Genomic DNA, 56,334 nt, shown 5'->3' with positions numbered 1-56,334 from the left:
GCGCGTCCGGGTCGGCCCGCGCCGAACGGTCGGTCAGCGAGCGGAGCCAGGCCCGTGTCACCCGCGCGATGTCCTTGCGGAAGTAGATCAGCACCGCCACTTCGGTGCCGATCTGGCAGACGGCGGTGAACGCGGCACCCGGGTCCTCGAAACCGCCCGCCACGGCGGCCAGTCGCAGGTGCGCGCTGGAGGAGACGGGCAGAAACTCCGTCAGCCCCTGGACCAGCCCGAGAATGATTGATTCGAACCACGACATGAACGGTGCGCGTATCCCAGGAAGAGGCCGACGCGGGAGGTCGACGAGGCGACGGGGGGAAAGGGGTGGCCGACGAGCGGCGTGAGGCTTGGTCGACGGTGGGTGGTCAACGATGCGAGCGAGGTCACTCTAGGCGAGCGTCGCAACAATCGGTGAACACCGCGTGTCCCACGTCTGGCGTACCAGAGAAGCGTTCCCACCCTCGGTCCGGCACCCGACACCCTACGGTCGGTGTTCCCCCGCGCGGGCCCGCCGCGCCGTGGCGCGCGCCGGCGCGAGACCGCCCCCGGCGTGCGCCGCCCGGGCGTGCCGGGGGCAGAATGCCGGGGTGGAAACGCCCCCGCCGCCCCCCGAGGCGCTCCCCGTGGTGCGGCCCGTCGACCTCGGCACCGCACGGCTGCTGCCGGACGTGGACCGGCCGGCGGCCTGGCTGCTGACCGTGGACGACGCCCCGCAGTCCTATGTGGACCTGCGGGACCCCGGCCATCTGGAGTTCGAGTACCTCCGCCGGCTCGGGCACGTCGTCGACGCCGCCGCCCCCGCCGGCGCGCCGCTGCGCGTGCTGCACCTGGGCGGCGGGGCGCTGACCCTGCCTCGCTACGTGGCCGCCACGCGCCCCGGCTCGGCGCAGCGCGCCGTCGAGGGCGACGCGCGGCTGGCCGCGCTGGTCGCCGAACGCCTGCCGCCGCCGCCCGACTCCGGCATCGCCCTCACCGTGGCCGACGCCCGCGCCGCCGTCGAGGCCGCGCCGCCGGGCGACGTCGACCTGCTGGTCGCCGACGTCTTCGGCGGCTCCCGGGTGCCCGCGCAGGTCACCACGCTCGGTTACGCCGCCGCGGCGGCCCGCGCCCTGCGCCCCGGCGGCCTCTACGCCGCCAACCTGGCCGACGCCGCGCCCTTTGCGTTTCTCCGTTCCCAACTGGCCACGCTGGGCGCGCACTTCGACGAGCTGTGTGTGCTGGCCGAGCCCGCCGTGCTGCGCGGGCGCCGGTTCGGCAACGTGGTCGTCGTCGCCTCCGACGCCCCGCTTCCCCTCGACGCCCTGGCCCGCCGGGCCGCCGCCGACCCGTTCCCCGCCCGGCTGGTCGCCGAAGGCGAGCTGACCCGACTGGTCGGCGACGCGCGCCCGGTGGACGAGGCGTCCGCGGCGCCCTCCCCGACACCGCCGGCCGGCGCCTTCCGCGTCGGCTGACGCCGCACGGCGCCGCCGCGCTCACCCCCCGGCGCGGAGGCCGCCGAGCCGCCCGCGCCGAGGGGCAACGTCGTCGACTACCGCCGAGCCGGAACGGAACGGGACGGGCGGGTCGTCCGTGCGACGACTCCGCCCGTCCCGTGGGGAAGGCCCTGCGCGATCAGCTCTGTTCGGCGGGCACCGGGTAGGGACGCAGGCTGCTGATGATCTGCTCGATCGTCTCGTCGGGCAGCTCGTCCTCGACGTTGGAGTCCGCGAGCAGCGTCCAGGTCGCCATGTCGTTGTTGAGGTCGAGGTAGGAGATGGTGGTCACCTTGCCGTCGGAGTGGCCGCAGACGTCCTCCTCGTCCTCCGGCACGTCGGTGATGGTGGCGCGCACGATGTGGCCGGAGATCCCGTGGTCGTTCTCGAACTCCTCGGGCTCGGTCGACTCGAAGGTGCCCTGCTGCTCCTGGTCGTAGCCGCCCAGCGCCCAGTTCCGCGCCTCGATCTCGGCGGCCTCGGCCGTGCTGGTCGCGCCCTGGGCGCCCTTGGTGCCGGCCATGGCCCGGCTCCTGTTGCCGTCGGCCTCGGGGCAGTAGTCGCTCCTGTAGAGCGCCACACCGAACATCGCGGCGATCACGTCGCCCTCCTCGGCCTCCTCGCGGTTGTCCTGGAACGCGATGGACGTGCTCTCGGGGCTGACCTCCCAGTCGTCCGGTGGAACGTCGAACGCGAGGTGCCGGTTCTCCAGCGTCTGCACCTGCCAGTCGGGTTCGACGACCGGATCGGGCCGTTGGAGCACGCCGCGCCGCGGGTCGTCCGGGTCGGCCGGCCGCTCCTCGGTCTCCTCCTCGTCTCCGCCGCCGTCCTCCGACTCGCCGTCGGCGTCCCGGTTCTCGCCCGCCTCGGTCGAGTCGTCGTCCCCGCCCATCAGCACCACGCCGGTCACGGCCGCGCCGGCGACCACGGCGACGGCGACGATGACACCGATCGCGATCCGCAACTTCCGCTTGTCCCCGTCGTCTCCCGACGGCGGGGCCGGGGGCGGCGGCAACGTGGGCGGCCCCTGCTGCTGCCAACCCCCTGGCGCGCCGCCCTGCGGCGGGGGCGGCGGCGCGCCCTGCGGGGCGCCCGGATATCCGTATCCTCCCGGCTGCGCCCCGGGCTGGGGCCCCGGTCCCTGCTGCTGCCAGCCCCCACCGGCTGTCGGCTGCTGATACGGGTTGGGCTGCTGGTACCCCGGCTGCTGGTAGGGGTTGGACCACTCCCTGCCCGGCTCGGCCCCCGGCTGCTGTTCTCCTGGCCTCATGAGGCGCAACCCTAATGGGCGAGCGTGCCAGGACCGTGACTTCGTCACCGTATTGCGACGGACCTGCGACGAAAGGCCCCCGGGGCGGGGCGTGTCGGGGCGTCGGCTCCGCGTCGGGGAGGGAGGACAGGGTCGTTACCCGCTGGTAACGTAAGGGTATGACTGACCCGATGAACGTCGGCGAGCAGCTCGCCGCGACCGTGCCCATGGTCCGCACCCTCCAGTTGGAGTTCGTGCGGACCGATCCGGAGTGCGCCGTGCTGCGCCTGCCGGACCAGCCGGCCTTCCACAACCACGTGGGCGGGCCGCACGCCGGCGCGATGTTCACCCTGGGGGAGTCCGCGAGCGGCGCGATCGCGCTGGCCGCGTTCGGGGACCAGCTGACCCGCGCGCTGCCGCTGCCGGTGCGGGCGGAGACGGCCTACCGCAAGGTCGCCACCGGCGAGATCACGGCGACCGCGACGTTGGGGCGCCCGGTCGCCGACGTGGTGGCCGAGCTGGACGCGGGGCAGCGGCCGGAGTTCCCCGTCGAGGTGGAGATCACCCGCCCCGACGGCGAGGTCGCCGGCACGATGACGGTCGTCTGGACGCTGAAGCCGCACCGCGCCTGACCCCGCCCCGGTCCCGCCGCGGCCGGCGACGGCCCCGCCGGTCCGCGCGGGGCGGGCGGCCCCGCCCCCGGCGAGGGCTCAGCTGACCGCCAGCAGCAGCGTTCCCGCCAGGGCCAGTCCCGCCCCGGCCGCCTGCGCCGCGAGCAGCCGTTCGCGCAGCACCCCGCGCGCGGCCAGCGCCGTCACCACCGGGTAGAGCGAGGCCAGCACGACCGCGACCGTCACCGGTCCGATCCGCGCCGCCAGCGCGTACGTGCCGTTGGCCGCCACGTCCGCCAGGCCGACGAAGGCCAGCGAGGGCAGCGCCGCCACCAGCAGCTCCCGGCCGCCCTCGGGCAGCACGGGCGCCCCGCGCCTGGCCGCCGCCCAGAGCGCGGCGCCGCCGGTCAGCACGTTGCACAGCCGCTGCACGAAGAGTGCCAGGAACAGACCGGTGACCGTCGTGGACGCCTCGGCGATCAACGCCAGCACCGCGCCGAGCCCGAGCGCCGCGCCGGCCGTGTAGAGCAGCGTCCGCCTCGGCACGCCGCCCCCGCCGCCGAGCGTCAGGCCACCGGCCAGCAGCACCCCGACCAGTGCGACGGCCATCCCGGTGTACTGCGCGGGACCGGGGCGCTCGCCGAGGACCAGCGCCAGGCCCACCGGCACCGCCAGCGCGGTGGCGGTCAGCGGCGAGACCACGCCCATCGGGCCGAGCGCCAGCGCCCGGTAGAAGAGAAGCATCGCCAACGGGCCGATCACCCCGGCCGCCACCGCGCACCACAGCCGTTCGCCGGCCTCGCTCCACGCCCCGGTGGCCACCACGACCGCGCCCAGCACCACGGTGGCGAGCGTCTGCGAGGCCACCACCACGGTCAACGCGGGCAGCCTGCGGGTGAGCAGCCCGCCGCCGAAGTCGGCGAGTCCCCAGAGCAGGCTGGTGACCAGGGCAAGGGCGACCATCGTTACCTCGCAAGTACAGTGTCCGGGCGCCACGGCGCCGCCGTCCCCGAACCGCCCCCGGGCGGGGCGGAACGGTCGGGAGGCGGGCGGCCGTGGCAGGGGTGAGAGGCGGCGCGGTGGGCCGAAAAGTCCGGGATACTCGACGCGCGCGTCTAAAATAGTACACCTGTGGCGTGCGCGGGGCGTCATCCCGTCGCGCCCCCGCGCCCTTGCCTCCTCGATTCCTCCGACCCGCGGGAGCGTTCCTTCGGTGACCGACCTCGACCAGCTGACCCAGTCCCTCGCGGAGAACCTGCGCCGGCTGCGCGCCGAGCGCGGGCTGACCCTGGAGGCGCTGGCCGCCAGGGCCGGGATCAGCCGCAGCATGTTGATCCAGATCGAGCAGGCCAGGACCAACCCCAGCGTCGGCACCGTGGTCAAGGTCGGCGACGCGCTCGGCGTCAGCGTCACGACCCTGCTGGACGCGCGGGCGCGGCCCAGCGTGCGCCTCTTCCCGCCGGACCGGGCGGTGCGGCTGTGGCACACCGAGGCCGGCAGCCACTCCACGCTGCTGGCCGGCACCGAGGCGCCCGGCCCGCTGGAGCTGTGGCACTACCGGCTGGAGCCGGGGGAAGGGCATGTGGCCGACGCGCACCCGGCGGGCACCACCGAGCTGATCCATGTGACGGCGGGGGAGTTGACCCTCGACCTCGACGGCGAGGAGTGCCCGGTGCCGGCGGGTACGTCGGCCGTCTTCGCCTCGCACGTGCCGCACGGCTACCACAACCGGGGCGCGGCGCCCGTGGAGTTGATGATGGCGGTGACGGTGCCCGCGCCCAGGTGAGGGGCTGCGGGGCGCGGGGCGCGGCCCTGCTACGGTGCCCGCCATGCGCGCTCCCATCGGTGACTTCGACGAGGCGATCCCGCTGACCGGCGCCCTCGACCTCCTTCCCGCCCCCGTCGCCGAGGCGGCGCGCGGATGGCGCGGAACGGTGCCGGTCGAGCGGCTGCTCTATGTGGACAGCGACCCGGAGAAGGCGGACACCGCCGTCTTCGTCGCGACCTACGGCGAGGACCTCGCCGAGGCGTCGGCGAACTGCGTGGTCGTCGCCGGCCGGCGCGGCGGGGAGACCACCCTGGCCGCCGCCCTCGTCCCCGCCGCCACCCGGCTCGACGTCAACGGCGCGGTCCGCCGCCATCTGGGCGTGCGCAAGGCGTCGTTCGCCCCGCACGAGACCGCGGTGCGCGAGACCGGCATGGAGTACGGCGGCATCACCCCGTTCGGGCTGCCCGCCGGCTGGCCGGTGCTGGTGGACGCGGCCGTGGTCGCCATGGACCACGTGCTGGTCGGCAGCGGCGCCCGGCGGGGCAAGCTGATCGTGCCCGGCGCCGCGCTCGCTGAGCTGCCGGGCGTCGAGGTGCTGGAGGGGCTCGGGCGTCGACCGGAGTGAACGGGCGCGCGGGGCGTCGCCGACCGCCCGTCGGGGTACCCGGGACCCCGGGACCGGGGCGAGGTTAGGTTAACCTAACCTTCAGTGCGGTGATCCTTCCGCGACCACCGCGCGCCCTCCGCACCGATCAGCCAGGAGTTCGCCCGTGAGCGACCGACCCGCCCGCCAGGGAAGCCAGACCCACCGCGCCCAGGTGGTGCACAAGGAACGCCTCACCCCGCACATGATCCGGGTGGTCTTCGGCGGGGACGGGCTCGCCGGGTTCGCCACGAGCGGGTGCACCGACCACTACGTCAAGCTGGTCTTCCCGCTGCCCGGGGTGAGCTACCCCGAGCCGTTCGACATCGCGGAGATCCGGGCCTCGCTGCCGCGCGCCGACTGGCCGAAGACCCGCACCTACACCGTCGCCGGTTGGGACCCCGAGGCGCTGCGGCTGACGGTCGACTTCGTCCACCACGGCGACCAGGGCCTGGCCGGCCCCTGGGCCGACGCGGCCAGCCCCGGCGACGAGCTGTATCTGCTGGGCCCCGGCGGCGGCTACGCGCCCGAGGCCGAGTCGGACTGGCACCTGCTGGCCGGCGACGAGGCGGCGCTGCCCGCCATCGCCGCCGCGCTCGCCGCGCTGCCCGCCGGGGCCAGGGCGCTGGCCTTCGTCGAGGTCGAGGGGCCGGCGGAGGAGCAGAAGCTCGACTACCCCGAGGGTCCGATCGACCTGCTGTGGCTGCACCGCGAGGGGCGCCCGGTCGGCGAGGCGCTGGTGGAGGCGGTGACCTCGGTGGCGTTCCCGCCGGGCGTTCCGCAGCTCTTCCTGCACGGCGAGGCGCACGCCGTCAAGGCGCTCCGCCACCATCTGCGGCACGAGCGGGGGCTGGGCCGCGAGCGGATGAAGTCCGTCTCCGGCTACTGGCGCCGGGGCGCGGACGAGGACGGCTGGCAGTCGGGCAAGGCCGAGTGGAACAAGCGGGTCGAGGCGGAACAGGAGTCCGACGCCGCCTGACGTCCGTGCGCGCCTCCCTCGGCCCGCCCGTCAGGCGTCGCCGCCCGGCGCCGGGCGGCGGCCCCACTCCATGGTGGACCAGGGCGGCCTCAGGTCCGCCAACTCCGTGATCTGGTGCGGTTTGAGCGTCCTGGCCTCCGGTGCCTCGCGGTGGCGGGCGAAGGCGCGCTCCGCGTAGCGGTGGCCGGTGTCCGCGCCGATCACCAGGTGGGTGCGCTCCGGCCGGCGCGCCGACTCCCACAGCGCCGCGAGATGCGCGGCGCCCGTGGAGAGCCCGGCGAAGACGGCGTGCGCGCGCACCAGCCCCACCGCCCCGGCCACCGCGTGCCGGAAGTCGACCCAGTGCAGCGCGTCGTAGAGCTGGTGGCGCACGTTGCCGAACGGGATCGCGCTGCCGATGCCGGCGATGATCGCCTCCGGGTCCTGGAAGCGTTCGCTGCCGAACGTGACGCTGCCGAACGGCTGCACGCCCACCAGCCGCACGTCCAGGCCGCGTTGCCGCAGCGGAACCACCAGCCCGCCGGTGGACGAGCCGGTGCCGACGGAGCCGACGACCGTCAGCTCCCGCTCCGGCAGCGCGGCGGCCACCAGCTCGGCGAACTCCCGGTAGCCCGCGTAGTGCACCGCGTCGTGGTACTGGCGCATCCAGTGGGTGTCGGGCCGCGCGGCGACCAGCTCGCGGACCCGCTCCACCCGGCGGTTCTGGTCCAGCCGCAGGTCGTCGGAGGGCGGCATCTGGTCGATGGTGGCGCCCAGGATCTCCAACTGCACCCGCGTGGTGAGGTCGACGGTGGTGGAGGCGACGATGTGGCAGCGCAGCCCGTGGCGGTGGCAGGCCATCGCCAGCGCCAGCGCGTAGATCCCGCTGGAGCTGTCGACCAGCGTCTGGCCGGGCCGGATCACCCCGCGCTCCAGCAGGGTCCGCACCGCGCCCAGGGCGGCGTAGACCTTCAGGGTCTCGAAGCGCGCCAGCACGACCCCGGGGCCGAGTCGCACCAGGTCGGGCGCCTTGATCGCGTCGGTGATGTGCGCGTGGACCAACGGGCGGGCCGCGCCCGGCCGTTCGGTCGCCGGCGGCGTCCCGACCGCGGGCGTGACGGGCGGGGTGCTCGCTTCGGGGGACGTGGGCATGGCATCGCCACCTCGGCTCGTGGGGAGTCTCGCGGTCTCGCGGGGTGTCGTGCGGCAACGGGCGGGGGCGGCGCCCGGCACGGGTGCGCGGGCGCCGCCCCCGCGCGGTCACTCGGGCGCCCGGCCGTCCTCGGCGAGCGTCAGTTGGGTCAGCAGCGTCTGGCGGGCCCGCGCCACCCGGGAGCGCACGGTGCCCACCGGGCAGCCGCTGGCCTCGGCGACCTCGGCGTAGGGCATCCCGGCGATCTGGGTGAGCCGGAACGCCCGCGCCCGGTCGGAGGGGAGCCGGGCCAGCAGCTCGTCGAGCACCACCCGTTCCTCGAACCCGGGCACGTGGCCGCGCTGTTCACGTTCCACGGTGGTCAGCCAGTCCGCCGTCGCCGCCAGCGGCGGGCGGGAACGCTCGTAGCGCACCCGGTCCACGGCGGTTCTGCGGGCGATCGACAGCAGCCAGGTGCGGGCCGAGGAGCGGCCCTCGAACGAGGGCAGGGCGCGCAGCGCGCGCAGCAGCGTCTCCTGCACCAGGTCCTCGGCGCCCTGCGGGTCGCCGCTGACCCGGGTCAGATAGCGCAGCAGATCGTCGCGGACGGCGGCGAAGAAGAGCTCGACCGCCCGCCGGTCCCCGCCGCGCGCGGCCAGCGCCCAGCGGGTCACGGTCGTCTCGTCCGCCCGCGCCGGATCGCGGCGCTCGGCCGGCGCCGCGCCGTCGGCGCGGGGTGCGGGCCGCCGGGGGGCGGCGGGGCGCCCCGGGAGGCGCGGCTGCCTCGAAGGGGCTGAGGGCGCGGGGGACTTGGGGGAACGGGGGGCGTGCGGGCCCTCGCGGCGGGACGCCGGGCGTCCGGCCGTCGGGGGCTCGGCGGTGAGAGACACGCCAGGGAATGACGTCACGGTCCTGTCGCCTTTCACGGGATCCGCGTCGCCGGCGCGCGGCGAACGCGGTGAGGAAGGCCGGGACCCACCGAAGGGCAGGACGGGGCTGTGCTCAGACGGGGCGTGCCCGGCCGTGGCGCGCTGCGTTCGACCGGCGGAGCGCCGCCGGGAACGCGGGGCGCGCGGGAGGGCCGCGCGAGCCGAGGGGGCGCGGGCAGGCCAGCGGCGCCAGCGGCCCCTCCCGTGTCGGGCCGAGCCCGGCGGGTGCGGCGGGGCCCGGCGGGCGGGCGGGACGCGGCGGCGGGCCGAGCACCCGGTGGGCGGCCCAGCGCAGCAGGGCGAAGAGGGCACGTTCCCCGCGCCACAGCCACACCGCGCTGACCAGCGCCATCACGACGTGCCCCACCGTCATCGCCCAGGAGCCGTCGAGCAGTCCGTGGCCGGAGTCGACGGCGGGGGCGAGGTGGCCGCCGGGCGCCGCGTGGCCGGCGTGCGGGGCGGGGGACAGCCGCGCCGCGTTGACGGCGTGGCCCAGCGAGAACGCGCCGTGCAGCAGAAGTTGGGTGCCCAGCGTGGCGGCGATGACCGCGACCGGGCCGCGTTCCCGCTCGGTGAACGACCAGACGCCGATCCAGATCCCGGCCCAGACCACGGGCAGCAGCCGCCAGGAGACGCTGTCGCCCGAGGTGGCCGTGTGGCTGGAGATGGCGAGGACCACGCAGAGCGCCGAGAAAACGGCTGCCCTCGTGGCGCGCAACATCCGGCCGGCTTCCATGACATGGCCATGGTGGCATCGAGTGGGGCGGGTGACGATATGCGCGACGAGGATTTCGTTTCCGGAAACACGGAAGCGGAACGCCGGGAACTTCCCGCCCGTTTCTCCCGACCTCTCAGGTGAAACACCGCCGCGCCCACCGGAGCCCGGCCACCCGCACCCGCCCTCACCAGCGGTTCGGCTCGCGTCGGCCACGTGCCTCCGGCTCCGCCCGCGCTCCGCGCGAGGGAAAAGTCCGGGCCGTCATCTGGGCTCAACCGTAAAGGATTTCTGTGCGATTATCCCTGCGGTGGTGGGCGTGCATTCCGTTGACCGTGGGTACGATCCGGCTCGCCACGCCCCGGCCGCCGCCGTCCCGCACCACCGTCCCGCCGCACGCGGGCGCGACGTGCCCGCCCGCCCCCTGGGAAGCGAGGTTCCCCGCCATGCACTGGTACGAGGACGACGACTTCTGGGTGGACTTCGCCGACGTCATGTTCTCCGACCGACGCCGCGCGGAGATCGCCCGACTCGTCGCCGAGTCACCCCTGTTCGACCATCCGCCCGGCACCCGGGTGCTCGACCTGGCCTGCGGGCCCGCCCTCTACGCGGTCCCGCTGGCCCGCGCCGGCTGCCGCGTCACCGGCGTCGACCTCAGCGCCCCCATGCTGGAACGCGCCCGCACCGCCTGCGAGGCCGCCGGCGTCGACGTCCGACTGGTGCGCGGCGACATGCTCACCCATGTCGAGCCGGAGAGCTACGACGAGGCGATCAACGTCTTCACCTCCTTCGGGTACTTCGACGACCGCGAGGACAACCTGACGGTGCTGCGCAACGCCCGTGCCTCGCTGCGCCCCGGCGGGCGGATGCTGGTCGACGTGATGGGCAGGGAGGTCGTCGCCGGCTGGATCGGCCGCCCCCAGGTGGTGGAGCTGCCGGACGCCTACGTGATCCAACGCGACACCGTGCTCGACGAGTGGACCCGCCTGCGCACCGACTGGACCATGGTGCGCGGCGAGCACGCCAGGGAGGTCTCGATCACCTCCTATCTCTACGGCGCGAGCGAGCTGCGCGCACTCTTCGACGAGGCGGGCTTCGTTGATGTCGAGGTCTACGGGGACTTCGACCGTTCCCCCTACGACCAGCGGGCCCGACGCCTGATCGTGCGGGGCACCCGGCCCCCGGGCCCGCCCGCGCGGGCCGTGACGGAAGGAGGGGGCGGCGCATGACCATCGCGGCCCTGGAGGCACTCAGCTTCGGACTGGCCAGGACCGTGCGGGCGGCCCGGGCCGCCGGGCACCGGCTGGCCCTCCTCACCGGCGACCGGGCGATCTACCGCCACGAGCTGGACCAACTCCCGCCCGACGCGCTGGACGTCGTCGACGTCGACACCCACGACCTCGACGCCTCCCGCGCCGCGCTGCGCGCGCTGCCCGACCTGGCGGGGCTGATCAACTCCACCGACGGCTGGAGCGTGCCCGCCGCCGACCTCGCCGCCGAACTCGGCCTGCCTGGGCCGGAACCGTCCGCCGTCCGCCGCCTCCGCGACAAGCTGGCCGTGCGGCGGCTGCTCCACGAACGGGGCCTGGGCCCGGCCGCGATGCCCGTCGACGCGGGGACGACGGCCGAGGAGGTGCGCGCCTCGGTCGGCCTGCCCGCCGTGCTCAAGGACTCCGCCGGCACCTCCTCCCGCAACGTCTGGCTCGCCCGCGACCCCGCCGAGCTGGCCTCGGCCCTGGGGGCGGCAGGGGAGGCGGCGCTGCGCGGCCGGCTCCTCGCCGAGCCGTATCTGACCGGCCCGCTCTACAGCGCCGAGACCGTCAGCTTCGAGGGCCACACCCGGCTGCTGGGCGTCTTCAGCCGCCAGCTGTCACCGCAGCCACTGGTGCGGGAGGAGAGCGCGTCCTTCCCCGTGGCGCTGCCCGCGCCCGAGGCGGCGGCGCTGGAACGCTGGGTCGCCGCGCTGCTGCCCGCCGCCGGCCATCTGTCGGGCTTCGCCCACGTGGAGTTCGTCCTCACCGCCAAGGGGCCGGAGCTGGTCGAGATCAACCGCCGCGTCGGGGGCGCCCTGGTGGGCGAGGCACTCTGCCGGGCGCTCGGCGTGAACATCTACGACGCGCTGATCGACACCACCCTCGGCCGCCGCCCCGCCCTCCTCGAAGGCCCCGAACCCACCGGCCCCGCCAGCGCGTTCGTCCTCGTCTACCCCGACCGCACCGGCGTGCTCACCGGCTGGGCCGGACTCGAAGGGCTCGCCGCCCACCCCGGCTCGCCCGAGTGGTACCCGACGATGGCGCCGGGCGACCGCGTCGCGCACCTCACGGACCAGCGCGGATGCAGCGGCATCCTGCTGGCCGAGGGCCCCACCGCCGAACTCGCCCTGCACCGGGCGCTGAGCGCGGCGGGCGCGATCACCCCTCTACTCGAAGGATGACCGGCCGCCGGCGGCCATCCGCGGCCTGGGCTATGACGCGCCGCAGCGTGGCCGGCGCGTAGCGGTTCCCCTCCGCCGGGGGCGCGTCGCCCGGGCACTGGTGCACGCGGTGCGGGTACGGGGCCAGCAGGTCGAGCACCGCGCTCAGCACCTCGCCGACCTCCCGCTGGTCCTTGCGGAACAGCACGACGTCGACCAGCGGTTGGCCCCGCGCCACGCGCCGGCGCACCTCGTAGACGCCCAGGCGCAGCAGCCGGTGGAGCGCCATCAGCACGACCGCCGGCAGCGGCCCGCCAGCGATGACGACGGCGCGCACCTCGTGCGCACGGGCCCGGCCCTCGCGGTGTGCTTCCGTTTCGCGCGCCCCCATGCCGGCCTCCCGTGGTCCCCTGACGCTCTTCCGGTGACCCACCGTAGCGGCGACCACTGACAACGGCCCCCGCCCCGCGCCCCGTTCCGGCGTCGTGACGGTCAGCGCCGCTCGTGCTCCCCGGAACCGGCGTCCCGTGGCCGGCGGCGCCAGGCGCGGGCGGCGAAGGCGGCCAGCGCCGCGACCAGCAGGACGAGTCCGACGGTGCCGGCGTTGAGGCCGACCCCGTACACGAAGACCGAGGCGAGCGTCCCGGCGGCGAGGCAGTAGTACACCATCGGCAGGACCGTCTTGCGGATCAGCAGTCCCTCCCTGCCGATCAGTCCGACGGTCGCGCAGGCGGCGACGACGTTGTGGACCGTCACCATGTTGCCCGCCGCCCCGCCGACGGCCTGCGCGGCGACGACCGTCTTGGCGCTGATGCCGATCTGCTCGGCGGTGGAGAACTGGAAGAGGGAGAACATCAGGTTGCTGATGGTGTTGCTGCCCGCGACGAAGGCGCCCAGCGCGCCGACCCAGGGCGCGAACATCGGCCACGCGCCGCCCGCGAGGTCGGCCGCCCCGGTCGCCAGGGTCAGCGGCATGCTCTCCAGGCCCGTGGAGTTGAAGTCGGGGCCGGAGTTGATGAACACCCGGACCAGCGGGACGGCGAAGAGCAGCGCGATCCCCGCGCTGACGATCTGCCGTCCGGCCACCCGCCAGGACGCGACGATCTGCCGGCGCCTCATCCGGAAGAGCGGATAGCTCACCCCCACGGTCAGCAGGAAGAGGAACCCGGGCAGGAAGACGGGCTCCACGGCCTGCGCCACCGGGGTGCCCAGAATGCCGTTCCACTCCCAGGTGATCCCCGACAGCCACTCCTTGAGCGGGAGTTGTGGCAACCGGGTGACGACGAGCAGCCCGGCGACCACCAGATAGGGGAGCCAGGCCCTGGCGACGGGCATGTCGCCGGCGGTCGCCTCGCTCATGTCGGGCCTGACGGAGCCGCTCCACTCGGGCAGCCAGCGTTCGCGCGGCTCGAAGTCCCAGGCGCGCGTGGGCTGGAGGAAGCCCCGCCGGGTGGCGACCATCACGACGACCAGCCCGATCAGACCGCCGAGCAGGGAGGGGAACTCGGGGCCGAAGAGGACCGCGACCGCGAGATAGGGCACCGTCATGGCGAACGCGGCGAACAGCGCGAACGGCGCCACCTCCAGCCCCTCGCCGAGGCTGCGCCGCGCGCCGAAGTAGCGGGTCAGCAGGCAGACCACGAACAGCGGTACCAGGGTGCCGACGAGCGTGTGCAGCAGCGCCACCTGCACCGCGACCTCGGGCACGTAGTCGCCGAGCGCGGTGCCCCGCTCGGCCAGCCGGGTCTCGGCCGCGGAGCCGCTGAGACCGTCGTTGACCCCCACCAGCATCGGCGTGCCCACCGCGCCGAAGCTCACGGGGGTGCTCTGGATGATCAGGCCCACCATGACGGCGGCCAGCGCGGGGAAGCCGAGGGCGAGCATCAGCGGCGCGACCACGGCGGCGGGCGTGCCGAAGCCGGAGGCGCCCTCGATGAAGCTGCCGAAGAGCCACCCCACGATGATCGCCTGCACCCGGCGGTCCGGGCTGATCTGGGTGAACGCGGAGCGGATGGTGCGCAGGGCGCCGCTGGCGTCGAGGGTGGCGAGCAGCAGCAGCGCGCCGAAGATGATGTAGAGGAGGGTGAGGGCGATGATCAGCCCCTGGAGCGAGGAGGCGGCCACCTCGGCGGCGCCCACCTCCCAGAAGAGCATCGCGATCACGACGACGAGCAGATAGCCGGCCGGCATCGCCCGGGTGGCGGGCCAACGCAGCCCCACCAGCAGGAGTCCGACGAGCAGGATCGGCGCCAGGGCCAGAAGGCTCAGGACGGCGAGGTTGTCGGTCAGCATGAGGAACGCCTTCCGCCGACCGCGGGGGACGTCGCACCGCGCTGCACGGCTACCTCCCACGCGGAGGCGCCGGCCGTCCGACCGGGGGTGCGGGCCGACCGGCGCGGGAGCCCGACCGGGTCCGGCCGGGCTGCTCGTTGCGGTGGGAACGTAGAAGCGGCCCTGTGAGCTGTCAAGAAGCGCGGCAGAAGGGGGAGTTGGGACTCAGGGGGGCGTCACCGGGACCCCGCCGTTCGCGGCGGGGTCCGCGTCACCGGAGCCGGGGCAGCTCGATCGCCGGGCAGCGGTCCATCACCATGGCAAGGCCGGCCTCCGTGGTGCGGCGGAACGCGTCCTCGTCGACCACCCCGAGCTGGAACCACACGGCCTTCGCGCCGATCGCCACCGCCTGGTCGGCGACCTCGCCGGCCTGCGCGCTGTTGACGAAGACATCCACCACGTCGACCGGGAACGGCACCTCGGCCAACGAGGCGAACCCCCGCTCCCCGGCCACCTCCTCGGCCTTCGGGTGCACGGGCACCACCCGCTTGCCCGCCGCCCGCAGCACCTCGGCCACCCCGTGGGCGGCCCGCGCCCGGTTGTTCGACAGCCCGACGACGGCCCAGACGGGCCCGGTCTCCTCAAGGATCCGGCGAACGGTCTCCTGGTCTCCGTACATGCGCCCCACAACCCGCGGGCGCCCTCCGGCATTCCCGCCGGGCGCCGTTGCCTACGCTGGGGCCGTGCCCGACACCTATCTGACCGTCGCCGCCGAGGGCGCGCACGAGACCGAGGTCAACCGTTCGCGCTTCCTGTGCGTGCTGGCGCCGGCAGCGACGGAGGAGGCGGCGCTCGCCCGGGTCGCGCGGGCCAGGGAGCGGCACCCGGCGGCGAGCCACCACTGCTTCGCCTATGTGATCGGCTCGGACGCCGACGTGCGGCGCGCCTCGGACGACGGTGAGCCCTCGGGCACGGCGGGGCAGCCCATGCTGAACATGCTGCTGCGCCGCGAGGCGCGCTTCGCCGTGGCCGTGGTGACCCGCTGGTTCGGCGGCACCAAGCTGGGCGCCGGCGGCCTGATCCGCGCCTACGGCGGCGCGGTCGGCGCCGCGCTGGACGCCCACCCGCTGGTCCCCAGGCGGCGGCTGCGCCTGGCCACGGTCACCGTCGACCACGCCAGGGCCGGCCGGCTGGAGAACGAGGTGCGCGCCCTGGGTCACCCGGTGCGGGACGTCGCCTACGGCTCCGAGGTCACGCTCACGCTGGCGCTCCCCGCCGCCGAGCTGGACGGCTTCGCCGCCTGGCTCGCCTCCGCCACGGCCGGCGCCGCCCGCCTCACCCCGGGCGGGGAGACCCACGACGCCGCCTGACGGCCCCGCCCGACCGGTGTTCCCGGCGGGCCTGGGGAGACCCCGCGAAACGGGTACCCGGTGGGGTGGAATAGACCGGCGGGGGATACCGTTGCCGCGAGCAAGTTGAACAATCAACTAACGGAGGTGGGTGCGATGCAGTTCGGGATCTTCACCGTCGGTGATGTCACCCCCGACCCGACGACCGGGAGGGCGCCGACCGAGCACGAGCGGATCAAGGCGATGCTGACCATCGCGCGGAAGGCCGAGGAGGTCGGGCTCGACGTCTTCGCGACGGGCGAGCACCACAACCCGCCGTTCGTGCCCTCCTCGCCCACCACCCTGCTGGGCTGGATCGCCGCCCGCACCGAGCGGCTGATCCTCTCCACCTCGACGACGCTGATCACCACCAACGACCCGGTGAAGATCGCCGAGGACTACGCCACGCTCCAGCACCTGGCCGACGGCCGCGTGGACCTGATGATGGGCCGGGGCAACACCGGCCCGGTCTACCCGTGGTTCGGCCAGGACATCCGCCAGGGCATCCCGCTGGCCATCGAGAACTACGCGCTGCTGCGCGAGCTGTGGAACGAGGACGTGGTCGACTGGAAGGGGCGCTTCCGCACCCCGCTCCAGGGCTTCACCTCGACGCCCAGGCCGCTGGACGGCGTGCCGCCGTTCGTCTGGCACGGCTCGATCCGCAGCCCGGAGATCGCCGAGCAGGCGGCGTTCTACGGCGACGGCTTCTTCGCGAACCATATCTTCTGGCCCAAGGAGCACTTCCAGCAGCTGATCGGCCTCTACCGGGAGCGTTACGCCCACTACGGGCACGGCACCCCCGAGCAGGCCGTGGTCGGCCTCGGCGGGCAGCTGTTCGTGCGGCGCAGCTCGCAGGACGCCGTGCGGGAGTTCAGGCCGTACTTCGACAACGCGCCGGTCTACGGGCACGGCCCCTCGCTGGAGGAGTTCACGGAGCAGACCCCGCTGACCGTCGGCAGCCCGCAGGAGGCGATCGAGAAGACGCTCACCTTCCGCGAGACCTTCGGCGACTACCAGCGCCAGCTGTTCCTGATCGACCACGCGGGGCTGCCGCTGAAGACCGTGCTGGAGCAGCTGGACATCCTCGGCGAGGAGATCGTCCCCGTGCTGCGCCGGGAGTTCGCCGCCGGCCGCCCGGCCGACGTTCCCGAGGGCCCGACCCACGTCGCGCGCGTCGCCGCCGAACGGCAGCGCACGGCCGCCTCCTCCGCCTGAACGCCCCCGCACCGACAAGGAGTCGACCCATGACGTCGCCCACCCCGCGCACCCTGGTGGTGGTCACCGCCGGGCTGAGCCAGCCGTCGTCGACCCGGCTGCTGGCCGACCGGCTCGCCGAGGCGACCCGCCGCCCGCTCGCCGACGCCGGAGCGCCCGTGGAGACCCGCGTCGTCGAACTCCGCGACCTGGCGACCGACATCGCGGGAAACCTCGTCACCGGCTTCCCCGCGCCCGCGCTGCGGGAGGCCGTCGAGACCGTGGAACGGGCGGACGCCGTCATCGCGGTGACGCCCGTCTTCGCCGCCTCCTACAGCGGGCTGTTCAAGTCGTTCTTCGACCTGTTCGAGCCGACGGCGCTGACCGGCACCCCCGTGCTGCTCGCCGCCACCGGCGGCACCGCGCGCCACTCCCTGGTGCTGGAGCACGCGATGCGCCCGCTCTTCTCCTATCTGCGGGCCGCCGTGGTCCCGACGGCCGTCTTCGCCGCCGCCGAGGACTGGGGCGGCGACGGCGACCCGCTCACCGACACCCTGCCCACCCGGATCAGCCGCGCGGCGGGCGAGTTGGCCGCGCTGCTGTCCGCGCGGGCGGGGGAGACGGGGCCACGCGCACCGTCCGAGGCGGCCGAGCCGTCGGCCGAAGGGACCGCGGAGCGGGGGAGTTCGGGACTGAGGGTCACCCCGTTCGCCGAACAACTGGCGGCGCTGCGGCCCCGCTGAGACGCCCGCACGGAGTGCGGCGGCAACCTCGGCCGCCCCGGCGGCCACTCACGGGGAGAACACCGACCCCGAGGGGACCCGATGCCGAACCCGACACCCCGTTACCACCGACGCCGCACCGCACTGCTGGCGTCGTGCGCGGCCCTGGCCGTCGCGGGCACCGCGCTCGCCGGCACCGCGCTGGCCGGCGCGCCCGACGGCGCGCCGGCCGAGCGCGACCCGGTCGCCCTGCCTGCCGCGTGGCCGGCTGAGGCCGACGGCTTCGCCTCGCTCGACGCGCTCGGCCAGGACGGCACCTACGGCGGCAGGGACGGCGAGACCGTCACCGTGACCACCGAGGAGGAGCTGCGTCAGTACGCCACCGCCGAGGAGCCCTACACCATCCAGGTCGACGGCGCGATCGAGTACGCCAACACCGGCGACGAGATCCCCGTGGCCTCCGACAAGACCATCGTCGGCGTCGGCACCTCGGGAGAGATCGTCGTCGGCGGCTTCTTCCTCGGCGAGGGCACGCACAACGTCATCCTCCGCAACCTCACCATCCGCGACACCTACGACGGTGACTGGGAGGGCAAGACCCACGACTGGGACGCCATCCAGATGGACGGCGCGCACCATGTGTGGATCGACCACAACCACCTGACGCGGATGGCCGACGGGCTGATCGACAGCCGCAAGGACACGACCTATCTGACGGTCTCCTGGAACCATCTCAGCGAGCACAACAAGGCGTTCGGCATCGGCTGGACCGAGAACGTCACCGCCGAGATCACCATCCACCACAACTGGATCGAGGAGACCGGCCAGCGCAACCCGTCGGCGGACAACATCGCGCGCGCCCACCTCTACAACAACTACCTGCTGGACGACCCCGCGGGCGACATCACCATGTCGTACGGCAACTACGCCAGGGGCGCCACCCAGATGGTGCTGGAGAACGGCTACTTCGAGAACGTCCGCGACCCCTACTACCCCGACCCCGACGCGCAGCTGGTCGAACGCGGCAGCGTCCTGGACGGCACCTCCGGGCGCGCCGAGACGCAGGGCTCGGCGTTCGACCCGTCCGAGTTCTACGACTACGCCCTCGACCCGGCCGAGGACGTGCCCGCGCTGCTGCGCCAGGGCACCGGGCCGCAGGCCGATGTCGCCGCCGCGACCGTCGCGGCCACGGGCACCGCGGACGCCGAGGTGGCGGCCGACGCCGACCTCGTCGTGTCCCCCGACGGCAGCGGCGACCACACCTCGGTCGCCGACGCCGTGAACGCCGTCCCCGCAGGCAACGACGCGCCGTTCACCATCGCGATCGAGCCCGGCGTCTACCGGGAGACCGTCAAGGTCCCCTCCGACCGGCCGCACCTGCGGCTCGTCGGTACCGGTGGCGACCCGGGCCAGGCCACGATCGTCTACGACAACTCGGCCGGCACCGAACGCCCCGACGGCGGTAACTACGGCACCTCGGGCAGCGCCACCGTGACCGTCGAGGCCGACGACTTCCAGGCGACCAACCTCACCTTCGCCAACGACTTCGACGAGGCGGCCAACGCCGACCAGGAGGGCCACCAGGCCGTGGCGCTGCGCACCGCCGCCGACCAGGTCGTGCTGCGGAACATCGTCGCCGACGGCGACCAGGACACCCTGCTGCTGGACACCGCGTCCAAGGGCACGGTGGGCCGGGTGCTCGTCACCGACTCCACGGTGCGCGGCAACGTCGACTTCGTCTTCGGCCGCGCCACCGCCGTGGTCCAGAGCAGTGAGATCGAGGTCACCCGCCGCGCCGACGGCAGCTCCGGCGGCTATGTCGCGGCGCCCTCCACGGCCGCCGACCACCACGGCTTCCTCTTCGTGGACAGCACCGTCAGCGGCGACGTGGAGGACGGCAGTTACCGCCTCGGCCGCCCCTGGTACGCCGGCGGCGACGCCTCGCTCCACCCGCAGGCCGTCTTCCGCGACTCCACGCTCGACGCGGCCGTCGCCGACGCGCCCTGGACCGACATGGGCGGCTTCCCCTGGACCGGCGCCCGCCTCGCCGAGTACCACAACAGCGGCGACGGCGCCGGCCGACCCGGCGCCGACCGGCCCCAGCTGAGCGACGAGGAGGCGGAACGCCACACGCCCGAGGCGTGGTTCGGCGACTGGACCCCCGCCGCCGGCTGACCGATCCGCGCGGGCGTTGTCAGACCCCGGTGGCAGACTTGGGCGCCATGCCACCGGGGTCGGCCCGGTGACCGAGACGAGGGGGCCCGGCGGATGACACGGCGGCACGGCGCGGCGGTGCGCGGGTGAGGTTCCTGCACACCTCCGACTGGCATCTGGGCCGCACCTTCCACCGGGTGAGCCTGCACGCGGAGCAGGAGGCGTTCCTCGACCACCTGGTCGCCGTCGCCCGCGCCGAGCGGGTCGACGCCGTGCTCGTCGCCGGGGACGTCTACGACCGGGCGGTGCCCCCGCTGGCCGCCGTGCGGCTCTTCGACGAGGCGCTGCACCGGCTCGCCGGGCTCGGCGTGCCCACCGTGATGATCTCGGGCAACCACGACTCCCCGCACCGACTCGGCGTCGGCGGACGGCTGTTGGCGGGCGCCGGCATCCATCTGCGCACCCGGCCCGAGGAGTGCGACACGCCCGCCCTGCTGGCCGACGCGCACGGGCCGGTCGCCGTCTACGGACTGCCCTATCTGGAGCCGACGCTCACCCGCGAGGCGCTCGGCGCCCAAGCGCCCCGGCACGCCGCGGTGCTGGGTGCCGCGATGGACCGGGTCCGCGCCGACCTCGCCGCGCGCCCCGCCGGGACCCGCTGCGTGGTGCTGGCGCACGCGTTCGTCACCGGCGGCGAACCCTCCGACAGCGAACGGGACATCACCGTCGGCGGCGTGGCCGCCGTGCCCGTCGCCACCTTCGACGGCGCCCACTACGCGGCCCTCGGCCACCTGCACGGCTGCCAGACCCTCACCGACCGAGTCCGCTACTCCGGCTCCCCGCTGCCCTACTCGTTCTCCGAGGCCGGACACCGCAAGACCATGTGGCTGGTCGACCTCGACGCGGCCGGAGCGGTGCGCGCCGAGCGCGTCGACGTCCCCGCGGGACGCCCGCTGGCCCGGCTGCGCGGCCGGCTCGCGACGCTGCTGGAGGACCCCGGACTCGCCCCGCACCACGACGCGTTCGTCGAGGCCACCCTCACCGACCCGATCCGCCCCGAGGAGCCCATGGCCCGGCTCACCGCCCGCTTCCCGCACGCCGTCAGCCTGCTCTTCGAGCCGGAACGGCCCCCCGGCGCCGAGGCCACCGGATACGCGGGGCGGCTCGACGGCCGCAGCGACGAGCAGATCGCCGAGGACTTCGTCGCCCACGTCCGCGGCGGCCAGGGCCCCGACGGTGCCGAAAGGACCGCCCTGCGCGCGGCGTTGACCGCCGCCCGGCTGCGGGAGGGCGAGGGATGAGGCTGCACGCGCTGACCGTCACGGCGTTCGGCCCCTTCGCCGGCACCCAGCGGATCGACTTCGACCGGCTCGCCGCCGGCGGCCTCTTCCTGCTGCACGGTCCGACCGGCGCGGGCAAGACCTCCGTGCTGGACGCCGTCGCCTACGCCCTCTACGGCTCCGTCCCCGGCGCCCGCCAGGGCAGCGTCCACGCGCTGCGCAGCGACCACGCCGACCCGGGGACGCGCACCGAGGTCGTCCTCGAACTGACCGTAGCCGGCCGCCGCTGGGAGCTGACGCGCGGCCCTGAGCAGCAGCGCCCCAAGCGCAGGGGCGGCGGCACCACCCGCGAGCGCGCCAGGAGCCTGCTGCGCGAACGCCGCACCCCCGACGGGCCCTGGACGGCGCTCAGCAGCTCGCACCAGGAGATCGCCCACGAGGTCGGCGAGGTCCTCGGCATGAACCGCGACCAGTTCTGCCAGGTGGTGCTGCTGCCGCAGGGCGACTTCGCGCGGTTTCTGCGCGCCGGCGCCGAGGACCGCGCCAGGCTGCTCGGCCGGCTCTTCGACACCCGCAGGTTCCGCGCCGCCGAGGACCATCTCGCCGAGCGCCGCGCCCGCGCCGCCGAGCGGGTCGGCACCGGCGACGAACGCCTGCTCGCCGCCGGCCACCGGGTCCGCCAGGCCGCGGGCGACGCCCCGGAGCTGGCCGACCACCGGTGGGCGCAGCTGTCCGCCGGCGATCTTGAACTGGCCGACGCCGTCCTGGAGTTCGCCGCCCTGGCCCGCTCCGGAGCGCGCGAGCGCGCGGCGGTGGCAGCCCAGGCGCTGGCGGCGGCCGAGGCCGCCGAGGCCGGCGCGCGGGAGCGCCACACCGAGACCGTCGAGCGCGCCCGTCTGCGCCGCTCCCACGCCGAGGCGAGCGAGCGCGCCGAGGCGCTGCGCCGCCGCCGGCCCGAGCGCGAGGCGACGCGTCGGCGGCTGGAGCGCGCCGGGGCCGCCGCGACGGTGGCGCCGACGCTGCGGCTGCGCGAGGCCGCCGCCGAGGAGCACCGCGCGGCGGTCGAGGCGGCGCGGGCCGCCCGCGCCGCGCTGGAGGGCCCGGAGCCGGCCCCCGACGCCCCGGCCGCCGCCCTCGCCGCCGCGGAACGCGAGGCGCGGACCCGGCTCGGCGCGCTGGCCGCCGCGCGGGCGGCCGAGGAGCGGGCCGAGGCGCTCGCGGCCGAGCTGGCCCGGCTCGCCGCCGCCGAGGACGAGCGGCGCGCCGCCATCGAGGACGCCGACGCCCGGCTCGCCGACTGGCCGGCCGCCGCCGAGCGGCTGCGCGAGCGACGCGAGCGGGCCAGGGCCGCCGGCGCCGGGCTGCCCCGGCTCGCCGAGCGCGTCGCCGAGGCCGAGGCCAGGGCGCGCGCCGCCGAGCGGCGGGACGCGCTGGCCGAGGCGGCGGCCGGGGCGCGCGCCGCGGCGCTGGAGGCGCGGGAGCGGGCGGCCGACGCGTTCGACACCTGGCTGCGGCTGAAGGACCGCCGGCTGGCCGGCATCGCCGCCGAGCTGGCCGCCGGGCTCGCCCCCGGCGAGCCGTGCGCCGTCTGCGGCTCCAGGGAGCACCCGGAGCCCGCCCCGCCGGGCGCCGACCCGGTCGACCCCGCCGCCGAGGAGGCCGCCGGCGCCGCCCACCGCGCGGCCGAGGCCGCCAGGGACGAGGCCGAACGCCGGGTCGCCGCGCGGGAGGCCGAGCACGCCACGGCCCTGGCCGCGGCGGGCGACCGTTCGACCGCGGCCCTCGCCGCCGAGCTGGCCGAGGCGACGGCCGAACGGGACGCGGCCCGTGAGGAGTCCGCCGACGAGCCGGCGGCTGCCGCCGCGCTGGAGCGCGCCGAGCGCGCCCACGCCGAGCTGACCGCGACCCGCCGCGCGGCCGAGCAGGAGCTGGCCGCCGACGCCGCCCGCGCGGGCGCCCTCGAAGCCGAACGCGCCGCCCTCGCCGCCGACATCGCCCGCGCCCGCGACGGCGCCCCCAGCGTCGCCGCCCGCGCCGCCGCCCTCGGCCGGCGCGCCGAGGCGCTGGCGGCGGCCGGCGCGGCGGTCAGGGCCGCCGAGGAGACCGCGGCCCGCGCGAAGACCGCCGACGCCCGCTGCGCCGACGCCGCCTACGCGGCCGGCTTCGCCACCCCCGCCGAGGCCCGCGCCGCCGCCCTCGCTCCCGAGGAGCGGCGGGCGGCCGAGGAACGGCTGGAGCGCGGGCGCGCCGAGGAGGCCGAGGTCGCCGCGCTGCTCGCCGACCCGCGCGCCGTGGCGGCCGTCGAAGGGCCGCCGGCCGATCCCGCGGCCAGCCAGGCCGACTGGCAGGCGGCGACCGCCCGGCTGCGCGCCGCCGTCTCCGCCGAGGCCGCCGCCCGCCAGCGGTGCGCCGAGCTGGACGCACTCGGCGACGCGCTCGCGGACGAGACCCGCGCGTTGGCCCCGCTCCGCGAGGAGAGCCGGCGCATCGCCGGCATCGCGGGGCTCGCGGCGGGCACCTCCCCGCAGAACGAGTACCGGATGCGGCTGGAGACGTATGTGCTGGCCGCCCGTCTGGAGCAGGTCGCCGAGGCCGCCACGGTCCGGCTGCGCCGAATGTCCGCCGGCCGCTACGCCCTGGTCCACTCCGACGCCCGCGCCGCCCACCGGGCCCGCTCCGGCCTCGGGCTGAACGTGCTGGACGCCTGGACCGGCCGGGCCAGGGACACCGCGACGCTCTCCGGCGGGGAGTCCTTCTTCGTCTCCCTGGCGCTGGCCCTCGGGCTGGCCGACGTGGTCTCCGCCGAGGCCGGGGGCCGCCGGCTGGAGACCCTCTTCGTCGACGAGGGCTTCGGCAGCCTCGACGAGCAGTCCCTGGACGAGGTGCTCGACGTCCTGGACGGCCTGCGCGAGCACGACCGGCACGTGGGCATCGTCAGCCACGTTCCGGACCTGCGCGCCCGGATCCCCAGCCAGCTGGAGATCCTCAAGACCCGCCACGGCTCCACCGTCCGCCACCGCGACCACCCGACGGGGGCGTGAGCCCGTGCGCCACGCGTGCGACCGGTCGCCGGCCCGTTTCCCCGGGGGCCGTCCCGGTTACCCGGGAGGGCCGAGCGCCGGTCGCCCGCGTCGTGACCGCCGCCGGTGACCTGCGGCAGGAGGAGATGATCACGTTGGGTGACGCGAGGACCGAACGCGCCGCGGCGGCGCGCCTGGACGACGAGGACATCGTCGGCGTGCTGCTGGCCCAGCACGCCCGCATCCGCGACGGGTTCAGCGAGGTCCGGGTGGCCGAGGGGACCCGCAGGCAGCGGGAGTTCGACCGGCTGCGCGCCCTGCTCGCGGTGCACGAGACCGCGGAGGAGATGATCCTGCGCCCCGTCGCGAAACGGGTGGCGGGCAGGCGGGAGGCCGAGGCCAGGAACGAGGAGGAGCACGAGGCCAACCAGGTCCTCGCCGAGCTGGAGAGGATGGGCGTGGACAACGCGGAGTTCGACGTGCGGCTGGACGAGTTCGAGCGGGCCGTCTCCGACCACGCCGACGCGGAGGAGCGCGACGAGTTCCCCTCCGTCCTGGACGCCTGCTCACGGGAGGAGCGCCTCCGGATGGGCCGGCGGCTGCTGGCCGCCGAGCGGAGGGCACCCACCCACCCGCACCCGAGTACGGCGGGCTCGCCCGCCGCGCAGTGGGCCGTCGGCCCCTTCGCCGCGATGACGGACCGGGTCAGGGACGCGCTGCGCCGCGACGGCTCCTGAGCCGGCGCCCGGCCGACCGCTACGCCCGAGGGCGCGGCGGGGACGGGCGGTCCTCGGCGGCGGGCTCCTCGGGCGTCAGCTCCTCCACCACCCGGGCCAGCCGCGCGAGCATCCCCCGGTGCCGGAACTGCTGAGCGGCGTCCAGCACGACGTTGTGCATCCGCCCGCCCAGTCCGCGCAGCGGATGCTCCTCCATGATCACCAGCGTGTTCCGTCCCCAGCGGCGGATCTCCAGCGCGATGCGCGCGGTGCCCAGTGGGCCGCTGTCGGCCTCCAACTCCAGGATGTGCGGCGGCTCGTAGCGCCTGACCCAGGTCCGCCCGTGCAGGTCGCGGAGGCCAAGCCGCACCGTGTACCCCAGCGCCGAGCCGACCTCCGGCCAGTCGTCGACCGCCGGCCCCGACTCCCGGGTGCCGACCACCCACCGCGCGTAGGAGCGGGGATCCTCCAACACCCGCCACACGGCGGGCGGCGGACGGAGGACCAGATGGTGCCGCACGGCCATGCTCGCTCCCCAACGCCTCGTGTTCGGACCGGGCGGGCGCCCCCGGGCGGCGCGCCGCCCGCGCGGGCCGTTCCCGCGGGCCGTTCCCCGCGGTTCCGGGAAGGCCCCCACTTCTGCCACGCAACCACCTTTCCCGCGGCCCGGCAGCTCGGGGGCCGCCGGGCGAAGGACGGCCGGGGGCGGGCCGCGACGCCGCCGGCGGCGGGGGAGGCGGGCACGGGCCTGCTGTTAAGCTCCTGGTCATGACCGCCCCGCCCACGTCGCCTTCGGGACGTGCGGCTTCCTCGTCCCAGCGGGGGCTGCTGACCGAGCGCGTCGCGCGCCAGCTGGAGCACGACATCCGCTCCGGCGAGATCGCCGTCGGCAGCAAGCTTCCCTCGGAGCGCGAGCTGGCCGAGCACTTCGGCGCCAGCCGGAACGTGGTCCGCGAGGCCCTGCGGCGCCTGGAGGCCCAGCATCTGATCGAGGTGGCGCCGGGCCGCGGCTCGTTCGTCGCCGAGCAGAGCCCGGGGCACGCCCGCAACTACGACGCCCTCTACCGGGCCGGCCGTCCCACCGTGCGCCATCTGATCGAGGCGCGCATCCCGCTGGAGGTCGAGATCGTGGGGCTCGCCACGGAGCGGGCCACCGCGGGCGACCTCGACGCGATGCGGGTGGCCAACGACGCGCTGCTGACCGCGACCGACGTCATCCACAAGGCCCGCGCCGACCTCGACTTCCACGACGCGATCGCCGCCGCCAGCGGCAACCCGGTGCTGCGGATCATGCTGTCGTCGATCGGCGGCATGATGTTCGAGATGATGCTCCGTTCCAACTCCGATCCCTCGATCGGCGAGCCGGGCGTCCCGCACCACCCCGAGATCCTGGAAGCGATCGTGGCCCGGGACGTCGAGTCGGCGCGGGTGCGGATGCGGGAGCATCTCCGGCTCGGCCTGCGCACCTACGGCGCGGACCTCGACCTGAGCCTGGACGTGATGGCCCGCCAGCACATCGACACCCTGCTGCGCGGGGTCCCCTCCCAGGACTGAGGGCCGGGCGACGGCGGGCTGAGGGCCGGGCGACGGCTCCTCGGCGACCGGCCCGGTGACCGCCCCCGGCGACGGCGCCCCGCGCGACCGCCCGCGGTGATGACACCCGGCTGACGGCCCACCGCGCCCGGTAACGCTTCGGAAGCGGGGCTGGTCAGAGCCGGGGGAGCCCTGTTACGGTCCATCTGGTCCTACCAGTTGGACCAATGTCGTCGCGCACACCCGCGCGGCCCCCCGCGCGCACACCAGGGCGCACCCCCACGCATCGCACGCACACACCCGCACGCTCCCGCACCACGAAGCACGAGTACGCAGAAAGTCGAGGACGAGGATGTCCACGAGCAGCCAGGGGGTCAGCCGCCGTTCGTTCGGCAAGCTGGCCGCCACCGCGGCGGTCGCGGCCGTCGGCGGGACGACGCTCGGCGCCTGCTCGACCCGCGGCGGCACCGCGTCCCCGGATGCCCCGCTGCGCGTCACGGCGATCAACCACGTCTGGTCCCACGCCATCGCCGACCGGCTGGAGGAGATCGAGGACCGCATCAAGCGGCGGGTCTCCCTCTCCATGCTCACCGCCGACCAGCTCACCAGCAGCTACAACGTGAAGCTCAACGCGTCGGCCACCGACGTCGACGTCATGATGGTGCGCGCGCTCCAGGAGCAGTTGCTCTTCGCGCACAACGGCTGGCTTGTCGACCTGACCGACCGCGTGGAGGGCGACGCCGGCTTCCGGTGGAACGACTTCCAGCAGGCGCCGCGCGAGCGCTCCGCCGTCGACGGCAGCGTGCTGAGCGTTCCCGTCGTCACCGAGCGACCCGCGCTCTACTACCGCAGGGACCTGGTCGAGGACTTCGGCGGGCCGCCCGGCACGCTCGACGAGCTGATGGACCTCTCGCTCGAACTCGCCGACCGCCGCGACAACTTCTTCGGCTTCGTCGGCCGGGGCCAGCGCAACGGCGCCGTCAGCCAGTGGTCCAGCTTCCTGTACTCCTTCGGCGGCGACTTCGTCGTCGACGGGCGCTCCGCGCTCGCCACCCCCGAGGCCATCGCCGCCTACGAGTACTACGGCCGGCTGCTGCACGAGACCGGACCGCCCGGCGCGACCAACATGAGCCTGGAACAGGCCATGCCGATCTTCGCCCAGGGCAAGGCCGCGTTCTACGTGGACGCCGACGCGATCTACACCAACTTCCTCGACCCCGGCGTCTCCACCGTGCAGGACGAGGTCGGCTTCGCCCCGTTTCCCGCCGGCCCCGCCGGGGCGCGCCCGCACAACATCCCGTCCTGGAGCCTGGGGATCAACGAGTTCTCCCTGCTGCGCGACGACGCCTGGGAGTTCCTGCGCTGGGCCTCGGGGCCCGAGATGGTCGCGGCGCTCCAGGCCGAGGGCATCCCCGGCGCCCGGGAGTCCGCCTGGACCGACGGCGGGACCCTCGGCAGCTTCCCCGCCGAACTCGCCGAGACCATGCGGATCAGCGCGGAGCGCGGCGTCGGCACCGACCGGCCGCAGGTGCTCCAGGTCGCGCGGGCCCGCGACATCGTCGGACGGCCGCTGGTGGCCGGCATCCTCGGCGAGTCCGTGCCGGGCGTGGCCCGCGACGCGGACGCCGAGTTCGACGAGTTCCTCGTCCGCGACAACCGCTACCGGGAGGGCTGATGGCCACCACGTCGACGCGGCCCGGCGGCCGGCGCACCGCCGGCACCCCGCGCACGTTCGAACAGGCCAACCGGCGCCTGAAGTGGGCGATGCTCGCCCCCGCCCTGGCGTTCGTCGGCCTGATGATCGTCTTTCCGCTGCTCTTCACGCTCAACCTGGGCTTCACCGACGCCTTCGGCGCCGTTAACGCCGACCGTTCCTTCGTCGGGCTGCGCAACTTCCAGGACGCCCTCTCCGACACCCGCCGCTTCTGGCCGGCCATCGAGCGCACCGTCGTCTTCACCGTCGGCGCGGTCGCGGTCGAGACCGCGCTCGGGCTGGCGCTCGCGATGCTGATGCGCAGGGCGTTCCGCGGGATGCGCTGGGTGCGGACCATCCTGATCATCCCGCTGCTGACCACGCCCGTCGCGATCGGCATCCTGTGGCTGCTGATCCTCGACCCGACCAACGGCGTCGCCAACCACATCCTCGACTCGCTCGGCCTGCCCACCCAGGAGTTCCTGGGCTCGGTCAGCCAGTCACTGCCGACGCTGATGTTCATCGACGTCTGGCAGTGGACGCCGATGATGACGCTGCTGCTGCTCGCCGGCCTCTCCACGCTGCCCGAGGAGCCCGAGGAGGCGGCGCTGGTCGACGGCGCGGGGCCCTGGCAGCGCTTCCGCCACGTCGTGCTGCCGATGCTGATGCCGACGCTGATGACGGCACTGGTGCTGCGCTCCGTCGACGCGCTGAAGACCTTCGACATCCTCTACGCCACCAAGGGCCCCGGCGGCGGCTCGGACTACGAGGTGGAGACGCTCAACGTCTACGCCTACGGCCTCACCTTCGACTACCAGGAGTACGGGCTCGCCTCGGCGGTGCTCGTGCTGTTCACCCTCTTCATCATCGCCGTCGTGGTCCTGCTGCGGCGTCGCGCCGGAAGGAAGGAAGCATGAGTGCCCACGTCGCCGCCCGGGCGGCACGGCGCCGGCGCGCCCTGAGCTGGCTGCGCGGCGCGGCCGTCGTCGCGGTCTCGCTGTTCTTCGCGCTGCCCCTGGTGTGGATGTTCGCCGCCGCGTTCAAGACCAACGTGCAGGTCACCGACCCCACCGTCGGGCTGGTCTTCTCCCCGACGCTGGAGAACCTGCGCAACGTGCTCGACGACGGCGAGATCATCACCTCGATGCGCAACTCGCTCGTCGTGGGCGTCGTCTCCACCGGGCTCTCCGCGCTGCTCGCCGTGCCCGCCGCGTGGGCCGTCGGCCGGTTCACGATGCACCGCACCGGCTCGATCGTGCTGATCGCGCGCATCGTGCCGGCCGTCTCCCTGCTGGTGCCCTGGTACTACCTCTTCGCCCAGGCGGGGCTGGTCGGCAGCTACACCGTGCTGATCCTCAGCCACATGTTCGTCTCGGTGCCGCTGATCCTGTGGATCATGATCGGCTTCTTCGAGGGACTGCCGGTCGAGCTGGAGGAGGCCGCCAGGACCGACGGGCTGAGCGCGTTCGGCGCGTTCTGGCGCATCGCGCTGCCGCTGGCGGCGCCCGGCACGGCGACCGCCTCGCTGCTGGCGTTCGTCTCCAGCTGGAACAACTTCATGTTCGCGCTGATCTTCGCCGACGAGGACACCCGCACGGCGCCCGTCACCCTCTTCAACTTCATCTCCTACGCCAGCACCGACTGGGGCGGGCTGATGGCCGCCGCCAGCCTGATGACCGTCCCGGTCGTGATCGCCGCCCTCATCGGTCAGAAATACCTCGTGGCCGGCCTCACGGCCGGGGCCACGAAGGGCTGAACCACCGCACCCCACCAGGAAGAACCCCCTCAGCCATGAAGATCGTCGACGCTCAGGTCGTCGTCACCAGCCCCGGCCGCAACTTCGTCACCCTGCGCCTCACCACCGACGACGGCGTCACCGGCCTCGGCGACGCCACCCTCAACGGCAGGGAACTCGCCGTCGCCAGCTACCTCACCGACCACGTCGCGCCGCTGCTGATCGGCGCGGACCCGCACCGCGTCGAGGACACCTGGCAGTACCTCTACCGGGGCGCCTACTGGCGGCGCGGACCCGTCACCATGGCCGCGATAGCCGCCGTCGACGTCGCCCTCTGGGACATCAAGGCCAAGGTCGCCGGACTGCCCCTCTACCAGCTGCTCGGCGGCGCCAGCCGCGAGCGGGTGCGCGCCTACGGCCACGCCAACGGCCGCGACCTGCCCGAGCTGTTCGACTCCATCCGCGCCCGGCGCGCCGAGGGCTACCAGGCGATCCGGGTGCAGATCGGCGTCCCCGGACTGAGCAACACCTACGGCGTCCACCAAAACCCCGCGCTCGGCGAGGAGAACGCCACCCGCCTCGACCAGCGCGCCCGCCCCGTCGTCGAGGAGTGGGACACCGCCGCCTACCTGCGCCACCTGCCGACCGTCTTCGAGGCGGTGCGCGCCGAGTTCGGCCCCGAACTCCCGCTGCTGCACGACGCGCACCACCGGCTCACGCCGATCCAGGCCGCCAGGCTCGGCAAGGACCTGGAGCCCTACGACCTGTTCTGGCTGGAGGACTGCACCCCGGCCGAGAACCAGGAGGCGCTGCGGCTGGTGCGCCACCACACCACCACGCCGCTGGCGATCGGCGAGGTCTTCAACACCGTCCACGACTACCAGACGCTGCTCACCGAGCAGTTGATCGACTACGCGCGCTCCGCCGTCACCCACTTCGGCGGCGTCACCCCGCTGCGCAAGCTCTTCGACCTGGCGGCGCAGTACCAGATCAAGAGCGCCATCCACGGCCCCGAGGACATCTCGCCCGTCGGCATGGCCGCCGCGATCCACCTGGACCTGGCCATCCACAACTTCGGCATCCAGGAGTACTCCGGCCACACCGCCGACACCCACGCGGTCTTCCGCCACGCCTACACCTTCACCGACGGCCACCTCCACCCCGGCGAGGAGCCCGGCATCGGCGTCACCCTCGACGAGGAACTGGCCGCCGCCCACCCGTACCGACCGGCGTACCTGCCGGTCAACCGGCTCGCCGACGGCACCGTCCACGACTGGTGAACGGCGACGGGGCCCGCGCGCCACCGCGCGGGCCCCGTGCGAGCCGGTCAGAGGACCGCCAGCTCGGCCTCCAGGTCGTCCAGCCCGAGTGAGCCGAGCGACAGCGCCGCCATGTGCCACTTCTTGGCGTCGAACCCGGCGCCCCGCGCCGCCCGCGCCGCCTCCCGGCCCCGCAGCCACGCCCGTTCGCCCAGCTTGTAGCCGATGGCCTGCCCCGGCGCCCCCAGATAGCGCACCAGCTCGCTGGCGACGAACTCCGGCGAACGGCTGCTGTGCCGCTGGAAGAACGTCTCGGCCAGCTCCGGTGTCCACCGCTCACCCGGACGGAACGGGGAGTCCTCGGGAATGGTCAGCTCCAGGTGCATCCCGATGTCGATGATCACCCGCACCGCGCGCATCATCTGGCAGTCCAGATAGCCCAGCCGGGTCTCCGCCGAGGTCAGATACCCCAGCTCGTCCATCAGCCGCTCCGCGTAGAGCGCCCACCCCTCCATGTTGGCGCTGACCCCGCCGACCGTCGTCTGGTAGCGGGACAGCTCGTCGGCGACGTGCACCCACTGCGCCAGCTGGAGGTGATGCCCGGGAACGCCCTCGTGGTACCAGGTCGAGACCAGGTCGTAGACGGGGAACCTGGTCTCACCCATCGTCGGCAGCCAGGTGCGGCCGGGGCGGGAGAAGTCGAGCGAGGGGCTGGTGTAGTACGGCGCCGCCGGCCCGCCGGGCGGGGCGATCCGCGCCTCCACCCGCTTGATGCGGTCGGCCAGCTCGAAGTGGGTGCCGTCCAGCTCCTCGATCGCCTCGTCCATCATCCGCTGCAACCACACGCGCACCTCGTCGACGCCCTCGACCACCATGCCGTGCGTGTCGAGATGGCGCAGCGCCGCCCACGGGTCGGCGCCCGGCAGGATCTTCTCCGCCTCGGTGACCATCTCCGCGCGTAGCCTGTGGAACTCCGACCAGCCGTACGCGTACGCCTCGTCCAGGTCCAGGTCGGTGCCGTTCCAGTACCGCGCCCAACGGGCGTACCGCTCCCGGCCCGCGATGTCGCTGGCGCCGGCCACCCGGGGCGCGTACTCCTCGCGCAGCCAGGTGCGCAACTCCGCCAACGCCTCGTTGGCGGCGCCGGCCGAGGCGGTCAACTCCTCGCGCAGCGCCTCGGGCCCCGGCGCGACGAACTCGGCGAACCAGCCGCCCGGCGCGCTCAGCGACTCGTCCAGCAGCGCCAACGTCTCCCGCACCTGCCGGGGCCCGGCCGGCAGGTCCCGCGCCAGCCCCTCGGCCAGCGACTCCCGGTACCCGGCGAGCGCCTCCGGCACCGCCCGCAGCCGGGCGGCGACCGCCGACCAGTCCGCCTCCGTCTCGGTCGGCGTCAACGGGAAGATGGTGCGCACGGAGTGCACCGGCGAGTGGAGGCTGCTCATCGCCCGCAGCGGCTCCCCGGCCTCGGCCACCGCCAACTCCGCCGTCAGCCGCTCCCGCAGCAGCCGCGCGCAGCGCCGCTCGCCCTCGGCGTCGGCGCCCGGCAACCTCTCCGCCACGTCGAGCCGGGCGAGGGTGCGCCGCGCCAGCTCGGCCTCGGCCTCGACCCCCCGCGGGGAGAAGTCCGGCAGCCTGCCCGAACTGTCCGGATCGCCGAGGAACGTTCCGGTGATGGGGTCGAGGGCGACGAGCGCGTCGACGTACTCGTCGGCGAGCCGGCGGGGGAGCGGGGTGAGTGAGTCAGCCATGAAGCCATCCTGGTACGGGAGTCGACATACGTCACCATCGTTCCCACCGACGGCCCGGTCACCCCTGCCACGACGGGGGCCTCGGAGGCCGGAGAGCGCGGGTGGGGAAAACCCCACCCCGGGACGGTGGGCAACGCCATGGGGCCGGGCGCCTCCCGCTGGGAGAGTCATGGGCGGGCCCGGTTCCCGCGGGCCCCGACCGCACGTGAAAGGCCCCGCTCCATGGCACCCGCCCGTCTCTCCCGCCACGCCCGTCTCGCCCGTCCGAGGAACCGCGCCGCGCTGCTCGCCCTCTCCCTCGCCGTCACCACCACCGGGCTCGCGGCCTGCGCCGGCGACGCCAGGGGCGCCGACGCGGAGCCGTTCTCGCCGGACGGCGTCTGGACGACGGACGGCTACGGCACCCTCGTCGAGGTGGAGGGCGACAGGCTGCGTACCTACGACGTCACCACGCTCAGCTGCCTGCCCGGCCTGGTCACCGGGGAACGCGCCGGAGAGCCCGGCGAGGACGGCGGCGTCACCTTCGCGAGCGAGGAGACCTCGCCGATCACCGTCACCCCCGACGGTGCGAACGGCGCGCGCTGGAGCTTCGCCGACAGCGTCGGGGACCGGGCGCTCCACCGCCTGGAGGCGCTGCCGGAGAACTGCGGTGAGGAGCCGGCCGGCGATCCCGTCGAGGCGTTCGACGTCTTCTGGCAGACCTACGCCGAGCAGTACCCGTTCTTCGAGGCGCGCGGCGTCGACTGGGAGGCGGTGCGCGAGGAGTACCGGCCGCGCGTCACCGAGGAGACCACCGAGGACGAACTCTTCGCGCTCCTGCGCGAGATGATCGAGCCGCTGCACGACGCGCACACCAGCCTCGCCTCCCCTTCGGGCGACTACTACGCCGGGCACCGGGAGGACACCGAGCTGCCCGACGCCGAACTGATCCAGCGCATCGAGGAGGCCACCGCCGAGAGTGTCGGCGCCGAGCAACGGCGTTGGGCGAACGGCGCGGTCTCCTACGCCGACATGGCCGACGGCGTCGGCTACCTGCGGATCACCTCCTTCACCGGCTACACCGACGAGGACGGCTACGCCGAGGACGTGGCCGAACTCGACCGGGCGCTGGACGAGGTGTTCACCGAGGCCCGCACCGAGGGGCCCGACGCGTTGCGCGGCCTCGTTCTCGACCTGCGGTTCAACGGCGGCGGCTCCGACCGGCTCGGACTGCACGTGGCCTCCCGGCTGACCGACCGTCCCTACGTCGCCTACACCAAGCACGCGCGCAACGACCCCGACGACCCGGCCGGGCACACCCCCGACCAGGAGATCCGGGTCGAGCCGTTCGACGGTCCGACCTACGACGGGCCGGTGGCTGTGCTGACGTCCCGGCTGACCATCTCCGCCGCGGAGACCACCACCCAGTCGCTGCTGGGCCGCGAGCCGGGCGTCACCCTGGTCGGGGAGAACACCCAGGGATCGTTCTCCGACACCCTGGACCGCACCCTGCCCGGCGGTTGGAGCTTCGCGCTGCCCAACGAGGAGTTCCTGACCGAGGACGGCCGGACGTTCGACATCGCGGGCATCCCGCCGGCGGTGGCGACGCCCGTCTTCACCGACGAGGAGTTCGAGGCGCACCGCGACTCGGCGCTGACCGAGGCGCGCGCCCTGCTCGGCGGTGACGCGGGCTGACCAGTGGACCAACTGGCCAGCCGACCAGCTGACCAGTTGTGGAACAGGCCAGTGGGCCGGCTGACCACCGGTCCACTGGCCCCTCTGGTCAGCTGACCAGTTGTCCACCCGCCTAACCACCGAGGGCGAAGTGGGCGGCCCAGCGGGACGGCTCCCCCGGGGCGTCGTCGCGCAGGGCCCGCACCGCGTGGTGCAGATGCGACGCCGCGTCGGCCGTGGTGCCGGCGGCGGCCAGCGCCGTGTGGAAGTCGTCGGCGACGCGGCCCGCGTCGCCGTCGCCCACCGGCCACAGCGTGGCCACGACCTGGCGGTAGCCGGCCAGTTGGAAGGCCGAGGCGATGTGCACCGCCTCGTCGGCGAGCCGCTCCTCGCCGCCGCCGGTCCGGCAGGCCGACAGATAGGCCAGCGCCCCGTGCTCCACCCGGGCGGCGCCCAGCTCCAGCACGGTCAGCGGCGCCGCGACGTGGTCGTGCAGCAGCAGGGCGCTGAGGGACGGCGAACGGGGGTCGGTGACCGCGTGGCAGGCGAAGTGGGCCACCTCGTGCCCGGGCAGCTCCGCCAGCACGGCCTCCCGGGTGGCCGCGGGCCCGGACAGCACGGTCGCGTCCGGCGTCAGCTCCGTCAGCCGCCGAGTCTCCAGCACGGCGCCCGGCAGCTCCCGCGCGCCCGGGGCCCGCGCCACCTCGACCACCACCAGCCGCCGTCCCCCGCGCCCCCGGCCGGGCGGCCCGGACGGCAGTGCCCCGACCGTCGTGGTGTAGGAGGAGACCACCCGGTCCAGCACGGAGTCGCCCGGACGCCCCGGCACCCCCGCCGCGTGCAGCGGCAGCCCCGCCGCGACGCCGACCGGGCACCACCGCACCCGGGACGGCCCGCCCGCCGCGCCGGGCGTCGCGCCGAGCGCGTCGAGCACCGGCCGACCGACGCGTTCCCACAGCCACTCCAGGCGCCCCAGCAGCCTCGCCTCCGTCGCGCCCCCGGGACCCGGTACCGCGTGACGCGCGAAGTCCTCGGCCACGGAACGGAGTTCGTCCATCGCGCAGGCCAGGGGGACGACCCGGACCGGCGCGTCCGCGGTGAGGATCAGCGCGTCACAGCGGAACGGGCTCGGGTTGACCAGTACCACCGGGTGGTCGCCGACCCGCCGGCGCAGCTCCTCGGGCGTCGGCGGCAGCAGAAAGCCGGCCAGGCCGGGCAGCCGACGCACCCGGGTCAGCAACTCCTCCCAACGGTCCGCCCACTCCGAGTGGCGCGCGGCCTCCTCGGCCGCTGGGACCGGCGGGGCGAAGCCGTCGGCGTAGAGAGGGGCGCCGGCCCGGTCGGAGGCGTCGAGCCGTTCCCGCAGCAGGGCGAACTCCTCGGCCAGCGCCGGCTCCGCCCGCCGCAGCGCGTCCAGCTCCTCCTCGTGCCCGAGCCCCTCGCGCAGCAGCACACCCCGCGCATGCTCCAGCAACACCACCGCGCGCTCCGGCCGTTCGAGTGCCAGCGCCGCCGAGGCGGCCTCGGCCGGCAGCCCGGCGAACTCGCCCAGGCCGAACTCGCGGTCGGCACGCAGCAGTTGGCGGGGCGCGAGCCGTGGCAGCCAGCCGACGGCCCGCTCGTAGGCGGCCAGCGCCAGGTCGGGCCTCGGCGGGTCGGCCGCCATCGCCGCCCGTCCCAGCAGCCGGTGCGCCAGCACCCGCACCCGGGTCGGGGCCGCGCGCCGCGCCAGGGCGTCGCAGCACCGGCGCGTCTCGCGCAGCGACTCGGGCGTCGCCGGGACCCGCGTGAGCGCCTGGACCAGGGTGTAGAGCGCGACCGCCAAGTCCGAGCCGCCGCCCAGCGCTACCGCCTCCCGCGCCCCGTCGATCGCCTCCGCCAACGCCACCCGGTCCCCGGTGTGTTCGTGGAGGGTGCGGGCCGCGATGCTCAGATTGGTGAGCGCGGCGCTCCGCGCGCGGGGCTCCGACTCCAGCGCGACCGCCTCCCTCGCCGTCTCGACCGCCTCCACCAGCACCGGCACCTCGCCCATGCCCAGCACCTCGGGGGTCCCGCCGGGCGGGAGGCGGGGATGAAGCGTCGCCGCCAGCAGATGGAGCGCGTTGCCCAGCTCGCTCAACGTCCCCGCGCGTTGCGGATCGTCGGCCGACAGGGACGCCACCGCCGCACGGGAGGCCGCCACCGCCCGGTGCGCGGCGGCCACCTCACCGGTCCGTTTGAACAACTCCTGCTCCGCCGCGCTCAGGTTGTTGAACAGCGCGCGCCGGCGCGTGTCGTCGGCCGCGAGGCCCGCGACCGACTCGCGGCACGCCCGCACCGCCTCCCGCAGCGCCGCCAGGTCGCGGCCCGTCTCGAAGCGACCGCGCAGCACGATGCCCAACGTGGACAGGCAGGACGCCCGTTCGCCGCTCCCCGCCGGCGCCACCGAGACCGCCTCCCGCGCGCACTCCTCCGCCTCCCGCAGCGCCGACGTGCCCCCGTCGCCCGGGCCGCCATCGACGAAGTCGGCGTGCAGCGAGTTCGCCAACTCCCGCAGACAGCCCGCCCGGCCGGCGTGCCCCCCGGGGCAGAGCCGCACGGCCCGCCGCCCGCACTCCACGGCCTCCGCCAGCGCCTCCCGCTCCCCGGTGCGCACCCCCAGGGTGCGCGACGCCCTGCCCAGTTCGTGGAACGGGACCCAGCCCCACTCGGGGTCCGGCGCGCCCGCCACCGCAGAGGCCCGCCACAGCTCCACGATCTCCCGCAGCGCCGACAGCTCCCCGCTCTCCCGGTAGGCGTCGTCCAGGCAGTGCGCCAGCAGCGGCCCCGACCGCGCGTCCTCCTCGGCCGCCGCCTCCCTGGCCAGCGGCAGCAGCCGGGCCGCCAGCCCGGGACGCCACTCGGCGGTCAGCACCTCGGCCAGCAGCGCCCGCAGGTTGTGGCGGTGCCGCCGCCGGTCCGGGTGCCCGGGCGGCAGGAACATGACGATCCGCGCGTTCACCTCCAGGAGCCGCTCCAGCGGCTCCTCCTCCCCGGTCCTTCGGAACTCCCAGTGCAGCAGCACGCCCAGGTTGTTCAGGCACGCCGAGCGGTCCGGATGGTGGTAGGCCATCACGGACAGCGCCCGTTGAAACCACCGCCGAGCCGCCCGCGTCTTCCGCAGGGAGCGGCCACGGCGTGACCGACCCATCAACCACTCGGCGCGCAGAGCCAGTTGATGGTGCAGCAGCATTTCCTCATCCACCAGCGCCCCCTTCGACGGCTCCCGCCCTCGTTCGCCTTGCGTCACGCCCCCGCGCCCGGCAGGCTGGCGCCACGGCTTCCATGGTGCCCGGGAGAGAGACGGATGACCGACGAATCGGCGAAGTACCCCTGTCCGACCTGCGGTCACCGCCGCACCGCCGCCCACTGCTGGAACTGCGACGTGCCCCAGGCCGCGCGGGTCGGGGCGGTCGACCTGGTGACCGCCGTCGTGGTCGTCTCCGCGTTGCAGCCGTTCGTCAGCGCCATCGCCACCAAGGCCGGCGAGGACGTCTGGCCCAAGATCGCCAAGCTGGTCGGACGCAGGCGGCGCAAGGAGATCGAGGCCCGGATCGACACCACCGAGACGCTGGAGATCGTCGCCAACGAGGGCCGGCTGGTCGTCGAGGTCCCCACCCGGCTCCCGACCTCAGCCGCCGCCAGCCTGCGGGACGTCGTCGCCACGCTGGAACGGACCGAGGGCCGCTTCCGGGTCGGCTACGACGCGGCCACCAGCACCTGGTCCATCGCCCCGAGCGACAACGGGCAGCTCCCGCCCGGGACCTGACGCGGCGTCAGCGTCACGCCGCGGTCTGACGGGCCGTCAACCCTGCCGCCAACAGCGCCCCCAGCGCCACCCCGCACGCCAACCCCACCGGATCCGCCCACACCGCGTGCGCCCCCCACGCCAGCGCGCCCACCACCAGCGGCCCGAGCCACGCCCCCGTCCGGTGGCGCAGCGGCACCATGCTGAACCGCGTCGCCACCAGGGACAGCGCCAGCGCCGCCAGCGTCATCCCCAGAAACACCCCGCGCACCCGGTCCGCGCCCTCGTCCGCCGTCAGACAGCCGATCAGCGCGCCGGCCAGCGAGCCCGCCGCGATCAGCAGCCCCGCCACCGCCTCCGGCACCAGCACCACGCCCCGGCCCCTGCGCGCCCGCGTCGTCTGCCAGGCGCACCGCGCCAGGTCCGGCAACGTGGCCGCCCCGACATAGGCGCCGACCACCGCGCCGTACCAGCCGGCGAGCCAGCCGCCGACCAACAGGCCCACCAGCAGAGCGGGCACCGTCCCCGCGGGGAACAGCCGTACGCCGGGTGGCAGGAAGGGCTTGCGCTCCAGCGTGCCGTCCGGCCGCACATGGTCCGCGTTCCGCGCGATCCGCACCGCGGCGCCCGGCGCGACATACAGCGCCTCCAACACCCGGGCCAGAAACCGCGTCCGCACCGCCGCCGTGTCCGGCCCCGGCTGACGCACCGTCGCCATCAGCGCGGTCCCGCCCACCCGGACCATCCCCAACGTGCGGAAACCGCCCTCCGCCGGCTCGTAGGTGTACACCAGCGGCAGCAGGGTCTCCTCGTCGATGTACAGCAGCGACTTCCTGAGCTCGCCCGCAGCGCCCACCGCGCGTCCCCTCTCTCACCGGCAGCGGTCTACCCGGTGGACACGGCGCCAACCGCTCGCTACGCCGCGCCGCCCGGCAGCCGCGCCGACACCACCAGAGCGTCGTCGTCCTCCGGCGACTCCGTCCACGGTAGCCCCGTCGCGCGCAACGCCCCCAGCAACTCCGCGTCCCCGGCCCTGGCCACCGCGTACACGCCCTCCGAACGCCGCGCCACCGCCAGCGCCAGCAGCGTCTCCACCAGCGCCCCGCCGACCCCCCTGCACTGCCACGCGTCCGCCACCAGCAGCGCCACCTCGGACTCGGAGCCGTCCCACAGGACGTGCCCCAGCCCCACCAGCTCCCCGCCGTCCAGATGGGCCGCCACGCTGCGGCCGTGACGCCCGCTCAGCAGATGCCGCAGATAGCCGTCCGCCTCGCCCGCGCCGCCGGGGTAACGCCGCACCAGGTTCGCCGGCGAACAGCGCGCGTGCAGGTCCAGCGCCGCCGGCAGGTCCTCCTCGCCGACCCCTCGCACCCAGAGGCGCCCGCCGCCGGCGAGCGCCGCCTCGGTAAGCGCCGTCCCGTGCCGCGTGAGGGCCGCCTCGGCGGCCAACGCGACGCGACCGCGCACCGAGGGACATCCACCGGCGTGCCCGGGCAGCCCCAGGCGCGCGAGGTGGAGCGTCGGTCGCGGTGTGTCCCACTCATCCATATCCCGCACTCTCGTCTGTGGTTATTGCCTGGTCACGAACGAGCTGTGACCGACGGGTAAAGGCGCCTCACGCACCGACACCCCGGCACCGCGCGCCCCAGCCCGCCCCCCGGTCACGGCGAGGTGACCCGGGCGGGCGGACTCGGACACGACCTGGTGTGATGGGGCGGTGGCGGACGACACCCTTCTGGAGACGTACCAGGCGCACCGAACGTTGCTTTTCGGCGTCGCCTACCGCATGTTGGGCCGAGTCTCCGACGCCGAGGACGTGGTCCAGGAGGCGTGGCCGCGCTGGTCGGCGCGCGACCGGGGCGAGGTGCGCGACCCGCGCGCCTACCTGGTGAGAATCGTCACCCGGCTGGCACTGGACCGGATGCGGGAGCAGGAGAGGCGCCGGGAGACCTATGTCGGCCCCTGGCTGCCCGAGCCGCTGCCCACCGACTCCCTCGCCCCGACCCCCGCACCCGAGGGCGCCGACCGCGCGGTGCTCGCCGACACCGTCTCGTTCGCCGTGCTGGTGATGATGGAGTCGCTCTCCCCGCTGGAACGCGCCGTGTTCGTGCTGCGCGAGGCGTTCGGCGTCGGCTACCCGGAGATCGCCGAGGCCCTCGGCCGCGACCAGCCGGCCGTCCGCCAGCTCGCCGCCCGCGCCCGCCGGCACATGGCCGAACGCCGCCCCCGCTACACCGTCGACCCCCGCGACCAGCGTGAACTGGCCGAACGCTTCCTCGCCGCCGCCCTCGACGGTGACGTCGGCGCCCTGCTGGAGTCGCTGGCGGCCGACGTCACCCTCGTCGGCGACAGCGGCGGCCAGGCCAAGGCGCCGCGCCGCGTCATCGTCGGCGCCGACAAGGTCAGCCGCTTCCTCGCCGGCGTGGGGATCAAGGAGAGCGAGGGGCTGGTCGCCCGGTTCGCCGTGTTCAACGGCTGCCCCGCCCTCTACGCCCACACGCCGCGCGGGCCGCTGGGCGCGTTCCTGCTGGACGTGGCGGACGGGCGGGTCCGCCACGTCTATCTGGTGACCAACCCGGAGAAGCTGGGGCACCTTTCGTCGTAAGTGCCGCCCCGGGCCCCGGTGCCGGCGCCTCACATGCCCCCGGCGACCCGCAGCACCGTGCCCGACGTGTAGCTCGCCTCGGGCGACAGCAGCCAGGCCACCGCCCCCGCCACCTCCTCCGGCCGGCCCGGCCGGCCCATCGGGATCTGTGACGCCTTGCGCCACGGACGCTCCGGGTCGCCCATCGCGGCGTGCATGTCCGTCAACGTCAACCCCGGCTGCACCGAGTTGACGCGCACGCCCTCCGGCGCCAGCTCCTTGGCCAGCCCCACGGTCAACGCGTCCAGCGCCGCCTTGCTCGCCGCGTAGTGCACGTACTCGCCGGGACTGCCCAACGTGGCGGCGGCCGACGACACGTTGACGATCGCGCCGCCCCCGCCGCCGTGCCGCGTCGACATCGCCAACGCGGCGGCGCGGGCGCACCACAGCGCACCCAGCACGTTGACCTCCGTCACCCGCCGCATCACCTCGGTCGGGGTCTCCGTGATCCGGCCCAGCGGCCCGGTGATCGCCGCGTTGTTGACCAGCCCGGTCACCGGCCCCAGCGACTCGGCGGCCGTCGCGAACAGCCGTTCCACGTCCGACTCCTCGCTGACCTCCCCGGACACCACCACCGCGCGCCGCCCCACCGCCTCGACCCGCGCCGCCACCGCCTCGGCGGCCTCGATGTCGGCCCGGCAGCCGATCGCCACGTCGTGCCCCGCCTCCGCCAGCCGCACCGCGACCGCGGCGCCGATGCCGCGCCCGCCCCCCGTCACCACGGTGACCGGCGCGTCGCGCCCCTCGTTCCGCTTCCCGTTTGTCATCCCCGCAGCGTAGAACAGGCGCGGGACTTGGTCTTGACCAAGGCAGGGAGCGACCCTAAAGTCCAGTTACGCAACAACCTTTCATAATCACCGCGTTCCGCGACGATCCCGGGCGCCCGTGCGGGGCGCCGGCCGGTGCGCGGCAGGGGAGGCGAGGGTGGGGACCACCACTGGACGGACCGCGTCCCGGCCGGGCACGTCACCGGCCGAACCCAAGTACTGGCAGCTGAGGACCGCGCTGACCGACGCCCTGGACGCCGAGTTCAGCGTCGGGCAGGTGCTGCCCGACGAGCGCACGCTGGCCGCCAGGTTCGGGGTCGCGCGCGCCACCCTGCGGCAGGCCCTCGACCAACTGGAGCTGGAGGGCCGCCTCCAGCGACGGCGCGGCGTGGGCACCACGGTCGCGCCGCCACGTGTCGGCGTCGACGTCAGCCCCGCCGGGCAGACCTGGCCCGGCGCCGAGGACGACCCCTGGACGGTCACCGGCCTGACCGCGGTGGGCGCGCCGCCGGCGGTGGCGCGGGCGCTCGACGTGCCGCGCGGGACGCCGCTGTCGCTGGTCGGGCGGGTGCTGGTCGCCGCCGGCCAGCCCGTGGCGATCGAGCGGCTCTACGCGCCGCCCGGGCCCCGCCCGGCCGCGGGCGCCGACGAGGTGCTGGCCGCGCTGCGCGACCAGCCGCTGGAAGGGCAGGACCGGTCGGTCGAGTTGGGCTCGGCCGACGCGGAGCAGTCCAGGGGACTGGACCGGCTGCCGGGCTCCCCGGTGCTGCTGGTCACCACCCGCTACACGGCCGCCGGCCAGGTCGCGGCGGTCTCCCTCGCCACGTACCGGGCGGACACCTGCCGCCTCACGTTCGCCCTCGCGGGGAGCGCTGCCGCGCCGGTCCGGGTGGGGCATCGTCCCTGAGGTGGGGGGTGGGTGGTAGCCGACTGCGGAGCTTCGTGGCTGGGTGGGTTGTCGTCTTTGCCCCGGTGGTGGGTTTCTCGCGCAGTTCCCCGCGCCCCTGCACTGCCGTGGGCGGCTTGTTTGGGGGCGTGGGGAGCTGCGCGAATGCTGGGTGGCGGGTGGCAGTCGACTACGGTGCCGCACCGGCGAGGTGGGTTGTCGGCGTGAGCCCGGTGTGTGGTTGCTCGCGCAGTTCCCCGCGCCCCTGGTTTGGGCTGGCGTGGTGGGTTGGGTGCGGGTTCACCTGTGGCCGGTGACGGCCTGCTTGGGGGCGCGGGGAACTGCGCGGTGCATGGATGGCGGGGGTTGGTCGACTAGGGAGCTTCGTGGCTGGGTGGGTTGTCGTCTTTGCCCCGGTGGTGGGTTTCTCGCGCAGTTCCCCGCGCCCCCGGGCTCGTGTGGGCGGGGCGCGGTCGACTACGGTGCCGCACCGGCGAGGTGGGTGGTCGGCGCTCCGCCGCCTCCGTGCGCTCAGCCGGTCTCCGTCACCGTGAACAGTTCCGCCTCCAGGTGGTCGAGGGCCAGCCGCACCGCCCCCGTCGCCACCGCACCGCCGCCCAGCGCGGACGCCACCACGCGCGGCGCCCGCAGGCAGTAGCGTTCCAACTCGCGGTGCAGCGGCTCCACCACCCGTTCCAGCCCGGCGGCCCAGCCGCCGACCACCACCAGCTCCGGGTCCAGCGCCAGCACCAGCGCCGCCACGTCGTGGGTCAGCCGCTCAACGAACCGCGCCACCGCGTCCTCCGCGCGCGGGTCGCCGGCCCGCGCCGCCGCCAGCACCCGCGTCACGGCCCGCTCGTCCAGCGGGTCGACGGGCGTGCCGGCCGTCGACAGCAGCCGTTCCGGCGTGGCCTGCCGGCCCAGCAGATGGAGCGCCCCGATCTCGCCGGCCGCGCCCCCGTGCCCCCGGTGCAGCCGCCCGCCGATCAGCGACCCCGCGCCGGGGCTCAGCCCGGCCAGCACCATCACCACGTCGTCGGCCCCGGCCGCCGCGCCGACCCAACGCTCGCCGAGGACCGCCGCGTTGGCGTCGTTCTCCACCAGCACCGGCACCCGGAACAGCTCGCGCAGCCGCTCGCCCAGCGGGAGCCCGGTCCAGCCGGGCAACGCCGTGCACAGCGCGACCGAGCCGTCCTGGCCGATGATGCCCGGGGTGCCCACGCCGACCGCGCGCAGCGCGGAGACGGTCACGCCCAGGTCGCCCAGGAGTGCCCTGGCGGTGTGCGCGAGCCGCTCCAGCCGCTGCGCCGCCGGCGCCTCGGTGTCCACGGCGCGGGTCGCCTCGCCCTGCCGCCGGCCGGCGAGGTCGGCCAGCACCGCCGTGACCCGCCGGCTGCCGACCTCCACGCCCAGCAGCCGTCCGGCCTCGGCGCGGAACCGGTAGCGCCGCGCCGGCCGGCCTCGCCGCGCGCCCTCCGCGCCGTCGCCCTCCGCCTCGGCGACCAGGCCGGTCGACGCCAGGCCGTCCAGCACGCCCTCGACCGTCGGCCGCGACAGCCCCGTGGTGGCGGCGAGGTCCGTCAGCGAGCAGCCGCGGCCCGCCGCGCGCAGCGCGCGCAGCACCGCCGCCTGGTTGATCTTCCGCAGCAACGAGGGGTCGCCGCCCATGAGTTGGCCCACCGTGTCTCCCTGCCACGCCGCCTGACCCGCTCCGTGCCGCCGCCCCCCTGCCGGCCCTGCCCCGCGCGCGACCTCAGAGAATCGCGCCCGGGGCGTACCCGGCGGCCTCCGGGTAGCGCTTGACGACCTCGTCGACTCGCGCCACCACGGCGGCCACCTGGCCGTGCGCGGCTCCCGTGAAGGAGAGCCGGTCGGCCATCAGCTCCTCGATCGCCGGCCGGTCCAGCGGAACGCGTTCGTCCGCCGCGAGCCGGTCCAGCAGTTCGTTCCGCTCCGCACCCTCCCGCATTCGCAGCGCGGACGCCACCGCGTGTTCCTTGATCGCCTCGTGCGCGCTCTCCCGCCCGACACCGGCCCTCACCGCGGCCATCAGCACCTTGGTGGTGGCCAGGAACGGCAGATAGCGGTCCAACTCGCGGGCGACGACCGGCGGGAAGACCCCGAACTCGTCGAGCACCGTCAGCATCGTCTCGACCAGGCCGTCGAAGGCGAAGAACGCGTCGGGAAGCGCCACCCTGCGCACCACGGAGCAGGAGACGTCCCCCTCGTTCCACTGGTCGCCCGCCAGCTCGCCGGTCATCGAGGCATAGCCGCGCAGCACCACGGCGAGTCCGTTGACCCGCTCGCAGGAGCGGGTGTTCATCTTGTGCGGCATCGCCGAGGAGCCCACCTGCCCGGGCTGGAAGCCCTCGGTGACCAGCTCCTGCCCGGCCATCAGCCGGATGGTCTTGGCCAACGAGGAGGGCGCGCCCGCGAGTTGGACCAGCGCGCTGACCACCTCGTAGTCCAGGGAACGGGGGTAGACCTGTCCGACCGAGCCCAGGACCTGGGTGAAGCCGAGGTGCCCGGCGACCCGCCCCTCCAGCTCGGCGAGCCGGTGCTCGTCGCCGCCCAGCAGGTCCAGCATGTCCTGCGAGGTGCCGACCGGGCCCTTCACCCCGCGCAGCGGGTAGCGGGCCAGCAGCTCCTCCAGCCGGCCGAAGGCCACCAGCAGCTCGTCGGCGGCGGTGGCGAACCGCTTGCCCAACGTCGTCGCCTGCGCCGGCACGTTGTGCGAACGCCCCGCCATCACCAGCCCCGCGTGCTCACCCGCCAGCCGGCCGAGCCGGGCGAGCAGGGCCACCGTGCGGTCCCGCACCAGCTCCAGGGAGAGCCGCTGCTGCAACTGCTCGACGTTCTCCGTCAGGTCGCGCGAGGTCATGCCCTTGTGGATCTGCTCGTGCCCGGCGAGCGCGTTGAACTCCTCGATCCGCGCCTTCACGTCGTGCCGGGTGACCCGCTCGCGCTCCGCGATGGAGGCGAGGTCGACCGACTCCAGCACCCGCCGGTAGTCGTCGACCGCGCCGGCCGGCACCTCCACGCCCAGGTCGGTCAGGGCCGTCAGCACCGCCAGCCACAGCCGGCGCTCCAGCACGATCTTGTTCTCGGGGGACCAGAGCCGGGCCAGCTCCACCGAGGCGTAGCGGCCGGCCAGGACGTTCGGAATGCGCGGCTTGTCAGTCACAAGGCCGGATTCTACGGCCCCTTCTCCCAGGCCACGGGCGCCAGGTCCGGGCGCTTGGCGGGGCGGCCGTCGCCGGAGGAACGCCCGGTCAGCCGGCGGCCGATCCACGGCAGCAGGTACTGCCTGGCGAACCGCGCGTCCGCCGCGCGCCGCGCGTACCAGCGGCCGGGCGCGGTCGCCGGCAGCGGCTCGTCCCAGTCGAACGCGGCCTCGCCGCCCAGCCGTTCCCAGACGGCCTCGGCGATCCTGCGGTGCCCCTCGGTGGTCAGGTGGAGCCGGTCGTCGGCCCACATCCGGGGGTCGCCGAGCGACTTCGCCGCGTAGAGGTCGACGACGAGCGCGCCGTGCCGCTCGGCGATCTCGTCGATCGCGGCGAAGAGGGCCTCCATCCGGCCCCGGTAGCGGTCGAGCACCGGCCCCTGCCGACCGGGACTGCGCATCAGCACCAACTGCCGGCAGTTCGGCGCGAGTCGCCCCGCCGCCTGGTCCAGCAACCCGCAGATCTCGTCGATGTCGCAGCGCGGGCGCAGCACGTCGTTGAGGCCGCCGACGAGGGTGACCAGATCGGCGTCCATGGCGGCGGCGACGGGTACCTGGTCCTCGGCGATCTGGCGCATCAGCTTGCCGCGCACCGCGAGGTTGGCGTAGCGGAAGTCGGAGCGCTGCTCGCCGAGCCGCTGGGCCAACAGGTCGGCCCAGCCCCGGTAGCCCCCGTCGGGCAGGGCGTCGGACATGCCCTCGGTGAACGAGTCGCCCAGGGCGACCAGACTGCGGAACTCTGCGATCTCGTGCATGGCGCCGTCCATGCTAACGAGTACGGCACGCGCGCGCCGCCCCGCCCGGTCGCGCCCGGGGCACCGCCGGGTCATCCCAGCAGGTTGCGCGCCACCATCCAGACGCCGGCCACGGCCAGCACCACGGCGGTGGCCGCCGGCGTGAACCGGGGCCGGTACCGTTCGCCGCGCAGCCCGGCGGCCAGCCAGCGCCAGGAGAGGAAGAGGGCCAGCGGAACGCCCAGGAGCAGCAGCACCGGGTTGGCCGCGAACGCCCCCGCCGGGTCGAGGTGCAGCAGGTCGTAGGACATCCGGGTCGCGCCGCAGGCGGGGCAGTCCAGGCCGGTGGCCCAGTTGACCGGGCAGCGGGGGAGGAGGCCGCCGCCCCCGTACGGGTCGGTGCGCCACAGGTAGAGGGCGCCGAGGACGCCGAGGGCCAACGCGGCGAGCGGTGGCGCGGCGGGGGGGATCCCGCGCGCCACCGCTTCGGTCCGCCGTGCGCGGTCCACGGAGGTCAGTTCTTCAGGATCCGGCCGTCACCGTCGGTGCGGTCGTCCTTGACGAGGAAGAGGATGCCGTCGATCAGCGCCCAGATGCCGAAGCCACCGCAGGTGAGCAGCTGCGCGATGGCCATGCCGGCGTGCCCGGTGTACCAGCGGCCGGCGCCGACGCCGCCCAGCAGGATCTGGAGCACACCCGCGACGATCTTGGACTTGTGGGAGTACGGGCGGCCGTAGGGGTCGTACCCGTAGGGCGCGTTGGGGTCCGCGCCGTAGCCGGGCTGGCCGCCGTAGCCGCCCGCGTAGCCGCCGGGCGGCTGCTGCGGGTAGCCGTAGCCGGGCTGGCCGCCCGGCGGTGGCGGGGGCTGCTGCGGATTGGGCTGCTGGTAGGGATTCTGGTCGGACATGTCCCCCCAAAGGGCGATGAGCGGTTGAGATTTGGGAACGGCCGCCAGTGGAGAACGCGGCCAGGCGACATACTGCCAAACAACCGGATCATCGGGTAACGCGCCGGGTGCCTTCCTCACTCTCCAGACTCCTCGGGCGCCCCTTCCGGTTCCGTCAGGTGCATCGCCGCCTCCTCGGCGGTCGCGGCGCCGCCGTCGATCCCCTCGTCCTCCGCCGCGACCGGGTCCGGCCGCAGCGTCGCCTCGTCGCTCGCCCGCACCAGCCGGCCGGCGCGTGCGTCGCCGACCTGGTCGCGGTCCAGCGGCTCGCCCTCGCTGCCCGGCAGGTCGCCGACGCCGTCGCCCTCCCGGGGCTGGACGTCGGGCGTCTCCTCGGTCAGCCGCTGGTCGAGGCTGGGCCCCTCGCGCTGGCCGCGCGCCGTGGTGCCCGGGTCGTCGACGGCCAGGGGCTTCTCCGGCGGGGAGTAGCCCTCGTCGAGGGTGGCGTCCTCGTCGTAGCCGTCGAGGCTGTTCTCCAGGTCCAGCTCGTAGGGGTCGTCCCTGGTCTCCGACGTGGTCGGCTGGTAGACCTCGTCGCCCATCGCGGCGTCGTCACTCATCTCCAGCCCTCCCTTCTGCTCCGCTCCGGCTTCCCCGGGGCCGCCGGGACAAAACGCCCGTTCGAGGGGCGAAACGGTGCCGCGCGCGGAGGTGGGGGGAGGTGAGGGAGTGTCTGGCGAGAACTGTGCCCCTCCTCCACCGTTGGGTCACCCGCCGACCCCGCTGTCAACGAGCTGTGTGCCGAGGTCGTCGACGCGTCCGGGCCCGCGCCGGCGCGCGGACGGCGCGTGCGGACGGCGCGGCCCCTTGGGTCAGCCGATCTGCCGCTGGCGGCCGGCCAGCGCCCCCGCCGCCATCTGCGGCACCATCAGCAGCGCCAGGAAGGCCAACGGCAGCCGCCACCCGCCGTCCACGTCGTAGAGCACCCCGACCAGCAGGGGGCCGGGGATCGACAGCAGATAGCCCATGCCCTGGGCGAACGCGGAGAGGCGGACGACGGTCCCGCCGTCCCTGCCGCGCAGCGCGATCATCGTGAGGGCCAGCGGGAACGCGCAGTTGGAGACGCCCAACAGCCCCGCCCACAGCCACGGCACCGTCGCCGGCGCCGCCCACAGCCCCGCGTACCCGGCGAGCCCGAAGAAGCCGAGCGCCACCGCGATGCCGCCCTGCCCGCCGGGCAGCCGCCCGACGACCGCGCCCAGCGCGAAGGAGAGCGGGATGCCCAGCACCGAGGTGAGCGCGAAGAGCAGCCCCGCGGCCTCGGCGGAGAGCCCGGCGTCCCGGAAGACCTGCGGCAGCCAGCCGATCACCACATAGGCGGCGGTCGCCTGGAGCCCGAAGTAGACCGCCAGCGCCCAGGCCGTCGGGTTCCTGGTGAGCCGCGCGGCGCCGGCCGCGGCGGAGGGGCCGGGCCCGGCGACGGGCGCTGCGGCCGGCGCCGCGGACCCCGCGCGCGCCAGGGCCAGCCAGGGCAGCACCGCGACGCCCGCCAGCAGCGCCCAGGCGCCCACCCCCACCCGCCAGTCGCCGAACCGGTCGGCCAGCGGAACGGTCACGGCCGCCGCCGTCGAGGCGCCCAGGTTGAGCGCCATCGCGTAGTAGCCGGTCATCGCGCCGACCCGGTCGGGGAAGCGTTCCTTGACCACCACAGGCATCAACACGTTGACCAGCGCGATCCCCGCCAGCGCCAGGGTGCTGAGGGCGATGAAGGTGCCCGCGTTCCCGGCCAGCGGGCGCAGTGCGAGGCCCGCCGTCAGCACCACCATGCCCAGCAGCACCACCGGGTCCGGGCCGTGCCGCCGCGCCAGCGGGGGAGCGGCGAACCCGACGAGGGCGAAGCAGGCCGCCGGCATGGAGGTCAGCAGCCCGGCGACCGGGGCGCTCATGCCCAGCCCCGCCCTGGCCTCCTCCAGCACCGGCCCGAGGCTGGTGACGGCGGGACGCAGGTTGGCCGCCGCCAGCAGCAGCGCCGGCACCGCCAGCCGCCGGGCCCACACCAGGGCCCTCGACGGTGTGCGCCGCGCCCCGGCGCGGTCGGTGGTCACGGCGTCCCGGGAGGTCATCCTCCCATCGTAGGACGACCGTTCGACCCGGGGCGGCGACTCTCGGTGTATGACGGCCCGTCGAACGCCGGATGGCAGCCGGACGGTCGAACGTCTGTCGAACGTGAAGGTTTCCTCGCCTTCTGTTGACCAGGGCGTGACCCGGGGTGATGGTGTGGGCGACTGTCGTGGTTCTCCGGCGGTGGGAGCCGGCACCCCGTGCCGAGGCCAGGGAACGGCCGCAGCGCATCGTGCGCCACCCCACGTCCTTCGCACCGCACGCACGGAAAGGCCGAAGAGCCATGACGCACACGCGACGACGCTTCCTCACCGCCGGCGGCGCCGGCCTGGCCGCGGCAGCCGTCGGCTGGCCGCGCCCGGCCGCCGCGGCCAGGCCCGCCGCCTGGGAGACGGTGATCGGCGACTCGTTCGCCGACTACGCGACGCTGGAAAGCTCCTGGAACTACCTCTACCCCTGGGGCTCGGACCACAACGGCACCGCCCGCATGTACGGCGGCCCCACCGACCACAACCATGTCTCCCTCGACGGGGGAACGTTGACGCTGCGCGCCACCCGCATCGACTGGGACGAGGGCAACAGCTCGGCCGACCCCCATCTGCCCATCCGCTACCACTCGGGCGCGATCCACGCCCGTCAACACGTCGTGGTGGGCCCCCAGTTCCCCGAGTGGGAGGTCAAGGGCAGCTTCCGGGCGCCGTCCGTCCCCGGCACCTGGCCCGCGTTCTGGCTGACCGGCGTCAACAGCTGGCCGCCGGAGAGCGACATCCTGGAGTACAAGGGGGACGCCCGCAACTGGTTCAACACCTACCGGAACGCCTCCGGCGGCTGGTCCAACACCCTTGTCGACGTCGCCGACCCCGGCGCCTGGCACAGCTACCGCGCCTGGATCGCCCAGGTCAGCGCCACCGACGTGGACATCCACTACTACCTGGACGACAACTGGGTGGGCCAGCACCGGGGCGCCGGCTTCGTCGACCAGCCGCTGTGGATCATCGTCAACCTCCAGATGGAGGGCTCCTCGGGCTCCTCGGGACCGACCACGGACACCCTCTACCACGCGAGGGATCTCTACGTCGGCCGCTCCCGCGCGTAGCCCCGCCGGGCGGGTTTTCGGGGAGCGACCGCCCGCCACTTCGGCGCGGCCCGGTTGTTCGTCTGCTCCCCGTCACGCACGACCATTGTCAGGCGGGCGACCACGGCGACAGGATGTGCTCAGTTCTGTTCGTCCGTGTTGGACTTGTTCGCAATGGAGCGTGAAGTGAACAGCAAGCCGAACCGCCGTACGGTTCTGGGCGCCACCGTGGGGGCGGCGCTGGTCGGGGCCGTCGCCACGGCCCCGGCCGCAGCCGCGGCCGGCGCGGGCGCCGCCTCCCGTGGCGTCACGATCCGCGCGCCGCGCGGCCCCCTGCGGGTGACCGTCCACCTCGTGGACGGGCGTCTGCGCTACGAGGTCACGCGCCGGGGCGAGACCCTGGTCGCCTCCTCGGGGCTCGGCCTGGACCTGGCCGAACGCCCCTCCCTCACCGAGGGGTTGGAGATCGAATCCGTCGAACGCGCCACCGTGGACGAGACCTGGCGCCCCGTCTGGGGCCCGGACGCGACCGTGCGCAACCACGCCAGCGAGTGCGTGGTGCGCACCGTCCAACCCGCGACCGGCACCCGACTTGACGTGGTCTTCCGCGTCTTCGAGGACGGGGTCGGCTTCCGCTACCGGCTGCCCGCCCAGGAGGGGCTCGACCGCTACACCGTCACCGCCGAACGCACCGAGTTCGCGCTGCCCGCCGACGCGACCAGCTGGTCGCTGGCGGCCGGCACCGACTGGAACGCCGACGAACGCCACTACCGCCGCGCGCCGCTCGGCGAGGTGGCCACGGCCCAGACCCCGTTGACGCTGGCCACCGCCCGGGGCACGCACGTGGTGGTGCACGAGGCGGCGCTGGTGGACTACCCGAGCATGACCCTGGCGGCGACCGGCGACGACCGGCCCGGTGCCCTGGCCAGCGAGCTGATCAGCCTCCCCGACGGCAACAAGGCCCATCTGGAGGGCGCGTTCTCCACCCCCTGGCGCACCCTGACCATCGGTGACCGCGCGGGGGACCTCGCCGAGTCGCACCTGATCGAGAACCTCAACGAGCCGTGCGCGCTCGACGACACCTCCTGGATCACCGCGGGCACCTATGTCGGCGTCTGGTGGGAGTTGCAGCGTCGCGACACCACCTGGACCGAGGGGCCGCGCCACGGCGCGACCACCGCGCGCGTCAAGGAGTACATCGACCTGGCCCGCGAGGCCGGCGCCAGCCACGTGCTGGCCGAGGGCTGGAACACCAACGCCGGTGGAGAATGGACCGGCCAGGACTTTCTCACGCCGAGGGACGACTTCGACCTGCCCGAGGTGCTGCGCTACGCCGAGGCCAACGGCGTCCGCTTCGTCGCGCACAACGAGACACGCGGCTTCGTCGACTACTACGAGGAGCACCTGGACACCATCTTCGGCCGCTACGCCGAACTGGGCATCGACGCGATCAAGACCGGCTACGCCACCAGGTTCGAGCTGGGCGGGGTCAACCGCAGCCACTACGACCAGGAGGCCGTCCGCCACTACCAGCGCGTCATCGACGCGGCGGCCCGCCACCGCATCATGATCAACGCGCACGAGGCCATCAAGCCGACCGGGCTGGCCCGCACCCACCCGCACATGATGACCGGCGAGGGCGTCGCCGGGATGGAACAGCACAACTACATGGGCAAGGACGGCAACCCGCCCGAGCAGGCCACCATCCTGCCGTTCACCCGCTTCATGGGCGGCCCCGCCGACTACACCCCCGGCGTGCTGAACGTGACCTGGGACCCGGCCGGCCTCGGCACCCGGGTGCAGACCACCTCGGCCGCCCAACTCGCCCTCTACACCGTCTTCTTCAGCCCGCTCCAGATGCTGGCCGACACCCCGGAGAACTACCGCGCCCACCCCGGGTTCGCCTATCTCACGGACATGCCGGCCAGTTGGGACGAGACCAGGTTCCTGGACTGCGAGATCGGCGACCACACCGTCGCCGCACGCCGGAAGGGCGACCTCTGGTACCTCGGGGCGATCACCGACGAGCACGACCGGACGCTGCGGGTGCCGCTGCGCTTCCTGGGCCGGGGCCGCTACGCCGCCGAGATCTACCAGGACGCCGCCGAGACGACCTGGCGGGAGAACCCCCTCCCGATCGACATCCGCACCGAGACGGTGCGGGCCTCCACCACGCTCAGGCTGCGCCTGGTCGCCGGCGGAGGCACCGCGATCCGCTTCCGTCCGCTCTGAGCCGCGGGGGCGGAGCCGCGACCCTCACGCCTCGGCGTCGGCCGGCTCCGCCTTCCCGGCGGGCGGGGAGCTCCGCGCGTTCCGCCTCCGGTGCAGCACGCCCAGCACGGCGTCGAGCACCAGGAACGCCAGCAGCGACAGCCCGAACAGCGGCAGATACCACCCCAGCAGCGCCGCCCCCGCCACCAGCGGCACCAGCACCGCCCACGGCGCGCGCCGCCACGCGCCACGGCGCGGCGGGCGGCCCCACGCCGACCCGCCCCGGGTGGGCCGCCGTTGCCACCACATCCGGTAGCCCAGCACGACCAGCGTCATCAACGCGCCCGCCACCGCGATCAGCAGCAGCTGGTTGGGCAGCCCGAAGAGCAGCCCCATGTGCCCGTCGACGCCCCAGCGGGCCAGCTTGGCGGCGACCGAGAAGTCGCCGAAGCGCACCGTGTCCGTCACCTCGCCGCTGGTCGGGTCGACGGCGACGGCGTCGACCTGGGTGGGCCACTCCGCCTGGATCTCCTTCACGGCGAAGGCCCCGCCGGGCTCGGTCGGGTAGACCACCTCGACGGGTTCGCGCAGCCCCGCGCCCCGCGCGCTCTCCAGCGCCTGCCCCGCGGTGACGACCGGCTCGCCGTCCTCCCCGGCCTCGGCGCCGTGCCCCTCGTGCCCCTCGTGCCCCTCGTGTTCCGAATGCTCGCCGTGCTCGCCGTGTTCGCCGTGCTCCGCGTGGTCGTCGTCCCTCTCGCCGTCCGCCCGTCCGCCGTGGGTGGAGTGCCCGCCGCCCTCGCCGCCGCCAGGCGGCGAGGTGTCGGGGGCCGGCGTCTGCCAGGACAGCTGCTCGCGCAGCTCGGTGATGTTGGCGCCCGCGTGCTGCGACCAGGTCAGCCCGGTGAGGGAGAGAAAGCAGAGAAAGAGCGCGGCGCCCAGCCCGATCGTGCCGTGCCACCTCAGCGTCCGCCGCCTGCCGGTGAGTCCGCGTGCGGGCAGCGGCGTCCGCCGCACCCGGCCGCGGGTGCGCCGCCGGCCGATCCACAGCACCACGCCGCCCAGCGCGATCACGGCCAGCCAGCTGGCGGCCAGTTCGCTGTAGTGCCGGCCGAAGTCGCCCAGGTGCAGACTGCGGTGCAGCTCGTCGATCCACCAGCGGAACGGCAGCGCGCCGGACGAGCCGTACGCCTCCAGGTCGCCCCTGACCTCCGCCGTGTACGGGTCCACGAAGACCGCCAGCCGGTGGCTGGGCCCGAGATCCGGCTGGTCCAGCAGGACGCGCGTCGTCGCCCCCGGCTCGGCGGCCGGGCGCACCCCGTTGAGTGTCCCCTCGGGGTACTCGGCGCGGGCGGCGGCGATCTGCTCGTCCAGCGGCAGATGGGCCTCGCCGACGGGGACGCTCAGTTCATGGTCGTAGACGTACTTCTCGATCTGGATCGAGGCGGCGTAGAGCATCCCGGAGAACGCCGCGACCAGCAGGAACGGACCCACCAGCAGCCCGGCGTAGAAGTGCAGCCGCAGCACCAGCGGACGCGCCGACGTCCGCCGTTCCTCTCGCGCCGGGGGCGCCTCACCCTCGGGCCCGCCCTCGTGCTCCCGCGTACGCGGCGCTGTCGCCATCACGCACCACCTGCCGTTCGGAGGACCGGCCGACGTTCGACCGCCTCGCCCTAGTAGTCGGGCGCGACCCCGGGGGCGTTCCCGAGAGATGCGACGCGATGTGCTTGGGTGGACGGCGCGCCGCACCGTGGCGCGTCGTGAGGGGGCAGTGGTGGAGGCGAGGGGCGACGGCGGCACCGGTCTGAACGTGCTCCGGGTCGACGGGGCGGAACTGCTGCGGTGGCGCGCCGGGGTGCGACGGGTCTACGCCGCGGCGTTCACCGGGCCGCCGTGGAACGAGGACGAGTCGAGGGCCGACGCGTTCGTGCGGCGCCTCCCGGACGAGGTGCGCAGGCCCGGCTTCGTCGCCGCGCTGGCCCGTGACGGCGAGCGGGTGCTGGGGTTCGCGACGGCGGTGACGACACCGGAGGTCTTTCCCGAGGACCGTTCCTACGGCAAGGCCGCCGCGACACTGGGAGCCGCGCGCACCAGGGCTTTGCTGTGCGGCGGCCGTGAGGTGAACGACCTGGCGGTCGATCCGGCGGCGGGCGGTCGGGGCGTCGGCAGGGCGCTGCTGGCGGCCATGACCCGGGACGCGCCCATGGGCCGCTGCTGGCTGCTGACCCATCTCGTCGCAGAACCGGCCCGCGCCTTCTACCGCCGTCTCGGCTGGGTCGAGGTGGCGCCGCCCCACGCCTCGGAGGAGACCGACGTCGTCGTCTTCCTCGCCCCCACGCACCCCGGGCGTGACTCCGTCACCGGCTGAACCGGCTGAACGGGCCGCCCCCGCGCGAAAGCGACCCGGCCCGCCCCGCGCGGTTGCGGGGCGGGCCGGGCCGGGGTGCCCGCCGAGGGGGAGCGGCGGGCGGGGGGATGGTCAGTAGGCGCCGTTGACGTTGTCCATCGACCCGTAGCGGTCGGCCGCGTAGTTGCAGGCCGCCACGATGTTGGCCACCGGGTCGTACTGGTCGTAGGCGGTGCCCTCGACGTGGTAGGCGTCGAAGGTGGGCTTGATCACCTGGAGCAGGCCCTTGGACGGCACGCCGTTCTGGGCGTTGATGTCCCAGTTGTTGATGGCGTTCGGGTCGCCGCTGGACTCGCGGATGATGTTGCGGTGGATACCCTCGTAGGAGCCCGGGATGTCGTGGTCGTCCATGATGTCCATGGCCTCGCGTATCCAGCCGTCGAGGTTGTCCGGGTAGGTCTCCTCGGCGGGCGCGGCGACGTTCGCGGCCTCGTCGCCGCCGTTGTCGTCGCCGTTCTTCTCCTCGTCCTCGGCCGCGGGTTCCGCGTCCTCACGCTGCTCGTCCTCCTCCGCGTCCGCCGCGTCCTCGGCGGCGGTGGCCTTCCGGGGCTGGGCGTCGGGGCGGAGGTCCAGGACGGACGGCCGGCCGGCGAGGACGTCGCGCGGCGAGCCGGAGTCGGTCGTGGCCTGGGCGAGCGTGAAGGCCACGGGGGAGTCGGTCGGGGTGGCGGTCGGCGCGGGTGCGGTGCGCGTCTCGGGGGAGTCGCCGGCCGCGTTGCCCGGTACGAGCGAGACGGCCATGGCCGCGGCGCCGGCGGCGACGACACCGGCCACCGAAACCTTGCGGTTCCGGGACCAGCGGGGGCCAGGGGTGCTGTGTGCGAACAATGTGGTCGTTCCTCGTTGGAAGTGGGGGTAAATCCCGCGATTGCGGACGACGGCCAGTCTTAGCGCGGCCCCCTGAGCCGGGCAAAGACCCCCACTACGACCCCGGCCCGTAGTCGCCGCCGCCCCGACCCCCGCGCGCCGCCGGAGCCCGGGCGCGCCGCACCGCTACCCCGCCTCGTAGGGGACCTTCGTCCTATGTCTGGCATCACAGCGCGCGGGCCGGGGAATCACTCGACGTGACCGCTCGGTGGCCGTCATCGGAGGGTCGGCGCGCCTCGGCCGCACGGGCGGGGCGTGAATCGTGCCGAGCTGGAAATGATTATCAGGGCTGCCGAGGGGGCAACTCGGGCGCGTCCACGGGACGTTGCCGCCGTTGTGCGTGGGGAGGACTGTCAGTTCATGGGTGCACCCTTGTCCCAGGACCAGGGGTTAGTGGGTTCCGCCGCCTCGAGGACCGCCCCGGAGGGCGCCTCGGGGACCGCCCCGGAGGAGCCGCTCTTCCTCGAACCCCGGCTGGCGCCGCCGCTGCGCGCGCT

51 protein-coding genes (2 of these 51 only partly in view) are annotated in these 56,334 nt (G+C 74.7%); 27 read left to right on the top strand and 24 right to left on the bottom strand.

What is annotated here, in order from left to right; translation table 11 throughout:
• Nucleotides 1-256 carry the 5' portion of an undecaprenyl-diphosphate phosphatase gene (locus FH715_RS20310; protein ID WP_139647395.1) on the bottom strand. It extends 665 nt beyond the left edge of the window, so the window shows 256 of its 921 coding nt (coding positions 1-256); its start codon is at nucleotides 254-256; its stop codon lies beyond the left edge, outside the window.
• A 328-nt stretch (nucleotides 257-584) separates the two neighbouring features.
• Here FH715_RS20310 and FH715_RS20305 point away from each other — a divergent pair, with 328 nt between their 5' ends.
• Nucleotides 585-1,448: a spermidine synthase gene (locus FH715_RS20305; RefSeq protein ID WP_139647393.1), complete on the top strand. Its 864-nt coding sequence runs from the start codon at nucleotides 585-587 to the stop codon at nucleotides 1,446-1,448.
• 160 nt (nucleotides 1,449-1,608) lie between these two features.
• Here FH715_RS20305 and FH715_RS28325 read toward each other — a convergent pair whose 3' ends face one another.
• On the bottom strand, nucleotides 1,609-2,739 hold the full coding sequence (locus FH715_RS28325; RefSeq protein WP_170184777.1) for a DUF8017 domain-containing protein: 1,131 nt from the start codon (nucleotides 2,737-2,739) through the stop codon (nucleotides 1,609-1,611).
• A gap of 170 nt (nucleotides 2,740-2,909) precedes the next feature.
• Between FH715_RS28325 and FH715_RS20295 the strand changes: the two genes are divergently transcribed.
• Nucleotides 2,910-3,350 (top strand): DUF4442 domain-containing protein, encoded by a 441-nt coding sequence (locus tag FH715_RS20295; RefSeq protein ID WP_139647467.1) that lies wholly within the window; start codon nucleotides 2,910-2,912, stop codon nucleotides 3,348-3,350.
• A 78-nt stretch (nucleotides 3,351-3,428) separates the two neighbouring features.
• Here FH715_RS20295 and FH715_RS20290 read toward each other — a convergent pair whose 3' ends face one another.
• Entirely contained in the window at nucleotides 3,429-4,292 is an 864-nt protein-coding gene (locus FH715_RS20290; RefSeq protein WP_139647391.1) for an EamA family transporter, read from the bottom strand.
• A 250-nt stretch (nucleotides 4,293-4,542) separates the two neighbouring features.
• Here FH715_RS20290 and FH715_RS20285 point away from each other — a divergent pair, with 250 nt between their 5' ends.
• The 3 genes from FH715_RS20285 (at nucleotide 4,543) to FH715_RS20275 (ending at nucleotide 6,719) form a co-directional block, all read left to right on the top strand.
• Complete coding sequence (locus FH715_RS20285; protein ID WP_139647389.1) at nucleotides 4,543-5,115, top strand: helix-turn-helix domain-containing protein; 573 nt, start codon at nucleotides 4,543-4,545, stop codon at nucleotides 5,113-5,115.
• 43 nt (nucleotides 5,116-5,158) lie between these two features.
• On the top strand, nucleotides 5,159-5,722 hold the full coding sequence (locus tag FH715_RS20280) for a YbaK/EbsC family protein (protein WP_139647387.1): 564 nt from the start codon (nucleotides 5,159-5,161) through the stop codon (nucleotides 5,720-5,722).
• A 145-nt stretch (nucleotides 5,723-5,867) separates the two neighbouring features.
• Nucleotides 5,868-6,719 carry a siderophore-interacting protein gene (locus tag FH715_RS20275; protein WP_139647386.1) on the top strand — a complete coding sequence of 284 codons (852 nt, stop codon included), beginning with the start codon at nucleotides 5,868-5,870 and terminating at the stop codon, nucleotides 6,717-6,719.
• Between the two features lie 30 nt (nucleotides 6,720-6,749).
• Here FH715_RS20275 and FH715_RS20270 read toward each other — a convergent pair whose 3' ends face one another.
• The 3 genes from FH715_RS20270 to FH715_RS20260 form a co-directional block, all read right to left on the bottom strand.
• Nucleotides 6,750-7,850, bottom strand: a complete 1,101-nt coding sequence (locus tag FH715_RS20270; RefSeq protein WP_139647384.1) for a pyridoxal-phosphate dependent enzyme — start codon at nucleotides 7,848-7,850, stop codon at nucleotides 6,750-6,752.
• 108 nt (nucleotides 7,851-7,958) lie between these two features.
• A complete protein-coding gene (locus FH715_RS20265) occupies nucleotides 7,959-8,504 on the bottom strand; it encodes a sigma-70 family RNA polymerase sigma factor (protein ID WP_139647382.1) in 546 nt (181 codons plus the stop codon).
• A 328-nt stretch (nucleotides 8,505-8,832) separates the two neighbouring features.
• Nucleotides 8,833-9,480: a hypothetical protein gene (locus FH715_RS20260; RefSeq protein ID WP_139647380.1), complete on the bottom strand. Its 648-nt coding sequence runs from the start codon at nucleotides 9,478-9,480 to the stop codon at nucleotides 8,833-8,835.
• A 440-nt stretch (nucleotides 9,481-9,920) separates the two neighbouring features.
• On the opposite strand from FH715_RS20260, the gene FH715_RS20255 reads away from it, so the two are divergent.
• The gene (locus FH715_RS20255) at nucleotides 9,921-10,703 is read left to right on the top strand and encodes a class I SAM-dependent methyltransferase (RefSeq protein ID WP_139647378.1); all 783 of its coding nucleotides are present in this window, start codon (nucleotides 9,921-9,923) and stop codon (nucleotides 10,701-10,703) included.
• Nucleotides 10,700-11,908 carry an ATP-grasp domain-containing protein gene (locus tag FH715_RS20250; RefSeq protein ID WP_139647376.1) on the top strand — a complete coding sequence of 403 codons (1,209 nt, stop codon included), beginning with the start codon at nucleotides 10,700-10,702 and terminating at the stop codon, nucleotides 11,906-11,908. The genes FH715_RS20255 and FH715_RS20250 overlap by 4 nt, the downstream gene beginning before the upstream one ends.
• Here FH715_RS20250 and FH715_RS20245 read toward each other — a convergent pair.
• The 3 genes from FH715_RS20245 to FH715_RS20235 all read right to left on the bottom strand — a co-directional run bounded on the left by FH715_RS20245 (nucleotide 11,886) and on the right by FH715_RS20235 (nucleotide 14,837).
• The gene (locus tag FH715_RS20245) at nucleotides 11,886-12,278 is read right to left on the bottom strand and encodes a hypothetical protein (RefSeq protein WP_139647373.1); all 393 of its coding nucleotides are present in this window, start codon (nucleotides 12,276-12,278) and stop codon (nucleotides 11,886-11,888) included. The genes FH715_RS20250 and FH715_RS20245 overlap by 23 nt on opposite strands.
• Nucleotides 12,279-12,379: 101 nt before the next feature.
• Nucleotides 12,380-14,179 carry an L-lactate permease gene (locus FH715_RS20240; RefSeq protein WP_139647371.1) on the bottom strand — a complete coding sequence of 600 codons (1,800 nt, stop codon included), beginning with the start codon at nucleotides 14,177-14,179 and terminating at the stop codon, nucleotides 12,380-12,382.
• 250 nt (nucleotides 14,180-14,429) lie between these two features.
• Complete coding sequence (locus tag FH715_RS20235; RefSeq protein WP_139647370.1) at nucleotides 14,430-14,837, bottom strand: CoA-binding protein; 408 nt, start codon at nucleotides 14,835-14,837, stop codon at nucleotides 14,430-14,432.
• A gap of 64 nt (nucleotides 14,838-14,901) precedes the next feature.
• Here FH715_RS20235 and FH715_RS20230 point away from each other — a divergent pair, with 64 nt between their 5' ends.
• The 7 genes from FH715_RS20230 (at nucleotide 14,902) to FH715_RS20200 (ending at nucleotide 24,653) form a co-directional block, all read left to right on the top strand.
• Nucleotides 14,902-15,528 carry an IMPACT family protein gene (locus tag FH715_RS20230; RefSeq protein ID WP_139647368.1) on the top strand — a complete coding sequence of 209 codons (627 nt, stop codon included), beginning with the start codon at nucleotides 14,902-14,904 and terminating at the stop codon, nucleotides 15,526-15,528.
• 135 nt (nucleotides 15,529-15,663) lie between these two features.
• Entirely contained in the window at nucleotides 15,664-16,761 is a 1,098-nt protein-coding gene (locus FH715_RS20225) for an LLM class flavin-dependent oxidoreductase (protein ID WP_139647366.1), read from the top strand.
• A 29-nt stretch (nucleotides 16,762-16,790) separates the two neighbouring features.
• Nucleotides 16,791-17,483, top strand: a complete 693-nt coding sequence (locus tag FH715_RS20220) for an FMN reductase (RefSeq protein ID WP_139647364.1) — start codon at nucleotides 16,791-16,793, stop codon at nucleotides 17,481-17,483.
• An 81-nt stretch (nucleotides 17,484-17,564) separates the two neighbouring features.
• Nucleotides 17,565-19,637 (top strand): pectinesterase family protein, encoded by a 2,073-nt coding sequence (locus tag FH715_RS20215; RefSeq protein WP_139647362.1) that lies wholly within the window; start codon nucleotides 17,565-17,567, stop codon nucleotides 19,635-19,637.
• A gap of 125 nt (nucleotides 19,638-19,762) precedes the next feature.
• Nucleotides 19,763-20,917, top strand: a complete 1,155-nt coding sequence (locus tag FH715_RS20210; RefSeq protein ID WP_139647360.1) for an exonuclease SbcCD subunit D — start codon at nucleotides 19,763-19,765, stop codon at nucleotides 20,915-20,917.
• Complete coding sequence (locus FH715_RS20205) at nucleotides 20,914-23,937, top strand: AAA family ATPase (protein ID WP_139647358.1); 3,024 nt, start codon at nucleotides 20,914-20,916, stop codon at nucleotides 23,935-23,937. Before FH715_RS20210 ends, FH715_RS20205 begins: the two co-directional genes overlap by 4 nt.
• Before the next feature lie 92 nt (nucleotides 23,938-24,029).
• Entirely contained in the window at nucleotides 24,030-24,653 is a 624-nt protein-coding gene (locus tag FH715_RS20200; RefSeq protein WP_246108859.1) for a hemerythrin domain-containing protein, read from the top strand.
• Nucleotides 24,654-24,672: 19 nt separating this feature from the next.
• On the opposite strand, the gene FH715_RS20195 is transcribed toward FH715_RS20200, so the two are convergent.
• Nucleotides 24,673-25,158 carry an SRPBCC family protein gene (locus tag FH715_RS20195; protein ID WP_139647356.1) on the bottom strand — a complete coding sequence of 162 codons (486 nt, stop codon included), beginning with the start codon at nucleotides 25,156-25,158 and terminating at the stop codon, nucleotides 24,673-24,675.
• A gap of 242 nt (nucleotides 25,159-25,400) precedes the next feature.
• On the opposite strand from FH715_RS20195, the gene FH715_RS20190 reads away from it, so the two are divergent.
• From FH715_RS20190 to manD, 5 genes are all read left to right on the top strand, one after another.
• Entirely contained in the window at nucleotides 25,401-26,186 is a 786-nt protein-coding gene (locus FH715_RS20190) for a FadR/GntR family transcriptional regulator (protein ID WP_139647354.1), read from the top strand.
• Nucleotides 26,187-26,517: 331 nt separating this feature from the next.
• On the top strand, nucleotides 26,518-27,840 hold the full coding sequence (locus tag FH715_RS20185) for an ABC transporter substrate-binding protein (RefSeq protein ID WP_139647353.1): 1,323 nt from the start codon (nucleotides 26,518-26,520) through the stop codon (nucleotides 27,838-27,840).
• Complete coding sequence (locus tag FH715_RS20180; protein WP_139647351.1) at nucleotides 27,840-28,775, top strand: carbohydrate ABC transporter permease; 936 nt, start codon at nucleotides 27,840-27,842, stop codon at nucleotides 28,773-28,775. The genes FH715_RS20185 and FH715_RS20180 overlap by 1 nt, the downstream gene beginning before the upstream one ends.
• Entirely contained in the window at nucleotides 28,772-29,614 is an 843-nt protein-coding gene (locus tag FH715_RS20175) for a carbohydrate ABC transporter permease (RefSeq protein ID WP_139647349.1), read from the top strand. Before FH715_RS20180 ends, FH715_RS20175 begins: the two co-directional genes overlap by 4 nt.
• A 35-nt stretch (nucleotides 29,615-29,649) precedes the next feature.
• A complete protein-coding gene (manD, locus tag FH715_RS20170) occupies nucleotides 29,650-30,873 on the top strand; it encodes a D-mannonate dehydratase ManD (RefSeq protein ID WP_139647347.1) in 1,224 nt (407 codons plus the stop codon).
• 47 nt (nucleotides 30,874-30,920) lie between these two features.
• Here the strand turns inward: manD and FH715_RS20165 are convergent, their stop codons facing one another.
• Nucleotides 30,921-32,600, bottom strand: coding sequence for a DUF885 domain-containing protein (locus FH715_RS20165; protein WP_139647345.1), 1,680 nt, complete (start codon nucleotides 32,598-32,600; stop codon nucleotides 30,921-30,923).
• A gap of 222 nt (nucleotides 32,601-32,822) precedes the next feature.
• On the opposite strand from FH715_RS20165, the gene FH715_RS20160 reads away from it, so the two are divergent.
• On the top strand, nucleotides 32,823-34,274 hold the full coding sequence (locus FH715_RS20160; RefSeq protein ID WP_139647343.1) for a S41 family peptidase: 1,452 nt from the start codon (nucleotides 32,823-32,825) through the stop codon (nucleotides 34,272-34,274).
• A gap of 112 nt (nucleotides 34,275-34,386) precedes the next feature.
• On the opposite strand, the gene FH715_RS20155 is transcribed toward FH715_RS20160, so the two are convergent.
• Nucleotides 34,387-37,476 (bottom strand): CHAT domain-containing protein, encoded by a 3,090-nt coding sequence (locus tag FH715_RS20155; protein WP_139647340.1) that lies wholly within the window; start codon nucleotides 37,474-37,476, stop codon nucleotides 34,387-34,389.
• A 102-nt stretch (nucleotides 37,477-37,578) separates the two neighbouring features.
• Here FH715_RS20155 and FH715_RS20150 point away from each other — a divergent pair, with 102 nt between their 5' ends.
• Nucleotides 37,579-38,040 (top strand): hypothetical protein, encoded by a 462-nt coding sequence (locus tag FH715_RS20150; RefSeq protein WP_139647338.1) that lies wholly within the window; start codon nucleotides 37,579-37,581, stop codon nucleotides 38,038-38,040.
• Between the two features lie 13 nt (nucleotides 38,041-38,053).
• Here FH715_RS20150 and FH715_RS20145 read toward each other — a convergent pair whose 3' ends face one another.
• Together FH715_RS20145 and FH715_RS29345 are read right to left on the bottom strand one after the other, a co-directional pair.
• Nucleotides 38,054-38,875 (bottom strand): hypothetical protein, encoded by an 822-nt coding sequence (locus tag FH715_RS20145; protein WP_139647336.1) that lies wholly within the window; start codon nucleotides 38,873-38,875, stop codon nucleotides 38,054-38,056.
• A 59-nt stretch (nucleotides 38,876-38,934) separates the two neighbouring features.
• Complete coding sequence (locus tag FH715_RS29345; protein WP_281290763.1) at nucleotides 38,935-39,567, bottom strand: GNAT family N-acetyltransferase; 633 nt, start codon at nucleotides 39,565-39,567, stop codon at nucleotides 38,935-38,937.
• A 169-nt stretch (nucleotides 39,568-39,736) separates the two neighbouring features.
• Here FH715_RS29345 and sigJ point away from each other — a divergent pair, with 169 nt between their 5' ends.
• Nucleotides 39,737-40,624, top strand: a complete 888-nt coding sequence (sigJ, locus tag FH715_RS20135; protein ID WP_139647335.1) for an RNA polymerase sigma factor SigJ — start codon at nucleotides 39,737-39,739, stop codon at nucleotides 40,622-40,624.
• 29 nt (nucleotides 40,625-40,653) lie between these two features.
• Here sigJ and FH715_RS20130 read toward each other — a convergent pair whose 3' ends face one another.
• A complete protein-coding gene (locus tag FH715_RS20130; protein ID WP_139647333.1) occupies nucleotides 40,654-41,430 on the bottom strand; it encodes an SDR family oxidoreductase in 777 nt (258 codons plus the stop codon).
• 157 nt (nucleotides 41,431-41,587) lie between these two features.
• Between FH715_RS20130 and FH715_RS20125 the strand changes: the two genes are divergently transcribed.
• Nucleotides 41,588-42,337, top strand: coding sequence for a GntR family transcriptional regulator (locus FH715_RS20125; RefSeq protein WP_139647331.1), 750 nt, complete (start codon nucleotides 41,588-41,590; stop codon nucleotides 42,335-42,337).
• 510 nt (nucleotides 42,338-42,847) lie between these two features.
• Here FH715_RS20125 and FH715_RS20120 read toward each other — a convergent pair.
• The 7 genes from FH715_RS20120 to FH715_RS20090 all read right to left on the bottom strand — a co-directional run bounded on the left by FH715_RS20120 (nucleotide 42,848) and on the right by FH715_RS20090 (nucleotide 49,282).
• On the bottom strand, nucleotides 42,848-43,996 hold the full coding sequence (locus FH715_RS20120) for an ROK family protein (RefSeq protein WP_139647329.1): 1,149 nt from the start codon (nucleotides 43,994-43,996) through the stop codon (nucleotides 42,848-42,850).
• Between the two features lie 73 nt (nucleotides 43,997-44,069).
• Complete coding sequence (gene purB, locus FH715_RS20115; RefSeq protein ID WP_139647327.1) at nucleotides 44,070-45,500, bottom strand: adenylosuccinate lyase; 1,431 nt, start codon at nucleotides 45,498-45,500, stop codon at nucleotides 44,070-44,072.
• Nucleotides 45,501-45,511: 11 nt separating this feature from the next.
• Nucleotides 45,512-46,294, bottom strand: coding sequence for an SGNH/GDSL hydrolase family protein (locus FH715_RS20110; protein ID WP_139647325.1), 783 nt, complete (start codon nucleotides 46,292-46,294; stop codon nucleotides 45,512-45,514).
• A gap of 71 nt (nucleotides 46,295-46,365) precedes the next feature.
• Nucleotides 46,366-46,782 carry a DUF2752 domain-containing protein gene (locus FH715_RS20105; protein WP_211367717.1) on the bottom strand — a complete coding sequence of 139 codons (417 nt, stop codon included), beginning with the start codon at nucleotides 46,780-46,782 and terminating at the stop codon, nucleotides 46,366-46,368.
• Nucleotides 46,783-46,787: 5 nt separating this feature from the next.
• Nucleotides 46,788-47,180: a TM2 domain-containing protein gene (locus FH715_RS20100; RefSeq protein ID WP_139647322.1), complete on the bottom strand. Its 393-nt coding sequence runs from the start codon at nucleotides 47,178-47,180 to the stop codon at nucleotides 46,788-46,790.
• Between the two features lie 116 nt (nucleotides 47,181-47,296).
• Nucleotides 47,297-47,779: a DUF5709 domain-containing protein gene (locus tag FH715_RS20095; protein ID WP_139647320.1), complete on the bottom strand. Its 483-nt coding sequence runs from the start codon at nucleotides 47,777-47,779 to the stop codon at nucleotides 47,297-47,299.
• Nucleotides 47,780-48,031: 252 nt separating this feature from the next.
• Nucleotides 48,032-49,282 (bottom strand): MFS transporter, encoded by a 1,251-nt coding sequence (locus FH715_RS20090; RefSeq protein ID WP_139647319.1) that lies wholly within the window; start codon nucleotides 49,280-49,282, stop codon nucleotides 48,032-48,034.
• Between the two features lie 281 nt (nucleotides 49,283-49,563).
• On the opposite strand from FH715_RS20090, the gene FH715_RS20085 reads away from it, so the two are divergent.
• Complete coding sequence (locus tag FH715_RS20085) at nucleotides 49,564-50,376, top strand: LamG domain-containing protein (protein WP_139647317.1); 813 nt, start codon at nucleotides 49,564-49,566, stop codon at nucleotides 50,374-50,376.
• Between the two features lie 165 nt (nucleotides 50,377-50,541).
• Nucleotides 50,542-52,587 (top strand): glycoside hydrolase family 97 protein, encoded by a 2,046-nt coding sequence (locus FH715_RS20080; RefSeq protein WP_170184776.1) that lies wholly within the window; start codon nucleotides 50,542-50,544, stop codon nucleotides 52,585-52,587.
• Nucleotides 52,588-52,611: 24 nt separating this feature from the next.
• On the opposite strand, the gene FH715_RS20075 is transcribed toward FH715_RS20080, so the two are convergent.
• Complete coding sequence (locus FH715_RS20075; RefSeq protein ID WP_139647313.1) at nucleotides 52,612-54,186, bottom strand: PepSY-associated TM helix domain-containing protein; 1,575 nt, start codon at nucleotides 54,184-54,186, stop codon at nucleotides 52,612-52,614.
• A gap of 151 nt (nucleotides 54,187-54,337) precedes the next feature.
• Here FH715_RS20075 and FH715_RS20070 point away from each other — a divergent pair, with 151 nt between their 5' ends.
• On the top strand, nucleotides 54,338-54,931 hold the full coding sequence (locus FH715_RS20070) for a GNAT family N-acetyltransferase (RefSeq protein ID WP_246108857.1): 594 nt from the start codon (nucleotides 54,338-54,340) through the stop codon (nucleotides 54,929-54,931).
• A gap of 111 nt (nucleotides 54,932-55,042) precedes the next feature.
• On the opposite strand, the gene FH715_RS20065 is transcribed toward FH715_RS20070, so the two are convergent.
• Entirely contained in the window at nucleotides 55,043-55,744 is a 702-nt protein-coding gene (locus tag FH715_RS20065) for a transglycosylase SLT domain-containing protein (protein WP_246108856.1), read from the bottom strand.
• Nucleotides 55,745-56,230: 486 nt separating this feature from the next.
• Between FH715_RS20065 and FH715_RS20060 the strand changes: the two genes are divergently transcribed.
• A protein-coding gene (locus FH715_RS20060) for a Y4yA family PLP-dependent enzyme (protein ID WP_246108855.1) crosses the window boundary here: on the top strand, nucleotides 56,231-56,334 show its start. It continues 1,426 nt past the right edge of the window; only the first 104 of its 1,530 coding nucleotides appear in the window; it begins with the start codon at nucleotides 56,231-56,233; its stop codon lies off the right edge, out of view.

It is taken from the genome of Streptomyces sedi (assembly GCF_006335015.1).
GTDB lineage: Bacteria > Actinomycetota > Actinomycetes > Streptomycetales > Streptomycetaceae > Streptomyces > Streptomyces sedi.
Note: the sequence above shows the minus strand (reverse complement) of the source record. Positions and strands in the feature narration are given on the sequence as shown.

What these genes read in the sequence shown, in the direction of transcription:
- FH715_RS20195 (WP_139647356.1), bottom strand. Translation starts at nt 25,158, where the DNA reads ATGGCCGTGCGGCACCATCTGGTCCTCCGTCCGCCGCCCGCCGTGTGG.
- FH715_RS20160 (WP_139647343.1), top strand. Translation starts at nt 32,823, where the DNA reads ATGGCACCCGCCCGTCTCTCCCGCCACGCCCGTCTCGCCCGTCCGAGG.
- FH715_RS20090 (WP_139647319.1), bottom strand. Translation starts at nt 49,282, where the DNA reads ATGACCTCCCGGGACGCCGTGACCACCGACCGCGCCGGGGCGCGGCGC.
- FH715_RS20215 (WP_139647362.1), top strand. Translation starts at nt 17,565, where the DNA reads ATGCCGAACCCGACACCCCGTTACCACCGACGCCGCACCGCACTGCTG.
- FH715_RS20185 (WP_139647353.1), top strand. Translation starts at nt 26,518, where the DNA reads ATGTCCACGAGCAGCCAGGGGGTCAGCCGCCGTTCGTTCGGCAAGCTG.
- FH715_RS20295 (WP_139647467.1), top strand. Translation starts at nt 2,910, where the DNA reads ATGAACGTCGGCGAGCAGCTCGCCGCGACCGTGCCCATGGTCCGCACC.
- FH715_RS28325 (WP_170184777.1), bottom strand. Translation starts at nt 2,739, where the DNA reads ATGAGGCCAGGAGAACAGCAGCCGGGGGCCGAGCCGGGCAGGGAGTGG.
- FH715_RS20270 (WP_139647384.1), bottom strand. Translation starts at nt 7,850, where the DNA reads ATGCCCACGTCCCCCGAAGCGAGCACCCCGCCCGTCACGCCCGCGGTC.
- FH715_RS20255 (WP_139647378.1), top strand. Translation starts at nt 9,921, where the DNA reads ATGCACTGGTACGAGGACGACGACTTCTGGGTGGACTTCGCCGACGTC.
- FH715_RS20235 (WP_139647370.1), bottom strand. Translation starts at nt 14,837, where the DNA reads ATGTACGGAGACCAGGAGACCGTTCGCCGGATCCTTGAGGAGACCGGG.
- FH715_RS20205 (WP_139647358.1), top strand. Translation starts at nt 20,914, where the DNA reads ATGAGGCTGCACGCGCTGACCGTCACGGCGTTCGGCCCCTTCGCCGGC.
- FH715_RS20220 (WP_139647364.1), top strand. Translation starts at nt 16,791, where the DNA reads ATGACGTCGCCCACCCCGCGCACCCTGGTGGTGGTCACCGCCGGGCTG.
- FH715_RS20150 (WP_139647338.1), top strand. Translation starts at nt 37,579, where the DNA reads ATGACCGACGAATCGGCGAAGTACCCCTGTCCGACCTGCGGTCACCGC.
- FH715_RS20290 (WP_139647391.1), bottom strand. Translation starts at nt 4,292, where the DNA reads ATGGTCGCCCTTGCCCTGGTCACCAGCCTGCTCTGGGGACTCGCCGAC.
- FH715_RS20240 (WP_139647371.1), bottom strand. Translation starts at nt 14,179, where the DNA reads ATGCTGACCGACAACCTCGCCGTCCTGAGCCTTCTGGCCCTGGCGCCG.
- manD (WP_139647347.1), top strand. Translation starts at nt 29,650, where the DNA reads ATGAAGATCGTCGACGCTCAGGTCGTCGTCACCAGCCCCGGCCGCAAC.
- FH715_RS20280 (WP_139647387.1), top strand. Translation starts at nt 5,159, where the DNA reads ATGCGCGCTCCCATCGGTGACTTCGACGAGGCGATCCCGCTGACCGGC.
- FH715_RS20180 (WP_139647351.1), top strand. Translation starts at nt 27,840, where the DNA reads ATGGCCACCACGTCGACGCGGCCCGGCGGCCGGCGCACCGCCGGCACC.
- FH715_RS20190 (WP_139647354.1), top strand. Translation starts at nt 25,401, where the DNA reads ATGACCGCCCCGCCCACGTCGCCTTCGGGACGTGCGGCTTCCTCGTCC.
- FH715_RS20130 (WP_139647333.1), bottom strand. Translation starts at nt 41,430, where the DNA reads ATGACAAACGGGAAGCGGAACGAGGGGCGCGACGCGCCGGTCACCGTG.
- FH715_RS20110 (WP_139647325.1), bottom strand. Translation starts at nt 46,294, where the DNA reads ATGCACGAGATCGCAGAGTTCCGCAGTCTGGTCGCCCTGGGCGACTCG.
- FH715_RS20095 (WP_139647320.1), bottom strand. Translation starts at nt 47,779, where the DNA reads ATGAGTGACGACGCCGCGATGGGCGACGAGGTCTACCAGCCGACCACG.
- FH715_RS20085 (WP_139647317.1), top strand. Translation starts at nt 49,564, where the DNA reads ATGACGCACACGCGACGACGCTTCCTCACCGCCGGCGGCGCCGGCCTG.
- FH715_RS20100 (WP_139647322.1), bottom strand. Translation starts at nt 47,180, where the DNA reads ATGTCCGACCAGAATCCCTACCAGCAGCCCAATCCGCAGCAGCCCCCG.
- FH715_RS20075 (WP_139647313.1), bottom strand. Translation starts at nt 54,186, where the DNA reads ATGGCGACAGCGCCGCGTACGCGGGAGCACGAGGGCGGGCCCGAGGGT.
- FH715_RS20175 (WP_139647349.1), top strand. Translation starts at nt 28,772, where the DNA reads ATGAGTGCCCACGTCGCCGCCCGGGCGGCACGGCGCCGGCGCGCCCTG.
- FH715_RS20260 (WP_139647380.1), bottom strand. Translation starts at nt 9,480, where the DNA reads ATGTTGCGCGCCACGAGGGCAGCCGTTTTCTCGGCGCTCTGCGTGGTC.
- FH715_RS20165 (WP_139647345.1), bottom strand. Translation starts at nt 32,600, where the DNA reads ATGGCTGACTCACTCACCCCGCTCCCCCGCCGGCTCGCCGACGAGTAC.
- FH715_RS29345 (WP_281290763.1), bottom strand. Translation starts at nt 39,567, where the DNA reads ATGGATGAGTGGGACACACCGCGACCGACGCTCCACCTCGCGCGCCTG.
- FH715_RS20245 (WP_139647373.1), bottom strand. Translation starts at nt 12,278, where the DNA reads ATGGGGGCGCGCGAAACGGAAGCACACCGCGAGGGCCGGGCCCGTGCG.
- FH715_RS20225 (WP_139647366.1), top strand. Translation starts at nt 15,664, where the DNA reads ATGCAGTTCGGGATCTTCACCGTCGGTGATGTCACCCCCGACCCGACG.
- FH715_RS20250 (WP_139647376.1), top strand. Translation starts at nt 10,700, where the DNA reads ATGACCATCGCGGCCCTGGAGGCACTCAGCTTCGGACTGGCCAGGACC.